This window comes from Methanobrevibacter sp., assembly GCF_045646045.1.
Classification (GTDB): Archaea; Methanobacteriota; Methanobacteria; order Methanobacteriales; family Methanobacteriaceae; genus Methanocatella.
In genome coordinates this window covers 1-56,174 of record NZ_JAZRJY010000121.1, presented here as the reverse complement: position 1 = coordinate 56,174, position 56,174 = coordinate 1, and the positions used below count along the sequence as shown (strand labels likewise).

At 31.7% G+C, this 56,174-nt stretch carries 58 protein-coding genes, 1 tRNA gene and 2 pseudogenes; 34 read left to right on the top strand and 27 right to left on the bottom strand.

Annotated features, from left to right (window positions below; translation table 11 throughout):
- The 4 genes and pseudogenes from ACKI5C_RS08180 to ACKI5C_RS08165 form a co-directional block, all read right to left on the bottom strand.
- Positions 1–3,030 (bottom strand): Ig domain-containing protein (locus ACKI5C_RS08180; RefSeq protein ID WP_407432662.1); only part of this gene is annotated, 3,030 nt, incomplete at its 3' end.
- The gene (locus tag ACKI5C_RS08175) at positions 2,963–3,160 is read right to left on the bottom strand and encodes a hypothetical protein (RefSeq protein ID WP_407432661.1); all 198 of its coding nucleotides are present in this window, start codon (positions 3,158–3,160) and stop codon (positions 2,963–2,965) included. The genes ACKI5C_RS08175 and ACKI5C_RS08180, both read right to left, overlap by 68 nt.
- A 3-nt stretch (positions 3,161–3,163) precedes the next feature.
- A pseudogene (locus ACKI5C_RS08170) lies at positions 3,164–3,226 on the bottom strand (hypothetical protein); the annotation flags it as partial.
- Positions 3,227–3,379: 153 nt separating this feature from the next.
- Positions 3,380–3,793 (bottom strand): hypothetical protein, encoded by a 414-nt coding sequence (locus ACKI5C_RS08165; RefSeq protein WP_407432660.1) that lies wholly within the window; start codon positions 3,791–3,793, stop codon positions 3,380–3,382.
- A 408-nt stretch (positions 3,794–4,201) separates the two neighbouring features.
- On the opposite strand from ACKI5C_RS08165, the gene ACKI5C_RS08160 reads away from it, so the two are divergent.
- Positions 4,202–4,384 (top strand): class III signal peptide-containing protein, encoded by a 183-nt coding sequence (locus ACKI5C_RS08160; protein ID WP_296860979.1) that lies wholly within the window; start codon positions 4,202–4,204, stop codon positions 4,382–4,384.
- Here the strand turns inward: ACKI5C_RS08160 and ACKI5C_RS08155 are convergent.
- Together ACKI5C_RS08155 and ACKI5C_RS08150 are read right to left on the bottom strand one after the other, a co-directional pair.
- Positions 4,377–4,943 (bottom strand): TMEM175 family protein, encoded by a 567-nt coding sequence (locus ACKI5C_RS08155; RefSeq protein WP_407432659.1) that lies wholly within the window; start codon positions 4,941–4,943, stop codon positions 4,377–4,379. The two genes, ACKI5C_RS08160 and ACKI5C_RS08155, sit on opposite strands and share 8 nt — an antisense overlap.
- Complete coding sequence (locus tag ACKI5C_RS08150; RefSeq protein WP_407432658.1) at positions 4,933–5,505, bottom strand: TMEM175 family protein; 573 nt, start codon at positions 5,503–5,505, stop codon at positions 4,933–4,935. Before ACKI5C_RS08150 ends, ACKI5C_RS08155 begins: the two co-directional genes overlap by 11 nt.
- A 53-nt stretch (positions 5,506–5,558) precedes the next feature.
- On the opposite strand from ACKI5C_RS08150, the gene ACKI5C_RS08145 reads away from it, so the two are divergent.
- Positions 5,559–6,971, top strand: coding sequence for a lactaldehyde dehydrogenase (locus ACKI5C_RS08145; protein WP_407432657.1), 1,413 nt, complete (start codon positions 5,559–5,561; stop codon positions 6,969–6,971).
- A 202-nt stretch (positions 6,972–7,173) separates the two neighbouring features.
- Here the strand turns inward: ACKI5C_RS08145 and ACKI5C_RS08140 are convergent, their stop codons facing one another.
- Entirely contained in the window at positions 7,174–7,896 is a 723-nt protein-coding gene (locus ACKI5C_RS08140) for a tRNA-binding protein (RefSeq protein WP_296796379.1), read from the bottom strand.
- Positions 7,897–8,148: 252 nt separating this feature from the next.
- Between ACKI5C_RS08140 and ACKI5C_RS08135 the strand changes: the two genes are divergently transcribed.
- The 4 genes from ACKI5C_RS08135 (at position 8,149) to ACKI5C_RS08120 (ending at position 10,813) form a co-directional block, all read left to right on the top strand.
- The gene (locus tag ACKI5C_RS08135; RefSeq protein ID WP_407432656.1) at positions 8,149–8,562 is read left to right on the top strand and encodes a PRC-barrel domain-containing protein; all 414 of its coding nucleotides are present in this window, start codon (positions 8,149–8,151) and stop codon (positions 8,560–8,562) included.
- A gap of 61 nt (positions 8,563–8,623) precedes the next feature.
- The gene (locus ACKI5C_RS08130) at positions 8,624–9,388 is read left to right on the top strand and encodes an aspartate dehydrogenase (RefSeq protein ID WP_407432655.1); all 765 of its coding nucleotides are present in this window, start codon (positions 8,624–8,626) and stop codon (positions 9,386–9,388) included.
- A complete protein-coding gene (locus ACKI5C_RS08125) occupies positions 9,388–10,101 on the top strand; it encodes a tRNA(His) guanylyltransferase Thg1 family protein (protein WP_407432654.1) in 714 nt (237 codons plus the stop codon). Before ACKI5C_RS08130 ends, ACKI5C_RS08125 begins: the two co-directional genes overlap by 1 nt.
- A gap of 10 nt (positions 10,102–10,111) precedes the next feature.
- On the top strand, positions 10,112–10,813 hold the full coding sequence (locus ACKI5C_RS08120; protein WP_407432653.1) for a Mov34/MPN/PAD-1 family protein: 702 nt from the start codon (positions 10,112–10,114) through the stop codon (positions 10,811–10,813).
- 53 nt (positions 10,814–10,866) lie between these two features.
- Here ACKI5C_RS08120 and serA read toward each other — a convergent pair whose 3' ends face one another.
- On the bottom strand, positions 10,867–12,441 hold the full coding sequence (gene serA, locus ACKI5C_RS08115; protein ID WP_407432652.1) for a phosphoglycerate dehydrogenase: 1,575 nt from the start codon (positions 12,439–12,441) through the stop codon (positions 10,867–10,869).
- A 143-nt stretch (positions 12,442–12,584) separates the two neighbouring features.
- Between serA and ACKI5C_RS08110 the strand changes: the two genes are divergently transcribed.
- Positions 12,585–13,364, top strand: coding sequence for a hypothetical protein (locus tag ACKI5C_RS08110; RefSeq protein WP_407432651.1), 780 nt, complete (start codon positions 12,585–12,587; stop codon positions 13,362–13,364).
- Here the strand turns inward: ACKI5C_RS08110 and ACKI5C_RS08105 are convergent.
- Positions 13,361–13,747, bottom strand: coding sequence for a hypothetical protein (locus ACKI5C_RS08105; RefSeq protein WP_407432650.1), 387 nt, complete (start codon positions 13,745–13,747; stop codon positions 13,361–13,363). The genes ACKI5C_RS08110 and ACKI5C_RS08105 overlap by 4 nt on opposite strands.
- A gap of 4 nt (positions 13,748–13,751) precedes the next feature.
- Positions 13,752–14,684 (bottom strand): transcriptional regulator, encoded by a 933-nt coding sequence (locus ACKI5C_RS08100; protein ID WP_407432649.1) that lies wholly within the window; start codon positions 14,682–14,684, stop codon positions 13,752–13,754.
- 74 nt (positions 14,685–14,758) lie between these two features.
- On the opposite strand from ACKI5C_RS08100, the gene ACKI5C_RS08095 reads away from it, so the two are divergent.
- The 12 genes from ACKI5C_RS08095 to ACKI5C_RS08040 all read left to right on the top strand — a co-directional run bounded on the left by ACKI5C_RS08095 (position 14,759) and on the right by ACKI5C_RS08040 (position 27,389).
- Positions 14,759–16,018, top strand: coding sequence for a DUF1743 domain-containing protein (locus ACKI5C_RS08095; RefSeq protein ID WP_407432648.1), 1,260 nt, complete (start codon positions 14,759–14,761; stop codon positions 16,016–16,018).
- Positions 16,019–16,211: 193 nt separating this feature from the next.
- Positions 16,212–17,126 carry a DUF3100 domain-containing protein gene (locus ACKI5C_RS08090; RefSeq protein WP_407432647.1) on the top strand — a complete coding sequence of 305 codons (915 nt, stop codon included), beginning with the start codon at positions 16,212–16,214 and terminating at the stop codon, positions 17,124–17,126.
- Entirely contained in the window at positions 17,119–17,610 is a 492-nt protein-coding gene (locus ACKI5C_RS08085; RefSeq protein WP_407432646.1) for a hypothetical protein, read from the top strand. The genes ACKI5C_RS08090 and ACKI5C_RS08085 overlap by 8 nt, the downstream gene beginning before the upstream one ends.
- A 144-nt stretch (positions 17,611–17,754) precedes the next feature.
- Complete coding sequence (locus ACKI5C_RS08080; RefSeq protein ID WP_407432645.1) at positions 17,755–18,663, top strand: DUF3100 domain-containing protein; 909 nt, start codon at positions 17,755–17,757, stop codon at positions 18,661–18,663.
- Positions 18,656–19,147 (top strand): hypothetical protein, encoded by a 492-nt coding sequence (locus tag ACKI5C_RS08075; RefSeq protein ID WP_407432644.1) that lies wholly within the window; start codon positions 18,656–18,658, stop codon positions 19,145–19,147. The genes ACKI5C_RS08080 and ACKI5C_RS08075 overlap by 8 nt, the downstream gene beginning before the upstream one ends.
- A gap of 115 nt (positions 19,148–19,262) precedes the next feature.
- Entirely contained in the window at positions 19,263–20,672 is a 1,410-nt protein-coding gene (locus ACKI5C_RS08070; RefSeq protein WP_407432643.1) for an MmgE/PrpD family protein, read from the top strand.
- Positions 20,665–21,567 carry a peptidase gene (locus tag ACKI5C_RS08065; protein ID WP_407432642.1) on the top strand — a complete coding sequence of 301 codons (903 nt, stop codon included), beginning with the start codon at positions 20,665–20,667 and terminating at the stop codon, positions 21,565–21,567. Before ACKI5C_RS08070 ends, ACKI5C_RS08065 begins: the two co-directional genes overlap by 8 nt.
- 4 nt (positions 21,568–21,571) lie before the next feature.
- Positions 21,572–22,417 carry a fumarate hydratase gene (locus ACKI5C_RS08060; protein WP_407432641.1) on the top strand — a complete coding sequence of 282 codons (846 nt, stop codon included), beginning with the start codon at positions 21,572–21,574 and terminating at the stop codon, positions 22,415–22,417.
- 47 nt (positions 22,418–22,464) lie between these two features.
- A complete protein-coding gene (locus ACKI5C_RS08055) occupies positions 22,465–23,262 on the top strand; it encodes a citryl-CoA lyase (RefSeq protein WP_407432640.1) in 798 nt (265 codons plus the stop codon).
- 1 nt (position 23,263) lies between these two features.
- Positions 23,264–23,770, top strand: coding sequence for a nitroreductase family protein (locus ACKI5C_RS08050; RefSeq protein ID WP_407432665.1), 507 nt, complete (start codon positions 23,264–23,266; stop codon positions 23,768–23,770).
- Between the two features lie 6 nt (positions 23,771–23,776).
- On the top strand, positions 23,777–24,115 hold the full coding sequence (locus tag ACKI5C_RS08045; RefSeq protein ID WP_407432639.1) for a hypothetical protein: 339 nt from the start codon (positions 23,777–23,779) through the stop codon (positions 24,113–24,115).
- Positions 24,116–24,137: 22 nt separating this feature from the next.
- Positions 24,138–27,389 (top strand): C1 family peptidase, encoded by a 3,252-nt coding sequence (locus tag ACKI5C_RS08040; protein WP_407432638.1) that lies wholly within the window; start codon positions 24,138–24,140, stop codon positions 27,387–27,389.
- Positions 27,390–27,407: 18 nt separating this feature from the next.
- Here ACKI5C_RS08040 and ACKI5C_RS08035 read toward each other — a convergent pair whose 3' ends face one another.
- Positions 27,408–27,743 (bottom strand): hypothetical protein, encoded by a 336-nt coding sequence (locus ACKI5C_RS08035; RefSeq protein WP_407432637.1) that lies wholly within the window; start codon positions 27,741–27,743, stop codon positions 27,408–27,410.
- 39 nt (positions 27,744–27,782) lie between these two features.
- Between ACKI5C_RS08035 and ACKI5C_RS08030 the strand changes: the two genes are divergently transcribed.
- The 11 genes from ACKI5C_RS08030 to ACKI5C_RS07980 all read left to right on the top strand — a co-directional run bounded on the left by ACKI5C_RS08030 (position 27,783) and on the right by ACKI5C_RS07980 (position 37,370).
- On the top strand, positions 27,783–28,133 hold the full coding sequence (locus tag ACKI5C_RS08030) for a hypothetical protein (protein WP_407432636.1): 351 nt from the start codon (positions 27,783–27,785) through the stop codon (positions 28,131–28,133).
- A gap of 175 nt (positions 28,134–28,308) precedes the next feature.
- A complete protein-coding gene (locus ACKI5C_RS08025; RefSeq protein WP_407432635.1) occupies positions 28,309–28,623 on the top strand; it encodes an HrpE/YscL family type III secretion apparatus protein in 315 nt (104 codons plus the stop codon).
- Positions 28,624–28,634: 11 nt separating this feature from the next.
- Positions 28,635–30,644 carry a V-type ATP synthase subunit I gene (locus ACKI5C_RS08020; RefSeq protein ID WP_407432634.1) on the top strand — a complete coding sequence of 670 codons (2,010 nt, stop codon included), beginning with the start codon at positions 28,635–28,637 and terminating at the stop codon, positions 30,642–30,644.
- 66 nt (positions 30,645–30,710) lie between these two features.
- Positions 30,711–31,202, top strand: a complete 492-nt coding sequence (locus ACKI5C_RS08015) for a V-type ATP synthase subunit K (RefSeq protein WP_407432633.1) — start codon at positions 30,711–30,713, stop codon at positions 31,200–31,202.
- Between the two features lie 13 nt (positions 31,203–31,215).
- Positions 31,216–31,827 carry a V-type ATP synthase subunit E gene (locus ACKI5C_RS08010; protein ID WP_407432632.1) on the top strand — a complete coding sequence of 204 codons (612 nt, stop codon included), beginning with the start codon at positions 31,216–31,218 and terminating at the stop codon, positions 31,825–31,827.
- A 16-nt stretch (positions 31,828–31,843) separates the two neighbouring features.
- Positions 31,844–32,992: a V-type ATP synthase subunit C gene (locus ACKI5C_RS08005; protein WP_407432631.1), complete on the top strand. Its 1,149-nt coding sequence runs from the start codon at positions 31,844–31,846 to the stop codon at positions 32,990–32,992.
- Positions 32,989–33,306, top strand: a complete 318-nt coding sequence (locus ACKI5C_RS08000; protein WP_407413608.1) for a V-type ATP synthase subunit F — start codon at positions 32,989–32,991, stop codon at positions 33,304–33,306. Before ACKI5C_RS08005 ends, ACKI5C_RS08000 begins: the two co-directional genes overlap by 4 nt.
- On the top strand, positions 33,303–35,045 hold the full coding sequence (locus ACKI5C_RS07995) for an ATP synthase subunit A (RefSeq protein ID WP_407432630.1): 1,743 nt from the start codon (positions 33,303–33,305) through the stop codon (positions 35,043–35,045). The genes ACKI5C_RS08000 and ACKI5C_RS07995 overlap by 4 nt, the downstream gene beginning before the upstream one ends.
- A 2-nt stretch (positions 35,046–35,047) precedes the next feature.
- The gene (locus ACKI5C_RS07990; protein ID WP_407432629.1) at positions 35,048–36,436 is read left to right on the top strand and encodes a V-type ATP synthase subunit B; all 1,389 of its coding nucleotides are present in this window, start codon (positions 35,048–35,050) and stop codon (positions 36,434–36,436) included.
- Positions 36,437–36,463: 27 nt separating this feature from the next.
- The gene (locus tag ACKI5C_RS07985; RefSeq protein WP_407432628.1) at positions 36,464–37,141 is read left to right on the top strand and encodes a V-type ATP synthase subunit D; all 678 of its coding nucleotides are present in this window, start codon (positions 36,464–36,466) and stop codon (positions 37,139–37,141) included.
- 79 nt (positions 37,142–37,220) lie between these two features.
- Positions 37,221–37,370, top strand: a complete 150-nt coding sequence (locus ACKI5C_RS07980) for a hypothetical protein (protein WP_407432627.1) — start codon at positions 37,221–37,223, stop codon at positions 37,368–37,370.
- On the opposite strand, the gene ACKI5C_RS07975 is transcribed toward ACKI5C_RS07980, so the two are convergent.
- The 6 genes from ACKI5C_RS07975 to dnaG form a co-directional block, all read right to left on the bottom strand.
- Positions 37,342–38,529 carry an ATP-grasp domain-containing protein gene (locus ACKI5C_RS07975; RefSeq protein WP_407432626.1) on the bottom strand — a complete coding sequence of 396 codons (1,188 nt, stop codon included), beginning with the start codon at positions 38,527–38,529 and terminating at the stop codon, positions 37,342–37,344. The two genes, ACKI5C_RS07980 and ACKI5C_RS07975, sit on opposite strands and share 29 nt — an antisense overlap.
- 30 nt (positions 38,530–38,559) lie before the next feature.
- A tRNA-Gln gene (locus ACKI5C_RS07970) sits at positions 38,560–38,631 on the bottom strand.
- Positions 38,632–38,689: 58 nt separating this feature from the next.
- A complete protein-coding gene (locus tag ACKI5C_RS07965) occupies positions 38,690–39,079 on the bottom strand; it encodes a DUF1284 domain-containing protein (protein WP_407432625.1) in 390 nt (129 codons plus the stop codon).
- A gap of 44 nt (positions 39,080–39,123) precedes the next feature.
- Positions 39,124–39,729: a biotin transporter BioY gene (locus ACKI5C_RS07960; RefSeq protein WP_407432664.1), complete on the bottom strand. Its 606-nt coding sequence runs from the start codon at positions 39,727–39,729 to the stop codon at positions 39,124–39,126.
- Between the two features lie 100 nt (positions 39,730–39,829).
- Positions 39,830–41,200 (bottom strand): glutamate synthase-related protein, encoded by a 1,371-nt coding sequence (locus tag ACKI5C_RS07955; protein WP_407432624.1) that lies wholly within the window; start codon positions 41,198–41,200, stop codon positions 39,830–39,832.
- A 157-nt stretch (positions 41,201–41,357) separates the two neighbouring features.
- Positions 41,358–42,572, bottom strand: coding sequence for a DNA primase DnaG (dnaG, locus tag ACKI5C_RS07950; RefSeq protein ID WP_407432623.1), 1,215 nt, complete (start codon positions 42,570–42,572; stop codon positions 41,358–41,360).
- A 435-nt stretch (positions 42,573–43,007) separates the two neighbouring features.
- Between dnaG and ACKI5C_RS07945 the strand changes: the two genes are divergently transcribed.
- The 3 genes and pseudogenes from ACKI5C_RS07945 to ACKI5C_RS07935 form a co-directional block, all read left to right on the top strand.
- Positions 43,008–43,745 (top strand): RraA family protein, encoded by a 738-nt coding sequence (locus ACKI5C_RS07945; RefSeq protein ID WP_407432622.1) that lies wholly within the window; start codon positions 43,008–43,010, stop codon positions 43,743–43,745.
- Between the two features lie 115 nt (positions 43,746–43,860).
- Positions 43,861–44,148, top strand: a complete 288-nt coding sequence (locus ACKI5C_RS07940; RefSeq protein WP_407432621.1) for a Gar1/Naf1 family protein — start codon at positions 43,861–43,863, stop codon at positions 44,146–44,148.
- Positions 44,149–44,198: 50 nt separating this feature from the next.
- Positions 44,199–45,116 (top strand): annotated as a pseudogene (locus ACKI5C_RS07935) (transcription initiation factor IIB); the annotation flags it as partial.
- A gap of 23 nt (positions 45,117–45,139) precedes the next feature.
- Here ACKI5C_RS07935 and ACKI5C_RS07930 read toward each other — a convergent pair.
- Positions 45,140–47,038: an MJ1255/VC2487 family glycosyltransferase gene (locus ACKI5C_RS07930; RefSeq protein ID WP_407432620.1), complete on the bottom strand. Its 1,899-nt coding sequence runs from the start codon at positions 47,036–47,038 to the stop codon at positions 45,140–45,142.
- Between the two features lie 34 nt (positions 47,039–47,072).
- Complete coding sequence (locus ACKI5C_RS07925) at positions 47,073–48,071, bottom strand: hypothetical protein (protein WP_407432619.1); 999 nt, start codon at positions 48,069–48,071, stop codon at positions 47,073–47,075.
- A gap of 164 nt (positions 48,072–48,235) precedes the next feature.
- On the opposite strand from ACKI5C_RS07925, the gene ACKI5C_RS07920 reads away from it, so the two are divergent.
- Positions 48,236–49,048 carry a sulfite exporter TauE/SafE family protein gene (locus ACKI5C_RS07920; protein ID WP_407432663.1) on the top strand — a complete coding sequence of 271 codons (813 nt, stop codon included), beginning with the start codon at positions 48,236–48,238 and terminating at the stop codon, positions 49,046–49,048.
- On the opposite strand, the gene ACKI5C_RS07915 is transcribed toward ACKI5C_RS07920, so the two are convergent.
- The 8 genes from ACKI5C_RS07915 to ACKI5C_RS07880 form a co-directional block, all read right to left on the bottom strand.
- Positions 49,023–49,868, bottom strand: a complete 846-nt coding sequence (locus ACKI5C_RS07915; RefSeq protein WP_407432618.1) for a hypothetical protein — start codon at positions 49,866–49,868, stop codon at positions 49,023–49,025. The genes ACKI5C_RS07920 and ACKI5C_RS07915 overlap by 26 nt on opposite strands.
- Positions 49,865–50,194, bottom strand: a complete 330-nt coding sequence (locus ACKI5C_RS07910) for a YbjQ family protein (protein ID WP_407432617.1) — start codon at positions 50,192–50,194, stop codon at positions 49,865–49,867. The genes ACKI5C_RS07915 and ACKI5C_RS07910 overlap by 4 nt, the downstream gene beginning before the upstream one ends.
- Before the next feature lie 10 nt (positions 50,195–50,204).
- Positions 50,205–50,396 (bottom strand): DUF2116 family Zn-ribbon domain-containing protein, encoded by a 192-nt coding sequence (locus tag ACKI5C_RS07905; RefSeq protein ID WP_407432616.1) that lies wholly within the window; start codon positions 50,394–50,396, stop codon positions 50,205–50,207.
- A gap of 14 nt (positions 50,397–50,410) precedes the next feature.
- Positions 50,411–51,199: a TatD family hydrolase gene (locus ACKI5C_RS07900; protein ID WP_407432615.1), complete on the bottom strand. Its 789-nt coding sequence runs from the start codon at positions 51,197–51,199 to the stop codon at positions 50,411–50,413.
- 11 nt (positions 51,200–51,210) lie between these two features.
- Entirely contained in the window at positions 51,211–51,888 is a 678-nt protein-coding gene (gene pyrH / locus ACKI5C_RS07895; protein ID WP_407432614.1) for a UMP kinase, read from the bottom strand.
- Positions 51,889–51,992: 104 nt separating this feature from the next.
- Positions 51,993–54,008 carry a phage holin family protein gene (locus ACKI5C_RS07890; protein ID WP_407432613.1) on the bottom strand — a complete coding sequence of 672 codons (2,016 nt, stop codon included), beginning with the start codon at positions 54,006–54,008 and terminating at the stop codon, positions 51,993–51,995.
- 308 nt (positions 54,009–54,316) lie between these two features.
- Positions 54,317–54,997: an MIP family channel protein gene (locus ACKI5C_RS07885; protein WP_407432612.1), complete on the bottom strand. Its 681-nt coding sequence runs from the start codon at positions 54,995–54,997 to the stop codon at positions 54,317–54,319.
- Positions 54,998–55,036: 39 nt separating this feature from the next.
- A complete protein-coding gene (locus tag ACKI5C_RS07880) occupies positions 55,037–56,161 on the bottom strand; it encodes an adhesin (protein ID WP_407432611.1) in 1,125 nt (374 codons plus the stop codon).
- Between the last annotated feature and the right edge of the window lie 13 nt (positions 56,162–56,174).

Genomic DNA, 56,174 nt, shown 5'->3' with positions numbered 1-56,174 from the left:
AATGATAGCTTCACCTTCAGCTAAAGCAATAATCTTACCATCCTTAACTTTAACAACAGAAGAATTACTAATAGTATAAGTTACATTACCTGCATCAGCAGGAGTCAATGTGACGCCAGTAGCAACTTCATCATTAACTTTCATATAAACAGTAGCATTAGCAATGTTGATTTCAGTAGGTATTTTAATTAAGGTAACAGTGACAGTAGTTGAATTCTTAGCAAATACTAGATCATCACCAATTTCAACTGTAATAATTGCAGTACCTTCACCACGAGCAATAACAACACCATCAGCATCAACAGTAGCTACAGACTCAATACTGGAGGTGTAATTTAGGTTAAGGAGTTGTGGGGTTGTAGGAACAGTGGTTGCATTAATGGTATAATTATTTTCAACAAATAAATTTATAGTGTCGTTGTCAGCACTGACACTAGCATCATTCAAACTAACATTGACAGTGATGATCTTGTCTTCAGCAGCAGCATACTTATCATTTCCTGCAAAGCTGACAGTAATAACAGCAGTACCTTTACTTCTAGGAACAATTTCATCGCCTAAAACAACAGCAATAGTTTCATTATTTGAAGCATAAGTTAAATTACCCGCTTCCCCAGGACTCAAAGTAGCACCAGTAGATGTTAAATTAAGCACTTTAACATCTAAAGTATCTTTCGCAACATAAATATTAGTAGGTATTTTAAATACACTGACTTTGAATGAAGCATCATTAGCAGCACCATACTTATCAGTACCATTAAATGAAACAGTAATGGTTGCAATACCTTCACCAACAGCAACAAATGAACTATTTACAATTTTAACAATAGATTCATTATCATAACTGTAATTTAAGGTATATTTATCAGTAATATTATTTCCATTGTTATCCTGAAGCACAGCAAGATTATCATATGTATCATCCACATAGACAGTATAATCATCCTCAGTAAGTTTTATTTTGGTAGGTATTTTACTTACGGTAACAGTAACGGTAGTTGAATTTTCAGTATGTATGCCATCACCACCAACTTTAACAAGAACATAACCTGTACCGTTTTTCAATGCAGTAACAACACCCTTCTCATCAATACTGTAAACACCAGAATCATCAGGAACATAAGTCACATTCAAACCTTCAGGAACAGTAGCAGCAACAATAGTGAAAGTATCATCAACTAATAAATCCAAAGTACTATTATTAACACTAACACTAGCATCCCTCAACTTAACAGTTATGTTAATAGTTTTATTTTCTGCAGAAGCATATATCTCATTACTTGGGAATGAAACAGTAATAATTGCAGTACCTTCAGCTATAGCTTTAACAACACCATTTGCATCAACAGTAGCAATATAGGTATCATTGGAAGTGAATGTAAGATTTCCTGCTTCTGGTGGATTTAATGTAGCACCAATAGTAGCATTCTCATCAACAATTAAATTTAAAGAAGTAGTATTGACAGTTATGTTGGTAGGGATAGCATTATTTTTTAAGTTAATAGTATAGTATGCAGTTTTAAATTCACCGGTTACACTTCCGTTTCCAATTTTTTTAGCAGTATATGATAGATTTTCACCAATTAAAGCAGTAGTTTGATTTAATTCTCCTAATGTCTGTGATAATTTTAAAATAATATCCATTTTTGAAGAATTATACGAACTAACATCATCTTGTGAAGTTTCATTGTATGCATATAATTTGAAAGAAATTGATGATGTTTGACCTATAGTAATTTCAGTTGTATTTGCTGTAGCATTTAAGAACAACCAATTTGCCATTTCTACATTTCTTGATTTGGGTTTGATGTTATAGTTAGTAGCATTATTACCAAACCAACAGTTAATTGCACTAATATTACCGGAGTTAACATATATGATATCACCATTATTATTTATAAAAATAGAATCTTGAATAACTAAATCATCACATTTATAGAAATAGATTGCACCACCCTCCTCAGTTGCTTTGTTATTCACATAACAACCACTGACATTAGAATTAGAAACCTTTTCATTAAACTCAATAGCACCACCCCTATACTGTGCAGTGTTATGTTCAAAATAACCACCGACATTAGAATCAAATACGCCACCAATTCCAAAGTAAATAGCGCCCCCATAATTTGCTGTGTTATCTACATAACAACCACTGACATTAGAATTAGAAACCTTTTCATTAAACTCAATAGCACCACCACTACCCATATTCTTCGCGATGTTATTCACATAACAACCACCGACATTAGAATTATAAACACTTTTCATAAAGTTAATAGCACCACCACTACTCTTCGCGATGTTATTCACATAACAACCACGGACATTAGAATTATAAACACTATCATCAAAGTTAATAGCACCCCCAGCATAATTTGCTGTGTTATTCACATAACAACCACTGATATTAGAATTATAAACACGATTTCTAAAGTTAATAGCACCCCCAGCATAATTTGCTGTGTTATTCACATAACAACCACTGATATTAGAATTATGAACACTTTTCTTATAGTCAAAATCATACATATCATCATCCCCAGCGAAAATAGCACCACCAAAATTTGCTATGTTATTCACAAAAGAACCATTAATATTAACATTAGAAACTCTATTCTCAAAGCAAATAGCACCACCATAATTTTGTGCAGTGTTATGATCGAAACGACCACTAACATTAGAATCAAAAACGCCACCAGCTCCAAAGTGAATAGCGCCCCCATGTTTTGCTTTGTTATTCACATAACAACCACTGACATTAGAATTATCAACACGATTAAAGTTAATAGCGCCTCCATGTTCTGCTGTGTTATTCACAAAAGAACCACTGACATTAGAATTAGACACATTATTATTAAAGTAAATAGCACCTCCATAAGGTGATGTGTTATTAGTGGAATTAACTGAAATATTACAATTAGTCACAGTTGTAAAGTAGATTGCACCACCATAATTAGTTGCTTTATTGCTTAAGGAAATTACCGTAAATATTAGAATTAACTGTAGTATGAAATATGATTGCACCACCATAAGGTGATGTGTTATTAGTGAAATTACCAACAACACGACAATCACTTGTAACTCCATTAAAGTAGATTGCACCACCATTACGAGATGCTATATTCTCAATAAAATCACCCGAAATATTACAATTAGTCACATCCTTTTCAAAGTAGATTGCACCACCATTATCCGTTACAGTGTTATTTACAAAAGAACAATCAATATTGGAATTAAAAATATTATTTATAAAACAAATAGCGCCACCATACTCTGATTTTCCATTTTTAAAGGTTAAACCCGTGATATTAATAGAATTAGCAGCAACTATGAAAATTCCACTATTGCCTTGAGCATCAAGAATAGGACTTTCATCACCTCATTTTACAAAACTTAAAGGATTATTAATATGCAAATGAACATTATCTTCACCATTGTATGTTCCAGATGCAATATAAATAACATCATTGTCTTTAGCTTTTAGAATAGCACTATATAAATTATTAAATGGATTGTTTATAGTTCCGTTACCATCAGTAGTTAAACTTCCATTAACATACCAGTTATTATTTCCAGCAGTTAATACTTCATCGTTAGATACTTTTAATGTATTATTATCTAATTCATTACTTTCAATATTATTAATAGATAATAAATTATTTTCTGGATTGGTTGATTCATCAATGGTCAGCATTTCTGTTTCATTGGCATCAGTTGCGCTTGCTGATGAAACAAAAATGAGTAAAATCAGTAATATTGATAAAATAACCAATGGATATTTCTTTAGTCCCATATATTTTTTCTCCTATTTGATTTGTATTCAAATAAAATGCCCTATACCTTACAAACAAAGTTATGTGAATAAAATGATTAAAAATTTATCAATAAATATATTTATAATGTATGAATTTGTTTTTTCGCTGAGTTTTTAAAAGTAAAATTCCCATTTATTTTCATGCTCTTACTTCAATTAAATGTTCATAACATTAATTTACTATTTAAAATTATTATCTATAATATTGGGATGATTATATCTAATATCGAATTTTTGGGCTTCAATGCTTACTGGTGGGTTTTGATTTTTTCAAAGTCATTAAATTTTACCGTATTCATATAATATTTGTATAAAACGGTTATATTGTACGTATTTATATCAAAAAACTTATATTAATCCTCCATTATATTTATTAATGGTGATAAAATGGATAATAATGCTCAAGCTTCAGCTGAATTAATTCTGTTGTTTGGAGGTATCATGGTTGTTGTTTTACTCGCAATCTATATGTATAAGGTATATGTAATGGATTTGGGTGGTGAAATAAAATCAAAAGAAGTCAATGAATTTAATGCTAAATTGGAAGAAATATCTGAGATTTTCACGTGATTTGGCGTTTTGAAAAGTACCATAATGATGGTATTGAAATTAAACAGAATAATGTAATTGCTGGAGGATAAACAAAATAACCGATAATAAAACCAATCACCATTATTGCTAATGTATAGTAAAGTGGTTTGTTGGATTTTAATGCAACTTGAAGGGCAATATTTGCTTTATCTGAATTTTTCAGTTCATTGGCTATAAAAACAGATATTACTCCACAGGCTATAAAATCAAGCCCATATGCTGCATGAGCAATAAATGAATCGAAATTCTCGGCAACGAACATTGTAAGGTAAGGAAGTAATGATAATATAAATAAGGATAATCCCATATACCAAATAACTTTAGAATTGACTTTGTTTACAATGCTGAATATGTTGTTGTTATAATTCCAGAAATTAAATACCACTAAGAAGCTCAAAGCATATATTATAAAGTCTAGACGCACTTCAAAGAGAGCTTCCCAAGTTCCGTTTGAGGCTAAAGGTATTTCCAACACGATTATTGTTAAGATAATAGCCAAAATTGCATCGATTAATGCTTCAAATCTTTCAGTTTCCATTTTCTGCCCTCCATCCAATATATATCCACATTATTACTGCAGCCAAACATGAAATGTATATTCCTGGCCTAAATATTGTGTATGTTAATATAAAACCCAAAAAGATTACTATTAATGGAGAATTATGATAATATAATGTTTTATCAGTTTCCTGCAGTTCCTTATTGTAGGGATTACTTCGATATATAGATTTTACTGAGGAAGTATAAAGGATATTTGTTGAAACAAATATTAGGCCGAACATTGTTTCGGCAGGAATAGAATTAACATTTTTTGCAACCCATATTGTAAAATAAGGAACTAATGATATGATAAATGTCATGATTCCATAAATCCAAACTACAGTATTGTCGATATTTTCAACTTTTTGGAATAATTTGTGATTGCTGTACCAAATGTTAAATAAAATTAAGAAACTAATTAAATAAGCTAGATAAGGAACTCTTAATTCCCAGATTGCAGATAATGTAGGTTCTACAGGTTGGGGAATCTTTAAAACTAAAATTGTAAGTAGAATTGCTATAATTGCATCGATGAATGTTTCAAATCTATTTGTTTGCATGATATTAATGATTATAAATTTTAAAATATAAATACTTAAATAAGGTGATTAAAATGGATATGTTAATCAACGGTGAACATGTAAGTGATATGGATAGTGAAGATGTTATAAATCCTTTTAATGGTGAAGTAATAGATAGTGTTCCTATTTCTCATTTGAATAATGTTGATAAAGCTATTGGTGCTGCAAATAATGCTAAGGAAGTTTTGCAGGAAATGTCTGCTTTTAAGGTATCAAACAAATTATACAATGTTTGCGAAAAGCTGAAAGAAAACAAGGAAGAATTTGCAGAGTTATTGACAAAAGAAGTTGGAAAGCCAATTAATGAAGCTTATGTTGAATTGGACAGGTCAATTGAAACATTAAAGCTTGCGGCAGAAGAAGCTAAAAGGATTTATGGAGAATCTGTTCCTTTGGATGCCGGATTGAACGGAAAAGGATTTTTTGCATTTACACAAAGGTTGCCCTTGGGTGTTGTTGCAGCAATTACACCATTTAATTATCCTTTAAATTTAACTATTCATAAAATCGCTCCGGCAATTGCCTGTAAAAATACAGTTATCATCAAACCGCCAACAGACGCTCCATTGACTGTCATTAAATTTGCTGAACTTGTTAATGAAGAATTTCCTGCAGGTGTTATCAACGTCGTTACAGGATACGGTTCAGAAGTGGGGGATGCATTGGTTGCATCAGATAAAATCGATAAAATTTCTTTTACTGGGAGCGTAATGACTGGAATGATGATATCCCAAAGGGCAGGAATGAAGAAAGTAACTCTTGAGCTTGGAGGAAATGATCCGTTGGTTGTTTTGGATGATGCAGATGTTGGTGCTGCGGTAAAAGGTGTTATTAACGGAGCATACTTAAATGCCGGTCAGGTCTGTATGGGAGTTAAAAGAATAATTGTTCAGGAAGGAATCTATGAGGAATTCAAAGCAAAACTTGTTGAAGAAACATCCAAGATTAAAATGGGAAATCCTATGGATAGATCAACACAGCTTGGAACATTGATTAGTGAAAAAGCAGCTATTCATGTTGAAGAAAGTGTAAATAATGCTGTTAAAGATGGTGCGGAAATATTGATTGGCGGAAAAAGAGATGGTGCATTTTATGAAGCCACAGTAGTTGATAAGGTCACACCAGATATGGATTTGGTTGTTAATGAAACATTCGGCCCTGTTGCTCCATTATTGAAAGTTAAAACAGTTGATGAAGCAATTCAAATTGCAAACGCTACTGAATACGGCCTTCAGGCAGGTGTATTTACTGAAAATTATAGGAATGCTCTTCGTTGTGCAAATGAAATTGAAGCAGGAACTGTATTTGTAAATAAGCAGCCAACATTCAGAACAGATAATATGCCCTTTGGTGGATTTAAAAATAGCGGCTGTGGAAAAGAAGGAATCAAATATGCTGTTGAAGAAATGACTAAAACAAAGTTGATTGGACTTAATTTAAGATAGTTATATGTATAATAGGAAATCTTTTGTCTGAATGGGCAAGTGAGAAAAGATTGCATCAACGGTAAAGTTAATGCAAATTAAATAATGTAAAATGTGTTTTGGTGAGGTCTTGATTTGATTTTCATAAGTCTTTGGGATAGATGCTGAATGCTTATGAAAATTGGTAGGTCATGCTTAGCATAACCTTCCAGTTTTGTAGTGGTTAATCAAGATAAGCTTCTACAAGATTACGTGTTTCATTTAATGATTCCATTGGGATTCCTTTTGGCATTTGTCCTAGTTCGCCTTCAACTTCTTTTAAAATGCCTCCGTTCATTCCTAAAAACATTCCTTCACTGACTGTGTCCATGAATGTTTGTGGTGGCAATAGTGAAACACCTACGCGGTTTCCTTCTTTTACATTCAAATCATTTGTAACAACAGTAATTGCACGTTTTCCTAAGTTTACATTACATATCATCAATGAATCTGCTTTAGGATGTTTTGTCACACTCATTATTTCTCCAACCCTGATGTCAATTCCAATAATTGGATCGTTAATTGGTCCGAGAGCTAATCTGTCTTTAAGTCCAAGCATTGTGTCAATGAAAAATCTAACTTTTGCAATGTTTTCTGCTGTTTTTTCACGTTCTTCCTTTGGAGCTCCATTTAAAAATGTTTTATTCCAGCCTTCACCACCTAAACATTCAACAATTGTTTCTGTTTTTTCGATTAGGCTTGCAACATCTGGTGAATTTACAAGGTCATCTCCTTCAAGATATGAATAAGTTAATGATTGGAAATCACTGTTCATCTGTTTTCCGGTTTCAACAGCAAGTTTTTTATTCCAATTTCCTCTGAATGATGCTGTTGGAATTAAATTTAAATAATTTTCTCTCGCTTTACTAGCTACTAGAATTCTATAATCTTTAGTTGTATCCCACAATGTTAAATCTCCTTTAAATGTAATTAATATAATATTTAACTCAAGATGTAATAAATCTTTTCAAAATTATAATTATTAATTTTTAATCTATTTTTTAAAGTAATTTATTATTTTTTAATCTAATTTTTTTTATTTACTTAATTTTTTTAATTGAAATTAAGTTTTTAAACAAAAACTATTTATATATACAAATAATATAAACTTATACATATTTATTTAGTTGATTATTATAAACAATTCTGTGGTGTTATAATGGTAGAAGTTTCAAATTTACGTAATTTAAGTATATATACAAACACAGGTCATTATGTTGGCCAAGTTGAAGATGTTGTTTTAAATATTAGGTTAGGAACCATCTCAAAATTACAAGTAAGAGCCGTTGAACCTGAAAGGAAACAAATTGGTTTACTTGATAATATTAAAGGTGCTTTTCAAGGAGTTCCTGACGAATCTGTAGGTACCAGGTCTTTCCAACAAGATTTATTAACTGTTGATTTTGATAAAGTACAGGCTATTGCAGATATCATGTTAATTAATCCTAGGGATATTAAAAAAGTTAATCCGGAACCACCAGTTTCTGAAACTGTTGCTCCGGCTCCTGCTTCACAACAAGCTCCAAAATCTGAAACTCAACCACAATTCGAAAATAAACCTAATTTTGACTGAAAGATTTAATTTTCAATCTTTCAACTTTTTTTATTTAATTCTTTTTTTTCAAGTGATTTTAATGAAAGTAGGTATTATAGGATGTGGAGCTATTGCTAATATTATTGCAAGCAGAATAGTTCCTGAAGAGAGTGATATTGAAATTAAATACTTTTTTGATAAAGATATTGAAAGAGCCGAGAATTTAGCATCATTTGCTGGTGGTGTAGCAGTACTTAACTTGGATGATATGTTGGATGATGTTGATTTGGTTTTGGAATGTGCCTCACCGGATTCCGTAAAATTATTGGCACCGAAAATTTTAGAAAAGGGAATCGACATGATTGTCATGAGTATTGGTGCATTCATGGATAAAGGATTTTATACCAAAGCATCTAAATTAGCTAAAGAAAATAATGCTCACATACACTTGCCTTCAGGTGCAATTGTTGGTTTGGATGGTATTAAAGCTGTTGCAGATTTTGGTTTAAAGGAAATAACATTAATCACTCGTAAATCACCTAAATCATTAGGTAAAGACATAGATACTGAAGAAATATTATTTGAAGGAAAAGCATCTGAAGCTGTAAAAGAGTTTCCATTAAATATTAATGTTGCTGCAACAATTAGTATGGCATGCAATAGGGACATTGATGTTAAAATTATTGTTGATCCTAAAGTTGATCGTAATGTTCATGAAATTACTGCAAAAGGGGACTTTGGTGAATTTAAAACAACAACTATGAATCATCCTTGTGCCGCTAATCCAAAAACCAGTATGTTGGCTGCAATTTCTGCAATTAAATTGCTTAAAAGTTTTGATGAAACAATTTCTGTTGGATTATAATGAAAGAATATGAAGTTTATTCTGATTTGAGAGTTCCTGTTAATTCTAAAATCATTATTAGGTTAGATGGTAGAAGTTTCCATTCATTTGCTCAAAAGATGGGGCTTGCAAAACCATATGATGAATGTTTCTATAATGTGATGGTGGAGGTCTGCAAAGACTTATTTGAGGAATTTTCACCAATTTTTATTTATACTTTTTCAGATGAAATAAGCATTCTTCTGGAGAATATTCCGTTTAATGGTCGTATTGAAAAAATCAACTCTGTTGTAGCCAGTTTTACTTCATCTTCATTTGCTTTAAATTATGATAGGGAATTTCCAAAACCCGTAGCTTTTGACTCCAGAATTATTCCGATTAATGATTGCGATATCTATGATTATTTTAAATGGAGACAGGATGAAGCTTGGCGAAATTGTGTGAATGGTTATGGTATTCATTTTTTAAAATCCAAATATTCTTCCAGTGAAGCCAATAAAAAAATAAATGGATTGAATTTATCTGATATCCATGAATTGTTGTTTAAAAATGGTATTAATTTAAATGATGTTGAAACTTGGAAAAAACGTGGAATTGGTATTTATAGAAAAAATAAGGAAGTTGCTGGTTTTAATAAAAAAGAATCTAAAGAACAGATTTCCTACCGCAGTTATATCCATGTAGATTACAATCTTCCAATTTTTTCAAAAGAGTTTTTTAATAAGTTATTCTAAAGGTTAAATTATGAGTTTTTTATCAAAAATTTTTAATAATGAAAACGATGATGAATTTGATGAAATCTGTGTTGATAAGGAAATACTTGATGCAGTTATCTATTATTCTAAACAATCTTTTCCAAATGAATTTTTAGCATTTTTTGATGGTGAAATTAAAGATAAAAAGCTTTACATAACTAATCTTATTTTTATTCCTGGTGAAACCGGATCTACAGGTGCAGTTGTTCATACAGAATTATTGCCTCCGACTTTAAAGTATTGGGGTTCTGTTCATTCACATCCTGGACCAAGTGCTAACCCCTCCGGTGCAGATTTAAAAACTTTTTCTAAACATGGTGTTTTTCACATGATTGTATGCTTACCATATAGCTATGAAACTTTCAAATCATATGATAAATATGGTAATCCCTGTAAATACACTGTAGGTGACTACAGCCATATGTTTGATGAAGACATCGATGATTTCTTTGATGAAAGTGATGTTTTAAAAGAAGGTGAAGTTATTAAGCCAGGCTTTTTTGATGAGGATACAAACTTTGACGACACACCGAACATGGCTTATGAAGAATATGAAAAAAGACAAAAACCGCAAAAAACTATTAAAATAATTTCTAATTCTTCAATGCAACCCATTATAATTTCAGATAATGATTCTCTTAAAATAGAATTTGATGAAAAGGGCAATATAAAAAAAGTTTCTAAAAAATAGTTATTTCTTATATAAAAAAGAAAAATAAAAAACAATATGGTGAAATTGTTTTTTTATAAGTTTAATCCAATTGCTTCGTAAACATTTTCTAAAGATTGGATTTCTTTAATTACTTCAGTTGGAATTTCTTTATCTAAAGTTAAAACCATGATGGCTCTTCCGCCTTCTTTATCTCTTCCAACTTGCATAATTCCAATGTTAACACCATATTCGCCTAATTTAGTGCCAATTGCACCAATGCTTCCAGGTATGTCTTCATATTTTGCGATGAACATGTGTCCTTTAGGAATAACATCTACCCAGTATCCGTTAACTTTCAGGATTCTTGCTTCATGTAAATTAGTACCTTCAGCTGTAAATTGATCTTTTTCGGTTACTGCTTTTACACTTATTAATGAATCATAACCTTTAGCATTAGTTTTCCTTCCTTCGATTATGTTAATTCCACGATCTTTTGCTACAATTGATGCATTAACTGCATTTACAGGTGAGCTTAAGAAAGGATTAACAACACCTTGAATAACTGTTCTTGTTAAAATTTCCAAATTATCGATTTTTGAAAGTTCACCGCTGTAAACAATTTCCAAATCAGTAATTTTACCGTTTACTGCTTGAGAAATAAATCTACCTAATTTTTCAGCAATTTCAAAGTATGGAGTTAATTCCTGGTAGGTTACATTATCAATTCTAGGCATATTTAAAACATTTTTCGGTGTTCCGCCATTGAATAAATCAATAATTTCATCAGCTACGATAATTGCTGCATCTCTTTGAGCTTCTTTGGTTGATGCTGCAATGTGTGGGGTCAAGACAATATTGTCTAATTCGAATAATTTTGAGTCTTCTGCTGGTGGTTCGTCTTCGTATACATCTAAAGCAGCTCCACCAATTTTGTTATTTTTTAAAGCATCATATAATGCTTCTTCATCAATAATTCCGCCACGTGCACAGTTTGTGATGAATGCAGTATCTTTCATTATTTCAAATTCTTTATTTGAAATTAAATGTTTGGTTTCAGGGGTTAATGGAACATGGATTGTAATAAAATCAGCTTTTTTAAGAACAGTTTCCAAATCAGTTAATTCAACACCCATTTGTTTTGCTACTTCTTCAGGCAAGTATGGATCGTATGCAACAGCATCCATTTCAAATGCTTTACATCTGTTCACTACTTGAGAACCGATTCTTCCCATTCCGATTACACCGAGAGTTTTGTTTCTAAGTTCAACTCCCATAAATCTTTTCTTTTCCCATTTTCCTTCTTTTACAGATTTGTCTGCAATGGATAATTTACGTGCCATGGAAAGTAATAATCCCATGGTATGTTCAGCTACAGTAATGGAAGTAGATTCTGGTGAGTTAACTACCATAATACCTTTTTCAGTAGCAGCATCTAAATCGATGTTGTCTACTCCAACACCTGCTCTTGCAATTATTTTTAAATTGTCTGCTTTACTGATAACTTCTCTTGTAACTTTTGTCCTACTTCTTACTATAATTCCGTCATATTCATGTATAGTATTAACTAATTCTTCAGGGGTGATGCTTGTATCAACTGTAACATCAGCCACTTCCTTTAAATTTTCTACACCTTTCTCATTTATTGCGTCAGCAACGAGTACTTTCATTATTTCACCATATTAAATAATTTTTATAATATTATCATAAATATTACTTAACTATTTATATTTCTTTGTATTTATAATTATAATAATAAACTTGAAAATTGTGAAAAAAATAACTAAAGGCGATTTTTATTTTTGATAATGAATTGAATTTTAAAAATAAATCTATTCCTGAAACTGTTTTGGGTTACGGTCCTTTTATGGCTGAACCTTATTACGGTCACAGAGCAAGATTATATCACTTGGATTTATATTCACAGCCTGAAAAAATAGCTGAAGTGATTTTGGCTGCTTATGATAATGGTGTAAGAGCGATTAACTTGGTTAATGATAAAAATCTTCTTAAAGGATTTGATTTGGCTTGTGATGCAGGCTGTGATATGAAAGTAATTGCCACTATCGGCAAGTCTGAAGTTGATTATTTGGCACCAAATTATGAGGTTGCCTGTGAAGTGGACTGGCAGGATGATATTGAATTATTTTCATCATATGATACTCCAGTAATGCTTGTTGATGAGTTTATTACCGATGCATATAAGTGGAACTTAACATCAAAAATTTTAACACAGATTAATGATTCCGGCTCTTTATCAGGTATTGTAACTGCTTTTCCATATCGTACAACTGATTTGCTTAAAGATAATTTGGATTTGGATTTGTTTGATTTTTATATGCTTCCATTAAATAGTTTTGCATACATGATGGATACTCCTTCATTTTTAAAAGCGCAAAGAGTAGAATTCAGACAAAAAATATTGGATTTGAATAAGAAAATAATAGCCTGCCGTGTATTGAGTGTAGGTATCCAGACACCTGACGAAGGTTTTAATTTTCTCAACTCTCTTGATTTTGTTGATTTGGTGACATTTGGTGTAGCAAGCGTTGATGAAATAAAAAAAGATATGGAAGTTTTAAAAAGCATTTAAAACTTAATTACTTCATATTCTTTAAATGGAATAATATTCATTATTTCAAATTCTGCATTTAAACTTTCCAGTCCTTCGTTTAAATCTTTTACATTTTTGTTTGATGGCTTTTTGCCTGTAATCTGCAGATATTGTCTTGGTGTAATTTCACAGTATTTACAATCAAAATTGCAGCATCTGTCTTTTTCTTCACAGCCGTAGCCTTCCAAATCCTCATGTGTTCCAATTACAATATCTTCAAGGATTCTGGACACCCTTTCGTCAGATGCAAACATTGCTATTTTTTGTGAATATCCACATATTCCTATTGCTTTTTGGCCTCTGAAGTTACAAACCCATTTGATAGGGTAATTTTTCATATCAGGAATTCTTAAATCTTCCATATTATCACTGATTTTCTTTTCTTTCTCTTATTAATTTTAATAATTCTTGTGAACGTTCAAACTCTTTCAATTCCCAGGATTTAATTACTGGAATTGTTCCAAGGGATTCTTTAATTTTATCGTTGTTGATTATAAAAACAGGTTCTGATGAAGTAATCATCGATAAATCCTTTAAAGGAATCGCCATTCTTTTTAAAGTCTTTTGGCTTCTATTTTTTTCAACGTTCGCAATTAATGATGAATTGTCATCTTTTGCAACAGCATCAAAAGGGCTTTTGCTTGTAGAAACAACTCCATATCCTAATTTTAATAAATCTTCGGTTCCTTCACCTGTTTGCTGATATTGGATTTGATCTTCTTGATTGTACTTTAATATATCTATGTCCAGCGTAACTTTTGTATTCAATATTTCTTCTAGAATCATTGCCGTTTCTGTATTTGCCCTGACTATTTCATTTTCATATTTATACATTGTAGCTCTTGAAACATGGGCAAGGTCTGCCAAATCTTTTAGGGAAAGTGAGTATTCCTCTCTGTATTGCTTAATAACATTGCCGTCAATTTTAACAAAATATCCTCCACGGTCAGCTAGGATTTCTGGATATTCCTTGTATAATATCATATTTTTCAATGTATCAAGACCGATGGTTGGAATATCATATCTTTCATAGATTACTCCCTCTTCCAAAATACCGTTTCTTGATTTCGCTCCAACTATTATGGGTGAAGCTAAAAAAATATTTGCCAATTGCTTCATTTCTTGAGCATTTTTTTCATTCACGCTATCGATATTAACAAAAGTTTTTAAAAGTAAAATTAATAGGTTTTTACGAGCAACAATATCAAAAGAACCTTGATCATAAATATCAGAAGTTTTGTAACCTTCTGCGATTAATAATTTCTCTATTTCTTGTAACATTCTGCCTCGAGTTAACATATTAATACAACCAATTATTATTTTTCTTTAAAAAATTATATATTACTTTTTTGTATAAATAATTTAATTGTAAGGTGATTATAATTAATTATTTGTATATTGGAATAGATGATACGGATTCTCCTGATGGCATGTGCACAACCTATTTGGTATGCGATATTATTCGCAGGCTAAAAGAGAATAATATTGATATTGTTGATTATCCTCGTTTGATTAGATTAAATCCTTTTGCTCGTTTTAAAACCAGGGGTAACGGAGGAGTATCTTTTAAAATAATTAATGATGAAAAAGCAGATTTGGCTAAAGAGATTGTTTTAGATGAAGTTTCAAAATTATCTATGTTTGATTGCGATAACACTAATCCTGGCGTAATTTTTTATGATGGTGAAATTACAAAAGAAATGGAGGATTATGCTTTTAAGGCAATTTATTCATTTATTACTATTGAAGAGGCTGAAAAGTTTGGAAAATCTGTTGGCTGTGAAATTCATAAGTTTAAAAAAGGAAGAGGAATAATTGGTTCTATTGCGGCCATTAGTTTGCCTCTGGATGACTATACGTATGAATTGCTGGCATATAGAACTCCACAAAATTATGGAACAAAACGCCAAATTGATTATGATTCCGTAATGAAAATGGATAAAGAGACTTTTCCAGATACTTTTGAAAATGTTGACTATTCTGAAGGTTATATTGCCATTGAACCTAAAACTCCATGCCCGGTATTGTATGGTATACGATCAAATAATGTCGAATCTTTGAATAAGGCTAGGAATATTGTTGAAGTATCCGAACCAATTGAAGATTACTGTATTTTTTTAACCAATCAGCATACTGACATGCATATTCAAAAAGCTGAAAATATTTCTCAAATGAAACAATTTGGATGCTATGAAATAACTGTTACAGTAAAAGACAATCCTCATGTAATTGATGGAGGCCACATGTTTTTCACAGTATTTGATGAAACCGGTGAAATTGAATGTGGAGCTTATGAGCCGACAAAAAATTTCAGAAAAATTGTTTCTCATCTTCGTGCTGGTGATGTAATAAAATTATATGGTGGTATTGGGGAGCAGAATACGTTCAATATTGAAAAATTCCAGGTAATTGAGTTAAATGATGTGGAATATAGGAATCCTGTTTGTGAATGTGGAAAAAGAATGACTTCTGCTGGAAAAGGAAAAGGATTCAAATGTAAAAGATGTGGAAATAGAATAAAATCTTCACAAAAAGTGAAATTTAAAACCAAACGCTCTTTAAATAATGGTAAATTTTATGAAACTCCAGTTAGTGCACGTAGACACTTATCAAAACCAATTTGTAGAATGTAATGTATAAATTAATATTATTTTACAATATTTTTAATATTTTAATAAATTCCCTTGTGTTTTATTTTTTTCACTTTTTGAGAACTTATTTTTACAAAAATTACTTTTTTTATTCATATTTTATGAAATTTTGACATTTAAATAGTATTAATTTAAATAGTGCTTTGATGAATCTATTAATTAACTGAAAAGTTTTATGGGGGAAATTGTTATATTAAAAAAAGGTCTTCAATCGGGTAATGTTGAGCATCCTTATCGTGAAAAAACGGATAAGCGAATTTTAAAGAAAAATCCTTGGAGAGATTACCGTTTACATGGTACTGTACTTCTTTTGGTCATTGTTGCAGAGATTATCGGACCTATTGAAATTCCTATTGCCAAAGGTGTTGAAGTTATAATTATGCCATTGCTTTATACTATGGTTTTGGGTTTAGTTTTTTATTTGGATAAGAATATTCGGTGGATTCAAAGACGACAATCAAGAATAGCTGAAGGGGCTATGATGCTTTTTATTGGTGTATTAATTGCTAAATTGGCGGTTTCTAGTGGTCAGTCTATACATCTGATTTTTGAAATGGGTCCGGCATTATTGTTGCAGGAATTGGGACATTTAGCTACAATTTTCATTGCTCTTCCTGTCGCTTTACTTTTAGGATTTAAAAGAGAAAGTATTGGTATGACCAGTTCTATTGGTCGTGAACCTGAGGTTGCCGTAATCGTTGATAAATACGGATTTAATTCTCCGGAATCAAGAGGTATTTTTGCATTATTTATTGTCGGAACAATAATTGGAACTGTATTCATTAGTTTTTTGGCCAGCCTTTCTGTTTCCATTATTCCTCTACATCCATTTGCATTTGCTATGGCTAGTGGTGTAGGTAGTGCCAGTATGAATGCTGCTTCATTGGGTCCTACTTTAGCTGCATTTCCTAATTTGGAAACTAGTATTGAGGCATTTGCAGGATTCAGTAATTTGCTTTCATTTTCTATTGGTATCTATATAGTGATATTTATTGCCGTTCCACTTACTGAAAAATTATATGCTTATTTGGAACCAAAAATTGGAAGGGAAGCTATTATAAAAGAAGATGGAGATGATGGTGATGGCTGATTTTATTGATGGGACTGAAAATGTTACTGTTCATGGTATTTTCAATTGGATTAGATTGTTAATTATATTTTCAGTTATTACTGTTATAGGTAATTATCTGGGATACAAGCATCCGATGACTGATTCTCTGGTTGGTATGGGAATATTGTCTCTTATTACGCTTGCCGGCGTGTGGATGGAAAGGGAACTTCCTTTTAATATTTCATCAATTCTTTATATAAGTATAATCGGTATTGTCATAGCGCTTCCAGGAATGCCGACATCGAAATTCGTACTTTATTATGTTTCAAAAATAGAACTTTTATCTATTGTAACAGTATTTTTGGCTTATGTTGGTATTGGAATGGGTAAAAGTTGGGATGAGTTCAAGGCTTTAGGTTGGAAAGCGGTTATCATTACTATTTTGGTTATTGCTTCAACTTATTATGGATCAGCTATTGTTGCCCACATTATACTGGTACTGACTGGAGTACCCGCTGCTTAAAAATTTATTCTCATTTTGAGAACTTCATTACTATTTTTTATTCATATTTTATGAATTTTTATCTATAAAAACTTATTAATTTATAAATGAGTTTTAAGATAGTAATAGTGTTAGTATAGATTTTTTGATATTGGCATTATATGCTTGGGGTGGGTTTTTATTCCAGATAGAGATAATGATGGTAAAGTTGAACATATTTATCGTGAAAAAACTGATAGGAGGATTTTAAAGAAAAATCCTTGGAGAGACTATCGATTACATGGTACTGTACTATTTTTAGTAATCATAGCTGAATTAATTGGAACAGTTAATATTCCAATTACAAAAAATGTTGCAATTACAATCATGCCGTTGATTTATACAATTATGTTAGGTTTAATTTTCTATTTGGATAAAAATATTAGATGGATTAAAAAAAAACAAGCCCGTATTGCTGAAGGAGCTATGATGCTTTTTATTGGTGTATTGATTGCTAAATTAGCTATTTCGAGCGGTCAATCTATTCATTTAATTTTTGAAATGGGTCCCGCGTTAATATTGCAGGAAATAGGGCACTTAGCAACTATTTTGGTTCTTCCTATTGCTTTACTTTTAGGATTTAAGAAAGAATCTATTGGTATGACCAATTCTATTGGTCGTGAACCTAACGTTGCTGTTGTTGTTGATAAATATGGATTTAACTCTCCTGAATCAAGAGGAGTTTTTGCTATATTCATTATTGGTACTGTAATCGGTACAATATTTATCAGTTTTTTAGTTACTTTATCACTTTCATTTTTACCTTTACATCCTTATGCATTTGCTATGGCTAGTGGTGTAGGTAGTGCCAGTATGAATGCGGCGGCTATTGGACCGACTTTAGCAGCATTTCCTGGATTGGAAAGTAGTATTGAAGCATTTGCAGGATTTAGTAATTTGCTTTCATTCTGTGTTGGTATTTACATAGTTATCTTCATTGCCCTTCCGATAACTGAAAAGTTTTATAATTTCCTGGAACCAAAAATTGGAAGGGGATCTCTTGTAAAAGAAAAGGAGGATGATGATAATGGCTGATTTTATTGACGGATCTGAAAATGTTACTGTTCATGGTATTTTCAATTGGATTAGGCTATTAATTATATTTTCAGTTATTACAGTTATAGGTAATTATATAGGATACAAGCATCCGATGACTGATTCCCTGGTTGGTATGGGGATATTGTCTTTTATTACGCTTGCTGGTGTGTGGATGGAAAGGGAACTTCCTTTTAATATTTCATCAATTCTCTATATAAGTGTAATAGGTATTGTTTTGGCGCTTCCGGGAATGCCTACTTCTGAATTTGTACTTTATTATGTTTCAAAAGTCGAGCTTTTATCTATCGTTACCGTATTCTTGGCTTATGTTGGTATTGGAATGGGTAAAAGTTGGGATGAATTCAAGGCATTGGGTTGGAGAGCTATTATTATAACAATGCTGGTTATTGCAGCAACTTATTTCGGTGCGGCAATTGTGGCACATATTGTTCTTGTTTTAACAGGAGTTCCAGCTGTTTAAATATATTATGATTAATAAACCATTGAATTCCTGTACAAAAAGACAATATTTCTTTTTAATATTTTTTAGATAAACTATTTAAGATTATTTTTACATACATAATGTTGAGATTATTATGTTTTTGCAAGATATTTCTAAATTTATTTCAAATTATCGTTATGAACAAGCTACTGTTGAGTCAATCAATACTGTTAAAGCAGCTTTCCTTGATTTTTTTGGTGTAACATACAGGGGAGCTAATGAAAACTCACCAGCAATAGCTTTCAATACTATTAATGAGATATTTCATGATAATGGCAATTTGGGTTTGGAAGCATCAATTATTGGAAAACCTGGTGTAAAAACTGATGTATTAAATGCTGCTTTCTTAAATGGTATTTCAGCACATACTTTAGAGTTGGATGATGGCCATAGGCAGGCACAAGCGCATTTGGGTGCAGTAATATTTCCAACTGCTTTAGCATTATCTGAAGCTTATGGATTTGGTGGTAAAGAATTTTTTGAAGCTGTTATTGTAGGTTATGAAGTCGGAATTTTGCTTGGAAAAATGGTTAATCCTCGCCATAGGGAAAACGGTTTTCATACGACAGGAACTATTGGAACTTTTGTTTCAGGTGCTGTTGCATCCAAATTACTCAAACTTGATGAATCACAGATATTGAATGCATTGGGATTATGTGGAACGCAGGCTGCAGGTTTATTGGAATCTGATCATGCTGGAAGTATGGGTAAAGTGCTTCATGTTGGTAAGGCAAATTATAATGGTATATTATCTGCATTTCTTGCAAGAAATGGTTTTACTGGTGCTGAAACAATAGTTGAAGGTTCTGAAGGATTTTTAAAGGCAATGGTTTATAACGAGGATTTCAATGGTGAAGATTATTCTTTTGATTCAATTCTGGAAGATGTTGGTGTAGTTAAAGTTAGGGATATCTATTTCAAGAAATATCCATTTTGCAGACATTTGCATTCTTCTATAGATACTGCATTAAAGTTAAAGGCTAGTTTGGGTGATGAATATGTCCATATTGAAAATGTTGCTGTTAAAACCTATGATGTTGCAGCAGATCACAATAATTTTAATCCGAAAAACTTGGAGGAGTTAAAGCAAAGTCTTCCTTATGCTGTGGCCATAACTTTGGTGATGGGAGAAGTTGATATTGATTCATTAGATAAATTGGTAGAATATGGTTTATTTGAAAATTATTCAACAGTTGATAAAGTAAATACTATTAAAAATCTTGTAAATCGAATGATTATCTTAAAAGATGAAAAATTGAATGATTTATATCCAAATAAAAGGCCGTCTAATGTAATAATAAAATTGGATAAAGAGTTTAGAAATGGTGTATTTCAGAATATTACTTTTATTCCTAAAGGGGATTTTGAAAATCCATATGATTTAAGTGAATTAATTGATAAATTCAAAAGCTTAAATCCAAATTATAATATTAATAATCTAGTTATCATTGATGAATTGGATAATTATTCGATGACTGATGTTGTTGGGGTTTTAAATGAATAATACTAAAGATTTCTTAAATCAAATAGGTATTGGTGAAGTTGATTCCACTTTCCAATCAGATAAAACTTTTAAGGATGGAGGACAATTCCGATTTGAAGTTCCGGGAATACAATCACCAAAAACGATGAAAACTCTTCTGGATGAAGCCCAAAATCAAAATATTGTAATTCACAGAGTAACACAAACTAAAGGAATAATGTTGCTCAGCGATGAGGAGATTATTGAAATGGTTGATTTGGCAAAGGAATATGGTTGTGAGCTATTTTTAGCTGTTGGGCCAAGAGCAACATATGATACATCAGCTACAGTCCATACAAAAGAAGGAAGTAGAATAGGTTATCGTTTAAGAGGATATGATAACTTAATTTATGCAATTGAAGATGTTAAAAGAGCTGTTGATTTTGGTGTTCGCGGAATATTGCTCTATGATGAGGGATTATTGTATGTTTTAAACCAGATGAGGATTAAAGGAGAATTACCAAAAAATCTTCATTTTAAGATGTCAGCCCATACCGGTCATGGAAATCCTGCTTCAGCAAAACTTCTGGAATCAATTGGTTTGGATTCTCTCAATCCTGTTCGAGATTTACAAATAAATATGCTTGCATCTATTAGGAATGCAATAGATATTCCGATTGATTTACATACTGAAAATCCAAAATCTACTGGAGGCTTTATTAGGCATTATGAAGTTCCAAAATTTATCGAAGTTGCAGCTCCGGTTTATTTAAAAACTGGAGGTTCTGTTGCGGCCAATCATAATTGGGATACAACTGAAAAAGAAGCAGTTGCCAGAATAAAACAGGTTAAATTAGTTGAAAGGATGATAAAACACTATGCGCCGGATGCAGTAATGTCTCCTAAGGATTCCAATGATTTAGCAATTCCTGAGTGATTATATGGATATTGTCGATAAAGTATCTGATTCTATAATTAAAGCCAGCACTATTCTTTCACAGGATAAGAGAAATGCTTTGGTATCGGCTATTGAAAATGAAACTAATGAAAATGCTTCATGGGCATTAACTCAAATTCTGGAAAACTATAATGTTGCCGAAAAGACAAAATTTCCATTATGTGATGATACGGGAATTCCTCATGTGGTTATTGAGCTTGGTGATAATAGAGAAATTACCTCAGAATTAATGGCTCAGATTAATGAAGGAATTTATCAAGGATTGAATAAGCTCCCTGCAAGACCTATGGCAGTTAAAGGTAATGATATTGAAAGAGTTGAGCAATCATGTGGCCTTTATGATGATCCAGGAATGATGAAACCCGTATCTTTTTTAATTGATAAGAGTGAAAATCCCGATACATTGAATGTTCATTTTTTACTTCAGGGAGGAGGGCCTGAAATAAGAGCAAAAACATATAGGGTTTATCATAAGCGTTCTTTTGATGTTGTAATTAATGAAGCTGTTAATTGGCTTGAGGATTCTTTAAAACTCCTTGGATGCACTCCATCAATTCCTGCTATAGGTATTGGAAGGACACATTATGAAGCATCATCATTAATGCTGAAAGCGATGATTTATGGGAATCTGGATAATCCAAGCAATGAAGAAAAATATGTGAGTGAAAAATTGAACCAAACTGATATCGGACCTTTGGGGTTCGGTGGTAAGACTACCGTTTTAGGTACTTTTATAAAAATTGGAAATCAAAGGGCCAGTGGGGTTCGTATAGTTTCAGTCAGGCCATCATGTTTTGTTGAGCCAAGAAAATCAACTTTAATTTTATAATTAATTTTACTATAACATTTATTAATCTATTAGATTATATTTTAATCATGCAAGAAAATAATTTCCGTGTAAATGAACACTCTTTAAAAACAACTATTTCTAATGTGGAACCTAATAAATTAACTACTCGAGGATACAATCAACAGGATTTGATAGAAAAAATTCGCTATGGGGACATGATTTATTTAATTTTGAAAGGAAGATTACCTTCAATTAAAGAAAGCAAAATGTTTAATCATGTTTTGGTGTCATTCTGTGATCATGGCGTAACTCCACCAAGTACTCAAACTGCAAGAATCATTGCTTCATCAGGTTCATCTATGAACTCTGCAATTGCAGGAGCATTACTTTCTTTTGGTCATAAACATGCCGGAGCTATAGAAAAAACTATGGAATTATATCAGTCCAGAATTAACTCATTAATTTTGACTGAAGATTCTGATTTGGATAACAAGCAGATTGCTAGCTTGGCTATTGATATTTATAATGATTACTTTTCAAAAGAAGAAAAGATACCTGGTTTTGGCCATAGATATCATACTATTGACCCAAGAGCAGAGAAATTAATTCAAGTGGCAATTAAAGAGGGTTTTGTCGGACCACATATTAAATTGGCCGTAGCTATTGAAGATTTGGTGTATCAGAATAAGGGTATAAAATTAAATGTTGACGGTGCAAATGCAGCTATTTTATCTGATTTAGGTTTTACTCCAGATTTGGGTTTGGGTATTTTTATTATAGGTCGTATTCCGGGAATTATTGCTCATATTCATGAAGAAAAAATGGATGAAGATGAATTTAGACGTTTTTGTGATTTAGACGATGTTATATATGGAGGTCGTTAAAATGGAATTTGATGAAGTTATTAACAAAAGATATAGTGTAAGAGGATACTTGGATAAAGAAGTCGAAAAAGAAAAATTGGATTATGTTTTAAAGGCAGCTACTATCGCTCCAACCGGAGTTAACTACCAGCCTTTTAAAGTTTATGTAATTGATACTAAAAAAAATAAAGAAGCTTTATCTGAAATCTATTCTGCTAAGTGGTTTACACAAGCACCTTACGTATTATGTGTAGTTGCTAAAACTGATGAAGCATGGGTTAGAAAATACGATAATAAATGCATATCTGATATTGATGCAACAATTGTGATGGACCATATTATTTTAGCAGCAACTAGTGTTGGACTTGGAACATGTTATATTGCAGCATTCAAACCGGATAAAGCTAGGGAATTCTTACAGTTAAAGGATTCAGAAGAACCTGTATTGTTTACTCCTTTAGGTTATGGTGATGCTGAACCAAGAGACACTCCAAGAAAAGCAATCGATGAATTTACAGTATATTTATAGATTATTATGGATTTATTTATTTTAAAAGCAGATAATTCTAATGAAATGAATAAGATTTCAGAAGAATTGTCTGAAATTAAATTTAAGAAAATACAGGAAGAAGAACATTTCATTTTAATGAAAAAGAAAAGATATGGGAATTATTATGTCCATATTTTATTTTTGATGATTGGACTGTTCTTTTTTGGTCCAGCATTACTTGTAAATATTGTATATTTTGCCTATAGCTACTTATGGGCTTCACCTCATGTTCTGATAACAACAGAATTAAAATCTGAAAAGGGTGAAGATTTGGAATTTAATACTATGGATGAAGTACTTGAAAAAGCAAATAAACTATTCTAAAATATTTTGGGGAGAGAATAAAATGAAAAAAATATATTTGATGTTAGTAGTTATTTTCTTTTTATCAATGGGTAATGTTTTTGCTGAGGGAAATTTTACTCAATTAAGTGGTGAAATTAATGCAACTACTGATATCTATCAATTCACTCAGGATTATGTGTATAGTGGAGATAATATTACTGAGGGTATAGTTATCGAAAAGGATAATTATGTGGTTGAAGGAAATGATTTTACCGTCGATGGGCAAAATCTGGTTAGGATTTTTAATATTTCAGCTAATAATGTTACAATTAATAATCTGAATATTATCAATGCTAATTTTTCTATAGGTGGAGCCCTTTGGGTAAATGGTTCACTAATATTAAATAATGTAACTTTTATCAATGATTATGCGGAAGATGGTGGGGCCATATATTCTTTAAATACTGTATTGTGTAATAATGTTAGTTTTATTGACTGCAATGCTTATAGGGGAGCTGCTATTTTTGTGTCTAAATCTAATTTAACTGTATACGATTCTTATTTTACATCTGGTAATTTCATCAATTTTGCTTCTATTTATGCTCAATCATCAGATATCGAAATTCAAAATACCATATTTAAAGATATAAATTCCAATTATGCTTCAGCTGTTTATAATTCGGATGGTTTGACAATAATTTACAATTCCAGATTTATTAATTTAACGGCTAATGAAACTGCAGGAGCCATTGGAATAAAATCTCAAAAAAATTCAACTATAGATTCTTGTGAGTTTGTCAATGTTTCTTCAGCTAAAAATGGTGGAGCCATCTTTGTTGATTTTAAGAATTATAGGACTAAAGGAGGATGTGTTCAAATACAAAATGTGAATTTCACCAATTGTTCTTCCGATTTTGGAGGAGCTTATCTTCAATTAGGAGGTTCATTATCAATTAAAAATGCATCTTTTATTAATAATTCTGCAAATTATAATGGTGGAGCAATTTATACTTCATATTCCAAGGAACAAACTATTGATAATGTAAGTTTTATTTATAATTATGCGATATTGAATGAAGATTATCCTTCAAATGGTGGTGCTATCTTTTTAGATGCTGGAAATCTTAATATATCTAATTCTAACTTCAAGGATAATTGGGCGAATAAAGGTGGTGCAATATGTGTTTATGATTCTTCATTCAATGCCCAAAATTGTTCGTTTTTTAACAATGAAGAAGCAATCCATGTGATTTTCCAAAATGATTTTATTATGGAAGATTGTGAACTTAATAATGATACTGTCATTTTAAATGATACTGATTATCTTTATGTTGTTGATAAAGTGGGAATGGAATTGGAATTATTCAACAATACAATTAATGTTACAAATTTGCCTATTCGATTTGATTCAAGAGACTTTGGTTGGATATCTCCTATCCATAATCAGGGGTCAATGGGTTCCTGCTGGGCTTTTGGTATGGTTGCTACTGTAGAATCAGCATTATTAAAAGCATGTCAAATTGATATGGATATTTCCGAAAATAATATGCAAGACTCAATGCTAATCTATTCGAAATATGGCAGTCGTTCATATGAAGGAGGTATTGTAAACTATGCTATGGCATACCTTTTAAGCTGGTTTGGTGTATTTTCTCAAGATCTTGACACTTATGATGAATTGGGTAAAATATCTCCATTAATTCTATTGGATCAAAATATTCATATTCAAGACGTCATGTTAATTCGAGGTAATTTGTCTGATCCAGGTAATCATGAAATGAAAGAAGCCATTCTTAAATATGGGTCTATTGCCGGATATTACTTTGCCACTCCTAAAGTTAGTCGAGAAATGCATTATTATAATCCTGATACTTATTCTCAATACTGTAATATTTCTAGAATTTCAACTCATGCAATTTCTGTTGTTGGTTGGGATGATACTTTTTCAGCAGATAATTTCCTGATAACTCCTCCTGGTGATGGGGCATGGATTGTTAAGAATAGTTGGGGAACAGATTGGGGAGATAGTGGATATTTATATCTTTCATATTATGATTTAACATTTTGTGCTTTTCCTGATTTAATTGAAGAGTCTGCTGCCGCTATTATTATTGAAAATACTATTCCATACAATAAAAATTATCAATATGATTTGGCAGGTTTAACAGATTTCGATGTGGCAGATGAAAATATTTCATGTAAAAATATTTCATATAAAAATGTATTCACTGCTGTAGATAATGATTTAATCGCTGCAGTCGGTACCTATTTCAATAACTCTGATGTTGAATATACTATTGAAATTTATGTAAATGGGGATTTAAAACTTACTCAAGAGGGTATTAGTCCATTTTACGGATATTCTACCATTAAATTAAATGAATATATACCAATTTCTAAAGGAGATGTATTTGAAGCTGTTGTGACTTCTGATGCATTCCCTTACTTGAAGCTTATAAGGCAACATGTGGAAAACGGATCATCATTCTACTTTGATGGTAAAGAGTGGGAAGATGTTTCTGCAGAAGGCATAGTAGCCTGTTTGAAGGTTTATACTCTTCCTCGTAAAATAATTACTCAAGATTTAGTAAAAATTTATAAGAATGATTCAAAATTTGTTGCTGATGTTGGTGCAGCTAATGAATCTGTAATTTTTGAAATAAATGATGTTAATTACACAAGGATTAGTGATGAAAATGGAACTGCTAAAATAGCCATTAATCTAAATCCTGGTAACTACACAATAAAAACAACATTTGGCGACACTACTGTTGAAAACAATATTGAGGTATTGCCTACATTGATTGCTCAAAATCTTGTTAAATACTTCAGAAATGAGTCACAGTTTTATATTTCATTGATTGATGGTGAAGGTAATGTTGTTCCTAATGTAAATATTACTATGAATATTAATGGCGTATTTTACAACCGTACAACCAATGAAAATGGTACTGCTCGTTTAAACATTAATCTAAATCCTGGTGAGTATATACTAACTGCTATTGATCCGTTAACTGGTCTTCAGATGTCCTATAATATCACAGTATTACCTGTTTTAACTGCAGATGATATTAACATGACCTATAATGATGGAACACAATTCAAAGCAAAACTGATTGATGGTGAAGGCAATCCATTAGAAAATATTGGAATAACCTTTAACATTAATGGTGTATTTTACACAAGATACACTAACTCCTCTGGAATTGCTTGCTTGAACATTAATCTGATGGCTGGTGAGTATATTATAACATCCCAGTATGAAAGTGCAGTTGTTTCAAATAAAATAACTATTTCTGCAAAAGAGGATTAAACATTATCCTCTATTTTTTTATTCTATTATTTCTTCAACATCATATTCTTCTATTTTTCTTATTATCAGTGGTGTAGATATTGAAGGGTTGTCATATTCTGATTCTTCACCAATTTTGGCATTAATAAATACTTCATTGACTTGAGGCTCCAAAAATAAGGTTAAAATGTCTTGCCTAAACTCGTCATATTCCTTTTGAATTTTTTCGTCGGCTATTTTTAATAATGGGAGCTCTTCTGTCCATATGTCTTCGCCGGGAGAGAATTTTTTATCTTGCAGTTTATCTTCAAAAATTTCTCCGTCAAGCATCATTTCAAAGTTCTTGTTAAGTATTATCCAAACACATCTTTTCATAAAAATAGTATTTATATTAAGATAATTAAATATTGATGTATGGCTAATGTAAAACTTTTTAAAATGCTTGGAATTTTGGTAGCTATTATGTTAATATTTGTCGGAATTCTTCCAGTAATCAGGGGGGAAGTATTAACTAATGATACAATTGCTACATCAATTATCCTTGTTCTTTTGGGTATTGCTTATCTTATAATATCTTATAAACCTGAATGGACAAAAGCAGTCTTTTTCTTTGAAGGTATTGTTATTGGTGTTGTAGGTTATACCATATTGGATATTCCATATAATTATGGCTTCGCTATAATCGGCCTTATCATTATTACAATAGCTATTTTGGCTTATCTTATGAAATTGCCTAAGAGTATCCTTAAATTTTTCTATAGATAATCTTTTTTTCCTTTATTTTTTTTAATTCTTTTTTTAACATATTTTATTTATAAAACTGTTTTATTTTTGTTATTAGTTTTTAGTTTAAGTCAAGATTAGTTTTATTTTTCAGAAAAATATAGTAAAAGATATATATTATACTTAATAAAAATTAAATATACCATGGTGATTTATTATGGCAGAGATATCAGAAGCAATCGCAATGATAAAAAAAGCCGAATCTGATGCTGAACAGCTTATTATAGATTCAGAATCTCAATCAAAAGATTTAATTAACGAATCTAGAGTAAATGCTGAATCAATAATAGCAGATGCTAAAAAATCAGCAGAGGAAGAAGCTAAAAATACTGTTTTTGATGCAGAAGATAAAGCTAAAGAAGAAGCTAAAACTATTGCTGCTAATTCTGATAATGATGTAAAAGCATTAAAAGAAAAGGCTATGGCAAATGTTGATGAAGCTGCTTCAGTTATTGTCAAAAATATTTTGTAGTGAGAGATTATATGTTCAAGACAGCTAGAATGCGAAAAATTAGAATAGTTACACTCGAGAAGTATGTAGCTCCTACAGTGGATGCGCTCCACGAACAAGGGTTAGTACAAATGAGTGACATTTCTGAAAGTATTCAGCAAGATCCTGAATTAGCGGAATTAGTAACTCCAGCAAAAGCTACTCCATATGCGGGAAAATTATCTTCACTCTTGATGAAAACTAATGGTATATCTGAACTTTTCGGAAATTCTTTATCAGAAGGCCATGGGTTAAAAGACACTTTAATGTCTTTTATTAGTCCGGATATGCCAGTACAGAAAGAAATTGAAGATTTGGACACTGAAGCTTTTATTGAAAAAGCTGAAGAAACATTATCTCAAGTAGGGGGTAAGACACATGTTATTGAGGGAAAACTAGCCGCTCTCGACTCCGAAACAAGTGAATTAAAGTCTAATAAAAGTTTAGCTAGGCATTTATATAATTTTGACATGGATTTAGCTCTTTTAAAAGATTCTAAGTACACTTCTACAACTGTTGGTAGGATTAACGCTGAATCTACTTCAGAAATCAAAAATGAATTAAGTAAATTGACAGATGAATTAGAAGTATATACTGTTCCTATGACTGATGATAAAGAAGGAAATATCGTAGTTGTAGTAACATTAAAAGAGTATAGTGATGATGTTTATTCAACACTTCGTAAATTTGACTTTGAGAAAATAGAAATTGGTGATGTTGAAGGTACTCCTCAACAGATTATTTCCAATGCTGATTCAAGATTAGTATCTATTGAATCAGAACGTGATGCTGTTAAAACTGAATTAAGAGCAGTTGCTGAACAGTGGGATGATGAAATTCTATCTCTCAAAGAACAATTAGAAAATGAAAAAGAAAAAAATGAAATTCTTTCTGCTTTTGTTCAAACTAAAGATTCCTATGTTCTCGAAGCATGGGTGCCTGTAAAAGATACAGAAAAAGTTGAACAAGTAGTTGAAAAAAGCTCCGAAGGACATTGTGCTTTCGAATTAATTGAAGTTGAAGGCACAGATGACGAAGACGTTCCTGTTTTACAACAAAATGGATGGTATGCAAAACCATTTGAATATCTCGTTGATATGTACTCTCCAGTACGTTATAACGAAATTGATCCAACTTTGTTCCTTGCAATTACTTTTCCATTTTTCTTTGGGTTCTGTTTGACTGATGCGGGTTATGGTATACTTGTATCTTTAATCGGTGTAATTTTATTACGCGGATTAGGTAAAATTAATAAGACCATGAATGCATTCGGTTGGATTTTAATATGGTCTGGTCTGTGGGCTGTGGTTCTGGGTTTAGTAACCAATGGTGTTGTTGGAAACTTGCCTGAGTACTTCAATTATAAAGTGCCGACCGTAATTGGTGCTGTTGAAGCATTTAAACATCCTGATCATATTTTATATATAGCTATCGCTGTCGGTGTTATTTATACTAATATCGGTTTCATAATTGGTGCTATTGATAATTTCAGATATGGAAATGTTAAAGAAGCTCTCGGATCCCAAATTTGTTGGTTTATATTTGAAGCAGGTATTGTTTTCCTTGCTTTAGGATATATGGTTCCTGCAGTCGGTATGATCGGATACGTAATAGGTGGAGTATTGGTAATTATAACTCTAGGAATTTTAGTATGGGCTAATGGTGCATATGGTATGATGGATGTTTTCGGTTTTATGGGAGATGTCTTATCTTATGCGCGTCTTTTAGCATTATGTTTAGCTACCGGTGGTATTGCAATGACTGTAAACATCTTAGCTAATTTAATTAATTCGATGATTCCAATTCCAGTTTTAGGTATAATTATTGCAATAATTTTATTCTTATTTGGACATATCGCAAACTTTGCTTTCCAGGTATTGGGTGCATTTATTAATGCTTTACGTCTTAACTATGTTGAGTTCTTTTCACAATTCTTCATGGGCGGTAAAGGTAAATTCGAAGCTTTCAAAGCAAAAAGAACATTTACAAAACTTAAAAATTAAAAATTTTTTATTATATACTTTAAAATTAAAATTTAAAATCAATATTATTTCAAAGGTGAATTAATTATGGTAGTAGAAATTACAGGTACTGCTTTAGCAGCTATTGGTGCTGGAGTAGCAATTGGTTTTGCCGGATTAGGTTCTGGTTTAGGTCAAGGTATGGCATCTGCTGGTTCTGTAGGTGCAGTTGCAGAAGATAACGATATGTTTGCTAGAGGTATTATTTTCTCCGCATTACCAGAAACTCAAGCTATTTATGGTTTCTTGATTGCAATTTTATTATTAGTTTTCTCAGGATTATTAGCAGGAAATTTCTCTAAATTAGACATTAATCAAGGTATTATAGCTATTGGTGTCGGTGCAGCAATTGGATTTGCTGGTTTAGGTTCCGGTATGGGACAAGGTATGGCTGCAGCATCTTCTGTTGGAGCTGTTGTTGAAGATAACGATATGTTTGCTAGAGGTATTATTTTCTCTGCATTACCAGAGACCCAGGCTATTTACGGTTTCTTGATTGCTATCTTGCTTATGGTATTCGGTAAAATGTTGGCTGGTTAAGGAGGCAATTTATATGAGCTCAGGCACAGATAAAATTGTTTCAAGCATTATGTCTGAAGCCCAGGGAAAAGCTGATGTAATCATTCAAGATGCAAATGCTGAAGCTTCAGCTATTACTCAAAATGCTGAAAAAACTGCAGATGCTGAAAAAACCAAAATTTTAGAAAATGGTGTAAAACAATCTGATATGAGATATCAGCAAATTATCTCTGAAGCTAAGATGAATGCTCGTAGAGCCGAATTAGGCGCTAAAGAAGAAGTAATCGAGGCAGCTTTTGAAAAAGCTACAGTTGAATTAAAAGAAAAAGCTGCATCCGGTGATGAAGAATACGATGATGCATTAACTAAAATGATTAAAGAGGCTGCTGATGAAATTGGTAGTGATGATTTAATTATTCAATTAAACGAAGCTGATACTAATAAATTTAAAGATCAACTTTCAAATGCCTCTACTTTCGAAATTGAGGGTATTAAGTTTGAAATAGGTGAACCTATCGATACTATCGGTGGTGCTGTTTTAAAAACTAGTAATGGGGATATTGAAGTTAATAATACTATTGAAGCTAGGTTAGATAGATTTAAAAGTTTATTACGTAGTGAAGTTGCAGAAATTTTATTTAAATAATATAGGAGGATAAATTATGGTAGATTATGCAGCAGTAAGTGCTTTTGGATTTTCACCAGAGACAACCCTTGTCTTTTGTGTTATAGCATTACTTATTGTTGGTGCAGTTGTTGTAATCATTACATCTAGACCAATTTTGGACATTTATCCTTATCTTAACCCGAGTGCAAGAGTAAGAGCAAGAACAGGAAGATTATTTGATGAAAAACAAATTTCTGAACTCGTTGAAACCAACAATGTTGAAGAAGTTGAAAATTATCTCAGAGGTAGTCCTGATTATGCTAATGTTTTAGATGAGTATCCACTTGATAAAGCATTGGATGTTGAACGTGCTAATACATATGATTATATTGCAAGAGTAGCTCCTAAAGATGTTAAAGATCCATTTGTCATAATGTCTAAAAAAACAGATATTGACAATATTAAAAGTCTTTTAACTGCTAAAGAAGTAGGTCTTACTCCTGATGAAACAAGAGAGTTATTAATCCCTTGTGGATCTTTATATGGTGATTTAACATCCTTGGTTGACACTGACAATGTTACAGATATCGTAACAAGTTTAGATTCAACTGAATATGCGACTGTTTTAGAGGATGCTCTTCCAGAATATGAAGAAAAACATATGACTCTTCCATTAGAAGCGGCTTTAGATAAATATTATTTAAGCAATTTATTACGTTCTTCTGATGTTCCTTCAGATGAAAATAAACAAATTTTATATTCATATGTTGGAACTCAAGTAGATGTTGATAACCTTAAATTAATTTTAAGAGCTAAAGAAGATGGTTTAACTTATGATGATATTTCACATTACATTTTGGCTGACGGTTATCAATTACGTGAATGGAAACTTAAAGATTTAATGGATTCACCAGATGTTACAAATGTGATTTCTGGTTTGGAAGGAACAAAATATGCCAGTGCATTAACTGATGCAATGCCACTTTATAATGAAACTGGTTCCGTTGCTGTATTTGAAAAAGCATTGGATGCATACTCTTCTAACTATTCAAAATCTTTAGCTATTAAAAAACCATTAGGTATTGGTCCAATTATTGGTTATTTAAGTCAAAAAGAAAATGAGATTAAAAATTTAAAAATTATTGCAAGAGCAAAAAGAGAAGCAGATTTCCCTAATTCTAAAATCATGGAGATGTTAATATGAGTTCCGTAGCAATTATTGGTGATATTGACACTGTATCTGGATTTAGACTTGGTGGTGTCAAAAAAGCAGAAGTAGTCAATACTTCTGAAGAAGCTATTGCAGCTTTTGATAAATTTTTAGATGAAAACATTTCAATTATTATTATTACTCAAGTATTAGCTAATGAAATTAGAGATCATATTTCTAGAAAAATTGGTTCTGATGTATTACCAATGATAATTGAGATACCTGATAAAGATGGGTCCTCAGAAGGGTCCGCTGATCAAATGAATGATCTTATTAAAAGAGTCATCGGGGTAGAGATGGTTAAATGATTATTGAAGGAAAAATTATTAAAATTGCTGGGCCTGTTATTATCGCAGATGGTATGAGAGGAGCCCAGATGCTTGAGATGGTTAGGGTAGGTGAACAGAAGCTTATCGGAGAAATTATCGAACTTGAAGGTGACACCGCAACTATCCAAGTATATGAAGAAACAGCCGGTATTCAACCGGGTGAAGTAGTTGAATGTACAGGAGGTCCATTGTCTGTAGAACTCGGTCCTGGTGTAATGAGTTCTATTTTTGATGGAATTCAAAGACCATTAAGAATCATCAGAGAAGAATCTGGTGACTTTATTGCTAGAGGAATTGATGTAGATTCTGTAAATAAAGAGAAAAAATGGGCATTTAAACCTGTAGCTAAAGTAGGAGATGTTTTAAAAGCAGGAGATGTTCTTGGTGAAGTTCAAGAAACAACCGCAGTTTTACATAAAATTATGGTTCCTCCAACTTTAGAAGGTGAAGTAACTGAAATTGCTCCTGAAGGCGAATATACCGTATTAGAAGATATTGCTGAAGTAGGTGGCGAAAAAGTACAAATGCTCCAAAAATGGCCTGTTAAAAGAAGTCGTCCTTATGTTAGAAAATTAGACCCAGATATACCATTAGTAACTGGTCAAAGAGCACAAGACACTTTCTTCTCCGTAGCTAAAGGAGGAGCAGCAGCTATTCCAGGTCCATTCGGGTCAGGTAAAACTGTTACCCAACAGCAATTAGCTAAATGGGCTGACGCAGATATTGTTGTATATATCGGATGTGGAGAACGTGGTAACGAAATGACTGAGGTACTTACTGAGTTCCCATTCCTTGACGACCCTAAAACTGGAAACCCATTAATGGACAGAACAGTTCTTATTGCAAACACTTCTAACATGCCGGTAGCAGCTCGTGAAGCATGTGTATATACTGGTATTACTATTGCAGAATATTACCGTGACCAAGGTTACGATGTAGCACTTATGGCAGATTCAACCTCAAGATGGGCTGAAGCTATGAGGGAAATTTCTGGAAGATTAGAAGAAATGCCTGGGGAAGAAGGTTACCCAGCATACTTAGCATCCAGATTAGCTCAATTCTATGAAAGAGCTGGAAGAGTAGAAACTATTGGTACTGAATCCAATGTCGCATCTATTTCTGTAGTTGGTGCTGTATCACCTCCTGGTGGGGACTTATCTGAACCTGTTACTCAAAACACATTACGTATCTGTAAAGTGTTCTGGGCGTTAGATGCATCCCTTGCAGATAAACGTCACTTCCCTTCAATTGACTGGTTACAAAGTTATTCATTATATGTAGACAGTATTGAAGGTTGGTGGGCTGAAAATGTAGCTGCAGATTGGAGAGCAACTCGTGACCAAGCTATGAGTCTTTTACAAAAAGAATCAGAGTTACAAGAAATTGTACAATTAGTTGGTCCTGATGCATTACCAGAAACTGACCAAGCTACTTTAGAAACTACACGTATGTTAAGAGAAGATTTCTTACAACAAAATGCATTTGATGACGTAGATACATACTGTGCTCCAGATAAACAGTATAAAATGTTAAAAACCATTCTTAAATTCTACGATGAATCTCTTGCAGCTGTTAACAGAGGAGCTCCTATTGCAAATATTGTAGCTTTACCTGTTAAAGAAGAAATTGGTAAAATGAAATACATACCACAAGATGAATTTGATGCAAAAATTGAAGAAATTCAATCCGCAATTACTAAACAATGCAGTGAGGCTTAAAAATGAATACAAATATTAAAACTAGAGAATATACTACTGTATCTGAAGTCTCCGGTCCTTTGATGGTTGTTGAAGGAGTAGAAGGCGTTGGTTACAATGAAATTGTAGATATTGAAACACCTAATGGTGAAAAAAGAAGTGGACAAGTTCTCGAAGTAACTAAAGATGTTGCTGTTATTCAAGTTTTCGAAGGAACTAATGATTTAAACACTAAAGATACTAAAACCAGATTCACTGGTCAAACCGCAAAAATCGGTGTATCCAAAGACATGGTTGGTCGTATCTTTAACGGTATCGGTAAACCTATTGACGGTGGTCCTGAAATCATCCCTGATGAAGAATTGGATATTAACGGTGCTCCAATGAACCCTGCTTCTCGTGAATTCCCTGAAGAATTTATTCAAACTGGTATCTCTACCATTGACGGAATGAACACATTAGTAAGAGGACAAAAACTCCCTATTTTCTCTGGATCTGGTTTACCTCACAATGATTTAGCTGTTCAAATTGCAAGACAAGCTAAAGTATTAGGTGCAGACGATGAGTTTGCAGTAATTTTTGCTGCTATGGGTATTACAAACGAAGAAGCAAACTTCTTTATGAGAGACTTTGAACGTACTGGAGCTTTAGAAAAATTAACAGTATTCATGAACTTAGCAGACGACCCTGCTATTGAAAGAATCTTGACTCCAAAAATGGCTTTAACTACTGCAGAATATTATGCATTTACTTTAGGTATGCAAGTATTGGTTATCTTAACTGATATGACCAACTATTGTGAAGCATTAAGGGAAATTTCTGCAGCAAGAGAAGAAGTACCTGGAAGAAGAGGTTACCCTGGTTACATGTACACTGACCTTGCTGGTATTTATGAAAGAGCAGGACGTATTGATGGTAAAGAAGGTTCAATTACTCAAATGCCTATCTTAGTTATGCCTCAAGACGATATTACTCACCCTATTCCAGATTTAACTGGATATATTACTGAAGGACAAATTGTATTGAGTAGGGAAATCTCCAGGAAAGGTATTTATCCTCCTGTAGACGTACTTCCATCACTTTCTCGTTTGATGAGTGGTGGTATTGGTGGAGACAAAACTCGTGATGACCACAGTGGAGTATCTGACCAACTTTATTCTGCTTATGCAGAAGGTCGTGAATTAAGAGACTTAGTTGCGGTTGTAGGGGAAGAAGCTCTTACTGAAAGGGACCAAAAATTCTTAGAATTTGCACAAGCTTTCGAAGACAGATTCATCACTCAAAGTAAAGATGAAGACAGAACAATCTTTGAAACTTTGGATCTCGGTTGGGAGTTACTTAAAATATTACCTAAAGCAGAACTCAAAAGGGTTAAAGAAGAATTTATCGAACAATACCTTCCAAAAGACTAAATTCATTTGTTTAAAACAGGTGATTAAATGGCACAAGATATTATTGATGGAATTAATCCAACAAGGATGGAGTTATTATCTCTTAAAAACAGGACTAAACTAGCTGTTAAAGGGCACGGTTTACTCAAAGAAAAAAGAGATGCTTTAATCAAAGAATTTTTTGATATCTTGGATCGTGTTAAAGGTATTCGTGAAAATGCAGAATTAAGTTTAAAAGAAGCAAATGATGCATTACTTGAAGCTCAAATTGCAATGGGTGATTTAGCTGTAAGAAAAGCTGCTTTATCAGTTAAAGAATCTATTGATGTTGAAATTAATTCAAGGAGTGTTATGGGTGTAGCTGTACCTGTAACGGATGTTAAAATGGAAGAAAGAACCATTGTTGACAGAGGTTATGGTTTTTCAGACACCACTATTCAATTAGACGAAGCTGCTAAAAAATTCGAGGAATCTCTCAAGTATTTAATTGAACTTGGTGAAGTAGAAAAAACTATTTTCCTATTAGCTGAGGAAATTGAAGCTACAAAGCGTAGAGTAAATGCTTTAGAACATATTATGATTCCAAGATTCCAAAATACTGAAAAGTATATTGATATGAGACTCCAAGAAATGGAAAGGGAAAACTTTGTTCGTTTGAAAATGATTAGGTCTACTATCGAAAAGAATGAAAAAGCTCAAAAAGCTGCTGAAGAGGCCTCAGAATAAGATTTTTCTTATTCTTTTTCATTTTCTTATTTTTTTATTTTTAGATATTTTTTTTGTTTTATTTGATATGGTGTAAAAAATGAGAAGAGATCCGATTGACCAATTTATGAAAGATCCGGAAAATAAGGCCAGAATATTTGTCTGGATGACTTATGCTATGATTGCCACCACTTTTTTAATTACAATAGGATTTATATTATTTATATTGTATCTACTTCGTGTTTTTTAACTTCTTGATTTACAATTGAAGAACTATATTCAACTTTTTTATATAATTTATTAAAATCAGTATTTTTATCTATTATTGTTAGTAATGGTTCTGATTTTTCAGTTATTGTATCAATATGTGGTAAATCGTAAATGTTATTTAAATCTATTTTTGAATATTTATTTCGGCATGGTGCATAAATAATTTTTTTATAACTGTAATATTTTGCTTTTGGAATTTTAATGATTTCATTTTTGCATGATTTAATATGAGCATCCAACATATTTATTCCGAGAGATTTTTCTATACATTCAAATGTTCCTTGAATTCTTGGATTTATCTCAATAACATATAATCCATTTTTATTTAAAATATAATCAACACCATTAGAACCTATTAAATCAAATTTGTATGCTAACTTTTGTGATGTTTTAATCATTTCAGTATTTATTTTATCTATATCCTTAACATTTGTTAATATGGATTTATTTGTTAAAGGTAAGATATTTCCAATATATATGTAGCTATTGTTCTTTTTAAAATCGTGTTCTGTCAGTAATCTTGAGTTCATTATGGTTTTTTTCATATCCTTACTTCCAAGTACTGATGAACTTAAATTTATCCCCTCAATATATTCTTGGAGGATGAATTTTTCACCATCATTTAATTGAATATAGCCATCATTATTTAAAAGATTTATGTTGTAACCACCAGATCCTTTAAGAGGTTTTACAATATATTTAACATCGGATTTATTTTTACTTATTTCAATCGCTTCATCTACATCTTTTATTAAAAAAGTTTCAGGAACTTTAAATTCATCCTGGATCTTTTTATAAAATTTGAATTTATCTTCAATATCTGAAGTATTTTTATTTCCAAGAATCTTTTTTTGGTCTTTTTTTGTAAAGTCGTTTGGTGAAATTCCGGAAATAGGTATTATATAGTCAACTTCATCAATGTAATCTCTGGAAATCTCTAAAATACTTGCACTATTAAATTCATCTTCAAAAACACCGGAACTTTCGTTATTTTTTTCTTCTAAAATTATTTTCTGGTTTTTGATTGTTGGTGTATCTGATGTTGAAAAATAGCTGGTTGAAAAAATCTCGTAATCTAATTTTAATGCACTATTAAGCATACTTCTTGTATTAATTCCAATAAGTAATAGCTTTTCCATAAAAAAATCTCATAAAAAAAGTTATTTGAATAGTCCCGAGCGGAGTCGAACCGCCGTCTCCGGGTCCAAAGCCTAGAAGGATTACCACTACCCTACGGGACTATGTTGCAATATAACAACATTTTAATATATATTTTAAGTAGTATTTAAATGTATCGTTTTATTTTAATTTTTTGTAAAATAAGCATTTATTTACCCATTTACAGCCATTACAAACATTTTCAACACTTTTCAATGAATTGAATTTTGATGAAACTTCATTGAATAAATCTATGGAATTATATTCTATATCAGAATTTAATTGTGATAGGACTTCTTCATCCATTTTTACAATAATTTCATTCTGTTTTTCATTTTCACATAAGTTGTTCTTTAAATTTGGACATGCGGAACAAATATCATCAGGTTCATTTGTTAATGTGATTGTGCAGTCATTAGTTTTTCTCAATTCATTAATGCGAGTCATATTTAAAACAAAGTCTTTGCTATATCCATAACCCTGAAAACCCTGAAGACATAACAAATGATGACCTCTTAATTTAATTTTCATAGCAATCTTTAAAAAAAATAGTAAAAAGGTTAAAAATTAACCTCTTATTCTTTTGGTAAGCAAACTTTTGATAATCCAGAAACAGCAGCAATTTTAACAAGGTCTCCAAATATAAATGGAACAAGACCCATTAATAATAAATCTACAATTCCTAAAACTGCACCTTGGGTTAAATAGAACCATAATGCTAATCCTAAAAGACCTGGAATGTAGATTAATGCAAAGTTAGCTACACCAATAACTGCAAACATACGGGTAAAATTACGTGCTTTAGCATAATTTTCAGTAATATATCCTATAAAGTATGATGCAATTATAAATCCAACAAAATATCCGCCAGTGGATCCAAGTACAACGTCTAATCCACCAGTCATTCCTCCAAACCATGGGACGAATGCAATTCCTAAAACAATATAAATTATTTGGCTTAAACATCCATATTTTTTACCAAGGAATAATCCAGAACATAGTACCGCAAATGTTTGAGCTGTAATTGGTACTGGAGTCCATGGGAGAGGAATAATGATTTGAGCCATTAAACCAGTAATACAAGCCATTATAAATGAAAAGACTACTTTTGTTGCTGTGCTAGATTCTTGGAATCTTTCAAAAATGTCTTTTCTAGCTACATAATAATTTTCAATGTTTATATTCATTAAATTTCCTCCTAATTTAATTTCCTTATTAATATTTGTTGCTATTAATATTTATAATTATAGCAATTTTCTATTTTAATTGTGCATGCTATTATCAAACATGTTTAATGTCAGTATAGTCAGATATTTCTGAATTAATTGTTCTTATGTCATTCAGATTCAGGTCATGAACATTATTGTGTCCGGTAATTCTTGCAAATGTTTTTAACTCTTCTGTTGATACCTTAAGATAATTTTCAACTCTTTTAGCAGCCAAATCTGTTTCCAATCTTTCCCGTAATTCATTATCCTGTGTTGCAACACCTACAGGGCATTGGCCAGTATGACAGATTTTGTATTGCTGGCATGCTGCAGCTATTAATGCTCCAGTACCAATTGCTATTGCATCAGCCCCCATAGCTAATGCTTTTGCAAAATCTGATGATAATCTTAATCCTCCAGTAATGATTAGGTTCATATCAGAATTTTTTTCATCCAAATATTTTCTAGCTCTTGACAGGGCATATATTGTTGGAACGGATGTTGAATCCTTGATTATTTTAGGGCTTGCACCTGTTGATCCTCCTCTTCCGTCAATAGTTACAAAATCAGCGCCGGAATATATTGCATATTCAAGATCTTCTTCAATGTGGCCTGCTGCAAGTTTTAAACCGATTGGTCTGCCTTCAGATTTTTCACGAAGCATTGATACTAAATTTTTCAAGTCTTCTTTTGAGTTTACTTCTGGAATTGTTGCAGGGGAATGGATATCCATACCTTCAGGTTTATTTCTGACTTTTGCAATATCTGAAGTTACTTTAACTCCTTCAAGCTGACCTCCAAGGCCGGGCTTTGTTGCCTGACCGATTTTAATTTCAATTGCATCACTGCTTTTTAGATTTTCATCATTAACGCTGTATTTATTTGGAACATATTCGAAAATATATTTGTATGCATTTTCTTTTTCTTCAGCTAGAATTCCACCTTCACCACTACATTGGGCAGTTTTAACTCCAGCACTTCCTTTTGCAAGAGCGATTTTTACTTCTTTTGAAAGTGCTCCAAATGACATATGTGTTATATACACAGGGGTTTCGATTATCAATGGTTTTGAAGCATTTTTACCTATTATGGTTTGTGTATTAACATCAATATCTTTTTCCAAAGGTTGTGGATTTATTTGACAACCTAAAATTAAAATGTCATCCCAATTAGGCATTTTTAAGTCTGTTCCCATTGCAGAAACAATGCTTTCGCCACTTATTGCCATTTCATGAATTAAATCCATTGCCCTTTCATCTTTATCGGATTTGGCAAATTCTTTATTGTAGGCTAATTCTGGTGAATCAAAACTTTCCGTTTTTTCAATTTCAACAAAATTTGAAATATCCTGTTTACAGACTGGACATTTGCCCAAATCTTTCAGTAAAACGCCTGTGGATTCTTCATTATGAATGTGTCCGCAGATTAAACATTTGTAAATCATGTTGTGTTTATTTGGGCTTTGTACTATTTAAACGTATGGTAACTTTTTATAGGAAGTAGTGGATGGTTTTTTAATTAAATGTACATATTTAATTTAAATTAGGGTATTGGTGATTTTTGTTTAAAAAAATAGTAAATTGAGGATTAATAAATCCCCATTATTCAATTGTAATAATTTTTAAGTTATGTGGTTTTTTAACGATGTTTGCTTTGAAAGCAACTAATTTGTTTATTCCTTTTTGAGAAGCAACATCAACTAATCTTTGACTTATGATTCCATCAAATATTACTGTATCTGCAGTTCCTTCAATATTTTTCATTTCTTCATATATATTTTCAATAGAAACTTCTTTAGTCATATTCAATGCTTCATCCAAGATTGCTCCACATCCAGTGCCTTCAAATTCCTTTAGCATATCTTTCATTAGAATGACTTCATCATCTTCAACTTCTGGTTCTTTATTGAATTTTTGTTGTTTTCTGTTCTGATTTTTGTCACGTCTGTTATTGTTTGAATTATTTTTGGATTCTGAAAGAATATTGTGATTTGCTAAGAATTGTGCAGTAGGAACTTTATCTCTAAGTGCAATTAGCACTTCATCTTTTTCCAAGTCTTCTACTTCTTTACCTTGAGGAGCACGGGTAATGTAGTCAACATCACCGATTTGTAAAAGTTCTTTTAAGATTAATTCTCCACCACGGTCACCATCTACAAATGCAGTAGTGGTTCTTTTTTTACTTAATTCTCCGATAGATTGTGGAACGCTTACTCCTTCAACAGCTACAGTATTTTTAATGCCGTATTTGAGTAAATTTAAAACATCGCTACGTCCTTCAACAACAATGATTGCATCTGAAGTGTGTATGCTTGGGCCTGCAGGTAATCTGTCATCCCCGTATTCTGAAATTTCATGAACACGCATAGCTTCTCTTACTTCTTCAATCATTTTCATGCTTGCCGGACCGACACTTTCAACCATGTTTTTATAAATTTCTTTTGCACGGTTTACTACTTGTTCTCTTTTAACAGCACGTACGTCTTCAACTTTTAATGTTTGGATTTCTGCTTCGCATGGTCCAACACGATTAATAGTTTCTAATGATGCTGCAAGAATGGCGGTTTCAACTCTATCTAAACTTGAAGGAATTACAATGTCTCCTTTTGCTCTTCCGCTGTTAGAATGAATATTAACTTGAATCCTACCTATTCTACCAGTTCTTTGTAGTTCTCTTAAATCTAAATCGTTACTTAATAAACCTTCAGTTTGTCCGAATACTGCACCGACAACATCAGGTTTTTCTACAATTCCATTTGCAGTAATTTGTGCATGGATTAAATATTTTGTTGTAGTTAATTCTTCGCCTTTTCCCATATTTAAGCCCCCTAGCTTATTAATCGGGTTAATTTATATCTTTCTAAAAATTATAATTATTTTTAGGCAATTAATAAATTATACGATAAACATGTTTTTAATTTAATCTATCATACACTAAAAAGAGTAAAAGTACTAATGAAAATTTAATTATTGGGTCTAAATTGTCTTATTGTTCCTTAATTTTGTAAATTTCCCAGTTTTTATTTTAAATCTTTTTTAATAATTAAATTTTCTCCTTTTTTTGTTAATCAAAATGTTAATAAATAAATTAATAATAATGAATAAATGCACTTTTCAGCATATAATAAATAAGTATTAGTTCAAATACTACAATTAATATTTTAGTTAAACTAATATATAAAATATTGTTTATAGAAATTTTTTTATTATATTTTTTACATATAATAATTATTGAAAATATATGGTGATTTAATGTCAATAAAACCTCAAGATTTATTACATAATAAAAAGGATTTAACTAAAATAAAGGAATTTAAAGACATATCTCTAGAAAATATTACAATTGAGGATTTAACTTTCAACGGTAATAATTATGATGAATTCATTAATTTAAATTCATTTTTATCTCAGGTTTCTACCTGTCAAATTTCAGATGCATTCAATGAAATTGCTAATAGATCAGGGGTTCTTTATAATTTAAAATCAATTAATAATTTAAAAGCTTGGGGAAAAATTACTACAGTTAAAACAAGTAGCGATGACTGGGGAACCATTACTTTAGCTATTGATGAAGCTGATGACGGTGATGTTTTACTTGTGGATACTGGTGATATGGATGCTGCAATATGGGGTGAATTAGCTTCTACCTGTGCTAAAAATCATGGTGTTAAGGCAACATTGGTTTATGGTTGCGTACGTGATTTGGATGCACTTTTATATATGGATTACCCTATTTTTGCTTGTGGATTCCGTCCTAATGCAGGTAAAGCTTTCGGTTTTGGCAAAATTAATGTGGATTTGGTTTTAGAGTCTATGGAAATATCTGCAGGTGACTTTTTATATGGTGATGAAACTGGAGTCGTGATTATTCCTGAGGAGCTTTTCACACAAGTTATGAATAAAACCTTTGAGATAAAGCTTAAGGAGAAAAAAATCACCGACATGTTAAATTCCGGAATGTCATTATCCCATGTTGTAGGCCTAAGATAAAATATAAAATTATTTAAATAACTTATTATTTCTATATATAAATATATCGATATCTTTATATATGTAAGTATTCTAAATATATAAACGATACAGATTTAATTTTTAGTTTGATTATATGAAATTTTTAGGAAATAGTTTGCATATTGCAAACTCTGGTAAATTGATAGCAAGGTCTTCCCAGACACCAACCAGTGGTGGAATTGTTTTTGATAGTAATAAAAACAAAATAGGGAAGGTAAGCTATGTTTTTGGACCTACTAAACAACCATACATTTCGATTCGCTTATTTAAATCAGCTAATCGAGATGAAATTAAAGAAAATTATGGTGAAGAACTGTTTGTATCAAAACCAAAATCTAAAAAACATAAAAAAAGGAGGATGAAACCACGTCAGAAGAAGTAAATCAACCCCCTAGACGTAGAAAAAGATCTGATAGGGCAGCAAGAAATGGTGAAGAAGAGACTAAAACAGCTGTCTGTCCAGAATGTGGTTCTACAGAATTAATCGGAGATTATGAAAGAGCAGAAGTTGTCTGTTCTCATTGTGGATTAGTAATCGATGAGAATTTAGTAGATATGGGTCCCGAATGGAGGGCATTTGACCATGAACAAAGAGATAAACGTACAAGAGTCGGTGCTCCAATAACATACACTATTCACGATAAAGGTTTAAGTACCATGATTGACTGGAGGAATAAAGATATATACGGCCGTGATATTCCTGCAAGAAATCGTGCTCAATGGTACAGATTAAGAAAATGGCAAAGAAAAATCAGAATTTCTGGTGCAACTGAGCGTAACTTGGCATTTGCATTATCAGAATTGGATCGTGATTCATCAAGACTCGGACTTCCAAGAAGTGTAAGGGAAGCAGCATCAGTAATCTATAGAAGTGCTGTAGATAATAAACTCATCCGTGGAAGAAGTATTGAAGGTGTAGTAGCCGCTTCATTATATGCTGCATGTAGACAATGTAATGTTCCACGTACATTAGATGAGATTGCTGAAGTTTCAAGAGTTACTAAAAAAGAGGTTGGTAGGACTTACAGATTCCTTACAAGAGAATTAAATATTAAATTGCCACCAACATCTCCAGTGGATTATGTTCCTAGATTCGCTAGTGAATTAGGTTTATCTGGTGAAGCTCAATCTAAAGCTATTGAAATCATTGAAAAAGCTATGGATAAAGGTTTGACTTCCGGTAGAGGACCTACTGGTGTAGCAGCTGCTGCATTATACATCGCATCAGTTTTACTTGGTGAGAGAAAAACCCAAAGGGATGTAGCAGAAATTGCTGGTGTTACTGAAGTAACTATCAGAAATAGATACAAAGAACTAACTGAACAGTTAGATATGGGTGTAACTTTATAAGTTCACCTAATACTTATTTTTTTTTAACGGGAATATTTTTCAATACGGTATTCCAATTCACGTATGATGGCATCGTTATTATATCTTTTAACTTTATTTAACTTATTTTGATATTTATCAAGTCTTTTTAAGAATAATTGGATTTTTTTAACACTCATGTTTTCATGATATTCTCCATAACCCAGTTTTTTAACATAAAATCCGTTTAATGTTTGTTCAAAGTTTCCAATTGCCGGTACACTGTATATAGGCTTTTTGAGAGTTATAGCTTCTGTTATAAATGTAAATCCACCATTACAAACAACAGCTTTTGCGCTGGCAAAATCTTCATAAAATTCATTTTCATTAAATGACTTGTATGTTAAATTCTTATCGACTTTATCTTTATTAAATCCGTAAACGATAAAGTTTTCATCCATATTTTTTAAGCGTTCAACAAGCTTAACACTTTCTTTACTGGTCTGATAAACTATAATGTGATCTTCAGTTGTAGGTTTTAATTTGTAAATTTCTTCACGAATTACTGGAGGATATATTACTGCATTTTTTCCAGATCTTACTTTCGGGAAGAAGAAACTTGTTATAATGTGAAATTTTGGCCTTACAACATACCCTTTAATCACTCCTTTTGATTTAAGCATTTCGGTATGTCGGTTTTTTGGATAATCGATTTGTGCCTGAGTAATCATATGGATATTATCCAGTGTTATTAATGGAATTTGAAGAAGCTTGGATACTATAGTTGCATACATTTCAAAATCCGTGATAATTACATTTGGAGATAATTTCCTTGCTTTTTTATATAATTCCTGATAGCCTACTTTAATATTTGTCGGATTTCTTTTTATTGCATTAATTAATGTTTTTGTGTTGTTTACTTTGTTGTTAATGTAAACGGTATTGAATCCTCCAATTTCATATACATGATCAAATTTTTCATTCAGGTATTTGTATGCGCGGTCATGTGAAAATATATAAACATCATATTTTTCCTTTATTCTGTCGATTATGACTCCAGATCTTATTGCATGACCCATTCCTTCACCGCAAACACAATAAAATACAATTTTTTTATCTCTGTTCTTTATTGATTTTGTTCTTTTAAAATATGATTTGGCAGTATTTACCTTTTCGACAGATTTATCATAATTTTCAAACATTTTAGTTATTCTTTCGGATTCTATGGAAAATTCATCTAACTGTTCTTTACTCATATGTTCTTTTCCATGTTCAAAACCATAATTCAGCTCTTCAGCCTCAGTCTTTTTTCCCATTAAATCATTAAATGTACTTTTTCCATATTGCCTTATTAATTTTTGGAATCCTTCTTCTTCAAGTCTTCTGGTTGATACGCCTATTCTAGGTTTTCTAAGTACTTTAAATCGTTCAACATTTCCCAAACGGCTGATGTATTCACTGTCTTCACCGAATGTTAATTCTTCATCAAATCCGCCACATTTATCGTGGAGCTCTTTTTTAACAAGGATTCCATAACATCCTGCTCCGTGTGGTTTGATTTTTTCAATACCAATCATAAATTGATTGGCAAGATAATGGGTAAGCTGGTCTTCTGATTTTTTGGATAATGGTTTCATTTGTGTGATTGCAATTCCGAGTCTTTCCATTTCAAATTCATATATTGAATCTCTAAGATAATCGTCAGTAAGTTCTAAATCAGAATCTAAAAATAGTAAATATTTGCCTTTAGCTATTTTAGCACCATTATTCCGACCAACACCAGGCATACCTCCTTCAGTAATAATACATCCATTTTCTTCAGCTATTTCTCGAGTTTTATCTGTTGAATTTGCATCGGCAATAATTATTTCGTAATCTTTGAAGTTCTGCTTTTTTATACTGTTTAAAAGGATAGGCAAATATTCCTCTTCATTATATGTCGGTATAATAATGCTTAAAATCATATACTTAAATATTTGTTTTAATATTTAATAAAATTTAGTTTTTCAAAAAGTGATATGCCTGGGTAATCTGATGGTCAGGTTCTAAATATGAAAAAGTATTCCATGACACGGTATAATAGTCACATTTATTGTTTAGGGGTCTTTTTAAATCATTCAATAATTCCATTTCGTTATAATTGGAATCTATGATATAAACTGTCTTATTTCTATCATGAGTCACATTTTTTATTGGAAAATCATTTAATTCAATGTTATCTGCAGGATTTGCAACATCTACTTCATAATAATCCGTATTCGCCCCAATAACAGCTATTGAAAATCTTAATATTATTATTAATGCAGTAACAATATATGGCAGATATCTCTTTACTAAAACTTTTATCAAATCAGTTTTGTTTTTAAATGGAGGTATTATTTTGCAGCGCTCGCATATCTTTTCTCTTTTGATGATGTAGTCAACAATTTGTTCGATGCATATGCCGTTTCTTTCAATTAAAAACACACCACATATTCCTGTTATTGCAGGAGTTGAGAATAATCCTCCATCCAATGCTCCAATTAATAGGCAGCATCCAAAAAATGAGAGCAGAAATGTCTGAACAAATCTTCTCTTTCTAATAGCCAATAATAATGTCAAAAGGGTAATCGGCAATAATATAATTATTATTTTTGCAACACCTGGAATGTATTGATATAGTCCAACACCAGTATTGATTTCACTTCCAATAAACGGACCCATTAAATTGGTTATGACTTCTCCAAAAATGGACTTTAACAGGTGGGTATGTAGAATGCTTGTTGATGAAATGCTTTTTCCCATAGTCATAAAAATGGTGTTAAGGCCAATTCCCATTTGGTATCTAAATATAACTTCTAAAAGTATTCCTGAGATTAATGTAATTGAACCCAGTATTATTGTAATTTTTAAATATTTATTTGAATCAATATTAAAGTCTTTAAATATCTGTGTGGAGATTAATAATACTCCCATCAATCCAAAAAATATTATATCTTTTCCTTTAGAAGATCCCATTAAAAATAAATGTGTTACTGGGTGAATTATCGGATTTAAAATATTGCTTATAAAAATCACACAGGCAATTATTATAAATAGTATACCAACTAATATATTCTTGTTTATCTTCATTAAGATTAGATATTTGAATTAATTATTTAAATTATTTACTAAAGGACATTATCATGTTTGCAATTGAGTATTATATTGGTTTAATTTTGATTGGTATTGTTGCAGGTTTTGCATCAGGCCTTTTGGGTGTTGGTGGAGGATTTTTAATCGTTCCATTTCAGTATTTCCTTTTAAAATATATCGGAGTTGAACCTGGCCTTGCAATGTTAATCTCACTTGGAACAAGTTTGGCCATTATAATTCCAACTGCAACAAGCGGTGCCTATAAACATTCTCAAAAATTGGATAATATCGTAGAGCCGGGAATTAAATTAGGTATTTTTGGTATTGTTGGAAGTCTTATTGGGGGTTTTGTAGCTTCAATTTTGCCTTCAGGCGTTTTAGAAATAATTTTTGGTATTTTATTATTGTTTATTGCTATTAGAAATATCCTTTCAAGAGATAAAACTGAAAAAAAAGCAAAATTTGATTTTAATTTTATAACAATCATGTTAACAGGTCTTTTCGTAGGATTTTTCTCAGGATTGTTGGGTATTGGTGGAGGAATATTTTTAATTGTTATTTTAACAATGCTTTTGGGATTTTCAATGATTCGAGCTATTGGTACTTCATCAGTATTTATTTCCTTAACTGCAATTGGAGGAACGATATCTTATATTATTTCAGGATGGGGAGTTAATACTTTTCCATATTCTTTAGGTTATGTCAGTATAATTAATTTTTTATTAATTGCTTGTTTTTCAGTACCTTTAGCACAAGTTGGTGCAAAGTATGCTCATAAATTACCTGAAAAACGTTTAAAACAGGTATTTGGTGTGGTTGTAATGTATATAGCTCTTAAAATGTTGGGGATTCTGCCTTGATGTAAACGGCCATTCCACTAGCTATTATTTGAAAATTGGATCCTCCAAGACCGTTTAAAATATAATTAATTTCTAAGTCGATTACACCATTGCCTCCGGCATTTTTTATTTCTTCAGATAATTTGATTAGACATTTGTCTTTTCCTTCTTTTAACTCATTTAAATGCTTTCTTTCAACATTTTCTGGAGATACATGCAGTAGGTGTGTATTTCGCTCAAAGATAGCTGTTGTATAAAAATAACCTAAATTATCATATTCAATAACTTTTGGATTATTGCTGGTTATAAAAGCAAAATCAAGAGAGTTAATTTTTTTATTGCTTTCTTCATCATCATAGGGTAAAATAATTTCTACCGGTTTTTCTTCTTTTCCTAAAAGTTTTCTTATTTTATTATCAATGGAGTCTGTTAGTTTTTTGAAAAAACCTGTAAGATAAGATATCATTGAAATAATAACCACAATTCCAAAGTAATTAATAAAAGTCGGAACTGCTGCCTGAATAATGATTATTATTGAACCAAATGTGATTACATTATATCCCAGTGTTGGATTTGCAATAATAAAACCATAAACTACTGTCACTAAAAATAAAATAAAAGCACTAATGGCTCCAATACTTTCTCCAATTAATTTTTGTGCAATAATTGTTTCAACATAACCTGCAACCAATGGAGCAAATATCAAACCTAAATTCCATCCAAAAATAGCAACGTTATAGTATAGGAAGACATAATACGTTAAAAGACCTGCAGCCGTTCCTAATACAATGGAATTAAAGGCTTTTTGTGAATTTGCCATTCGTTCTTTATCAATTTTCATTTTTCTTCATAAATGATTGCAGTACCATAGGCCGTAATTAAAATGGTATTGCCCATAGTACCACCAAGATTATCATAAGAAATTTTAAGGCCAATAATTGCATTTGCATCTAATTGTTCTGCTTTTTCTTCCATACTTTGAAGTGCAATATCACGGGCCTTTTTGATTTCTTTTTCATAATTTGATGTTCTACCGCCCACTACATCACGAACACCAGAAAATAAATCCTTATAAATATTAGCACCAATTAACGCTTCTCCGGTAACAAGTCCCTTATATTCTTTAATCTGTTTATTTTCCAGTGTATTTGCTGATGTTAGTATCATATTATCACATCTATTTAACAAAAGTTAATATTGCCCATATAATTATAAATATTGCTATTACAATAAATAATATAATTCTACTTCTTTTTGTTTGATTTAATCTTGCGTCCCATACTTTTTGACAGTCTGGGGAACATACAAGTTCATCTAATGGAATTGGAGTTCCACATATTGGACAATGTTTATGAGGTTCTACTGCCATATTTATCACCTTTTTCATATTTTAAAAAATTCTTTTGTATTTGCAGTTACCTGCAATGCAAGTTCTTCTGCATCCATACCCATACAAATTGCAATTGTTTTGAGTATGTGAGGCAAATATTTTGGTTCATTTCTATTCTTTTTAGGTTTTTTATCAAAGTTTTTAGGTATTAAAAACGGTGCATCTGTTTCAATCATTAATTTTTCTGGAGGAATTACACTTACTGCCTCTTGTAAATCTCTTCCCCTTTTCATGTCACAAATCCATCCAGTAACACCTATATAACAGCCTAAATCAATATAGTTTTGAGCTTCTTGTTTTGTTCCAGTAAAACAATGAACAACACTTTTTTCAATTACTTCATCATGTCTACTCAATATTTTATATAAATCTTCATGAGCTTCTCTTTCATGTAAAAATAAAGGCATTTTAAGTTTTTCAGCAAGTTCAACCTGTGCTTCAAACCATTTTCTTTGTAAATCTTGTGGTGAAAAATTTCTATTGTAATCAAGCCCACATTCTCCAATGGCCACAACACAATCATCATCAGCTATTTTTTCTAATTCAAAAATTGTATGTCCATTACATGTTTTTGCATCATGTGGATGAACTCCTGATGTTGAAAATAATGTATTTGGATATTTGGATGCATAATCTCTGGCCATGTGGCTTGAATGAATATTGGTTCCGGTAATGATAAATTGATTAACACCAACCTTTTTAGCTTCTTCAATGATTTCTACTCGATCTTTTTTAAACGAGGAATGCATTAAATTTAAACCAATATCAATTAAATTATCCACAAAATCACCTTTTATTCATTTATGACTTTAGTTCCTATATTTTCGCCATTAATCGCTTTGATAAGATTTTCAGGTTCGTAACCATTTGCAATAACAGTTTCCAAGTCTGATCTTTTAATCATTTGAACTGCTGTTGTATCAAAGAATTCATAAGTTCCTGCTTTCATATCTTTACCGTTAAGGAAATCTAGTAAATCTGTTGCAGTTATTTCACTTACAAGTTCTGCATCATCATATTTATTTGGGTCTTTAGTGTACATTCCGTCTACTGATGTCAGATTAATTAATTTATCTGCATGCACATATTCTGCTAAAATAGCAGATACTGCATCAGTACTGTGTGCAGGTTCTGTACCGCCCATAACAATGATTTTTCCACTTGCAGCAAATTCTAATGCTTCCTGGAAATTGTGTGGCACTCTTTGATAAGCTGCATCTCCAAGTGCTGATAACAATAATTTAGCATTGATTCTTGTAACTTCGATTCCAATGTCATCACATTGAGCTTCACCGGCTCCCAAGTCACGAACAACACTAATATACTCTCTAGCTGGTTTTCCACCACCAACTACAACGAATAATTCATGTTCCTTTGTTAATTCTTTTAGAATTTTACTATATTGCTTGAATCTTTCACTATCATAATCTTTCAATAGAATAGATCCACCAATTGCAATAACGATTTTCATATATTCACCTTATCAGTTCTATAATAAAAAGTTGTACTTCATTGCATATAAAAATTAAATAAAAGATAAGTAAAATGTAGATTGGTTTCAAGCATTCAAACTTTCTACTTAGCTTTCAATTCTTCATTGTTTGATATTTTACTATTATCTTCTGATTCTTCTTTTAACATCCTCAAATTATCTTTTAATATTCTATAAATGTTTTCGGCACCAATAATTTCATCATCACTGACATCCCAATCTGAAGGGTATAATATAAATGGTTTTGATTGGCTGCCTCCAGCTCCCCCATGACTTCCAACTAATTCTTCAAAAGCACAGACTTCATCATTTTCTTTATCATAAAAACTGTTGACTAAAATGTCTGGGGTGTATTTAAATGAACTATTTCTTTTAACATGTCTTGAAATATTTTTACCGAATCCCTCAAGAGGATTTTCCCCTTCAATTTCTCCGGTATCCAAATAATAAATACCATTTTTACCAATTGCCATGTCTCCTTTTTCAGATGATCTGACAACGATAAATCCTATATATTCATTGTTAATAATTCCAGGAATTAATTCGGGGAATAATTCATTCATTTCTTCATAGGTTAATCTATGGCTCCATTGAGTTAAATAAATCATTGCAAGATTTCCTGAAGCTAAAACGATTACTTCAGAGTCACCTAATTCCTGCTGTTCTCCTTCATCAATTAAATTATCGTTCTTTCTTGAAAATGGTATGAATGATTCTGCATAGTGGTCTTCATTTGATGACATTTTTGCAAACATTTTCATATTTTTTGGAAGTAGGGATTTAACATAATCTTCAAATGATTCTCCGTATCTTTGTTTAAATGTTGCGCCGTTTGTTTGGCCATGGTCTGATTGAATAACAAATTGATATTTTCTAGGAGTATATTTATTTGCTTTAATTAAACGTTTTATCTGTTTATCCATTCCTTTTAGAGCAAACCATGCGTCTTCGTCACGAACACCTGAATGATGGGCTATTTCATCATAACCTAAATAAGTTGAATATGCAACATCAACATCTCCAACCATTATATCTCCAATTAATGTTGATGTATTAATCTCTCTCATAAATACATTGGTTGCACCTCTCACCGGAATATATGTAATTCCACGTCTGATTCTTGGTTTAATATTCAGTATACTGTGTTTTATTTGAGATATTATTTCTAAAATCATTTCAGCTAAAAATAAACAGACTATACGTGCAAAATTACTTGGATTTGAGAATACTGAAAACCATGCTCTGTTATATAATTTTCTAAGATTTAATATTTTACTAAATGTGAAAATAACGTTATCTGTATCTCCGGAGAATAAATTAGATCTGCTTGCACCATTTTCTGCAAGCAATCCATTTCCATCAGAAATTCTTTCCTCTAATATTTTAACTCTGTCTACTCCAGAACATTGCATCATCTGGTTGTCATTTTCTTTTTCAATCCATCTAAATGCGGTAATGTCTTCATTGTTTCCGTGTAAAATTCCCGCTTGGCTTGCACCGGTTTGTGATGATAAATCTGTTTCCCATATTCTGAGCGTATGTGTTTTATTATCGATCATTGATTTAACTGTAGGCATTAAACCTTTATCAATTGCTTCTTTTAAAACATCATATGCAAGACCATCAATTTCAATAATAATTAGTCCAGGATAATTTTTTGTTTTCTTTTTACGTTTCTTTTCAGCATCCCTATAAACAGAACGGTAATATGATCCGTCATCTTCAATAGTCAATAATGTTGACAATACTGTTGTTACAAGAGCCATAGACAATGGAGCTAAAATAATTGCAGGACCCTCAACATATATGGAAAAAAGCGGGCCGATTAATTGCAGAATTAACCCATTTAAAATTAATGTTCCAACACCGAATGTTAAAACAAGAAATGGCATAAAAATTTTAGTGAGTATTGGCCATAATAGTGCATTAATTATACTTGTAAATATAACAAACAGCATAACATCGTCGAAGGCGGCAAAGGGAATTCCCAATCCAAATATCATAATTAAATATAGTCCGATTACATTTCCAAAAAATATTATTAAACTTCTTTTTAATGTAACTCTAGGAGGCTTTTCAAAATCTTGAATGTATTCCATTGTATTCACTTTTTCTATATTATTAAGAATATAACATTTACACTAATTATAATTCGAGATTTATTTTTGATAAAAATTTCATCGATAAATCAATAAGGGCACTGCACAACAAATAAATATTTCTGTAATTATGTTATGCACTAGTGTAATATATGTTTAATATTAATTTATCTTTTAATATTCATATAAATTTTTTTTTAAAACTTGAATATGTTGTATAATTAATATTATTTTGGCAGGTTTAAATCTTTAAAAAGTATGATAATTTGGTGGTATTTGTAAAAAAAATAAAAAAAGTGAGGAATTATTTATTCCCCATCATATAATCCTTTGTGTGCTAAACCAGCAATGATTGCACCAACGATTGGGGCAACTATAAATACCCATACTTGTTGGAGAGCTACTCCACCCATGAATAAAGCTGGACCTAAACTACGTGCAGGGTTAACTGAGGTACCGGTTAATGGGATACCTAAAATGTGTACGAATGCAAGGGTTAAACCAATTACAATTCCTGCTACAACACCTGTTTTTTCACTTCTAGTAACTCCAAGTACAGTAAATACAAATACAAAGGTTAATATTATTTCAGTAATTAATGCGCCTGTTAAGTTAATACCTACAGTTGATGCTGCTCCGAATCCGTTTTGGCCTAATCCAGTAGCCATGTATCCTCCGAGGCTTGGTGCTGAGTTAATTAAAACAGCAAGTAATGCTGCACCGATTATTGCACCAATACATTGGAAAATAATATATAAAATTAAGTCTTTAGCTTCCATTCTACCGTCTATCCACATTCCTATGGATACAGCAGGGTTAATATGACATCCTGAAATGTCTCCAATAGCATACGCCATTGCAACGATTGATAAACCGAATGCCATAGCGATTCCTAAATTTCCAAGTACAGTTCCTGCGATAGCTGCACTTCCACATCCGAATAAAACTAGAACCATAGTTCCTATTAATTCACTCACATATCTTTTCATAAATTCACCTCATATAATTGTTAGTAATTAGTTATATATTTATCTTCGCCTTATTTTTCTCAATCCTATGCATAATAAAATTAAAACTACAATAGCCAAAACATATGGGAATATGGTTATAAGTATTGATTCATTCATTCTATCGAAATGATATTCTCTTGCAAAATCCATATGTCCGTTATCGGTATGGTTTTCAGTTATTTTTGCAAAATTGTATACTAAATCGTAATAACCTATTTTAGCACCGTCATATTCAATATAATTTGGTGCTCTTCCATTTTTATCCATAAACTCTTTTACTATACCTCCCATTTTCATGTAATCATATATGGAATAGGAATTTTTCGCAAATATTGAGCTTTGTTCCGGATTGCTTGGTGCACCGTATTCTTTAGGACTTTCAAGGCCATTACCATTTAGGTAAGAGCTTGTTAAGTATAATACTTGTGGGGCTGTATATGAGTTGTAGGTACCATTCATTTCTTTATCATTACTTTTAATTAATTCCTGACTTGCTTTGGCCATTTTTGATGGAGCTAATTTATGGGTAATTACCAAATCATTATCGTAGTATTTAGAATTACTATTGCCTATGGAATTAACTATTTTCTTTGCGATGTATTTATTCACATCTTCGTTATTTTGGGTCAAATGCCCTTTATGGGCTACATCAGGATATGCTTTTAGTGGCTGTATGTATGTAATGCCTGATTCATTGAGGTATTTTCCAGGGGAATTCAAACCCGCAAATATTGTTGAAGAATAATTGTCGTCCCAGGCTCTTCTAAGGGAACTTGCAGTATCCAAATCAAAATCCCCTGTGTTTACAAATATTGTTTGTTTGCCTGTATTGACAGTATATTTTGCAAGTATAAGGAAGTTTCCCGGGTCTGCCGCTGCAAAGTCTACATTCACATCTGCACCACTTTCCATTGCTCTTGATGCTTCTCCCGGACTTGGTGATTTGCTGTCAACAATTACTTTAATATTTCCGTTACTATACTCTTCTATATATTTTTTAATGGAGTTTAGCATGGTAACTTCATCATCATTGCCCATAACATTATCTGAAGTTAAAAATATGGTGGTTGTTGCAGATACCTGACCAATAAATGATGCGAATAATAAAAATATTAGCAGTATAATTATGATTTGTTTTTTCATACTCTCCACCTTT

Bases quoted from the DNA above. Each gene is read 5' to 3' on its own strand.
- ACKI5C_RS07985 (WP_407432628.1), top strand. From the start codon at position 36,464: ATGGCACAAGATATTATTGATGGAATTAATCCAACAAGGATGGAGTTA.
- ACKI5C_RS07975 (WP_407432626.1), bottom strand. From the start codon at position 38,529: ATGGAAAAGCTATTACTTATTGGAATTAATACAAGAAGTATGCTTAAT.
- ACKI5C_RS08135 (WP_407432656.1), top strand. From the start codon at position 8,149: ATGGTAGAAGTTTCAAATTTACGTAATTTAAGTATATATACAAACACA.
- ACKI5C_RS07965 (WP_407432625.1), bottom strand. From the start codon at position 39,079: ATGAAAATTAAATTAAGAGGTCATCATTTGTTATGTCTTCAGGGTTTT.
- ACKI5C_RS07990 (WP_407432629.1), top strand. From the start codon at position 35,048: ATGAATACAAATATTAAAACTAGAGAATATACTACTGTATCTGAAGTC.
- ACKI5C_RS08065 (WP_407432642.1), top strand. From the start codon at position 20,665: ATGAATAATACTAAAGATTTCTTAAATCAAATAGGTATTGGTGAAGTT.
- ACKI5C_RS08155 (WP_407432659.1), bottom strand. From the start codon at position 4,943: ATGGAAACTGAAAGATTTGAAGCATTAATCGATGCAATTTTGGCTATT.
- ACKI5C_RS07930 (WP_407432620.1), bottom strand. From the start codon at position 47,038: ATGATTTTAAGCATTATTATACCGACATATAATGAAGAGGAATATTTG.
- ACKI5C_RS08120 (WP_407432653.1), top strand. From the start codon at position 10,112: ATGAGTTTTTTATCAAAAATTTTTAATAATGAAAACGATGATGAATTT.
- ACKI5C_RS08105 (WP_407432650.1), bottom strand. From the start codon at position 13,747: ATGGAAGATTTAAGAATTCCTGATATGAAAAATTACCCTATCAAATGG.
- pyrH (WP_407432614.1), bottom strand. From the start codon at position 51,888: ATGAAAATCGTTATTGCAATTGGTGGATCTATTCTATTGAAAGATTAT.
- ACKI5C_RS08070 (WP_407432643.1), top strand. From the start codon at position 19,263: ATGTTTTTGCAAGATATTTCTAAATTTATTTCAAATTATCGTTATGAA.
- ACKI5C_RS07915 (WP_407432618.1), bottom strand. From the start codon at position 49,868: ATGAAAATTGATAAAGAACGAATGGCAAATTCACAAAAAGCCTTTAAT.
- ACKI5C_RS08045 (WP_407432639.1), top strand. From the start codon at position 23,777: ATGGATTTATTTATTTTAAAAGCAGATAATTCTAATGAAATGAATAAG.
- ACKI5C_RS07995 (WP_407432630.1), top strand. From the start codon at position 33,303: ATGATTATTGAAGGAAAAATTATTAAAATTGCTGGGCCTGTTATTATC.
- ACKI5C_RS08010 (WP_407432632.1), top strand. From the start codon at position 31,216: ATGAGCTCAGGCACAGATAAAATTGTTTCAAGCATTATGTCTGAAGCC.
- ACKI5C_RS08055 (WP_407432640.1), top strand. From the start codon at position 22,465: ATGCAAGAAAATAATTTCCGTGTAAATGAACACTCTTTAAAAACAACT.
- ACKI5C_RS07925 (WP_407432619.1), bottom strand. From the start codon at position 48,071: ATGGGATCTTCTAAAGGAAAAGATATAATATTTTTTGGATTGATGGGA.
- ACKI5C_RS07885 (WP_407432612.1), bottom strand. From the start codon at position 54,997: ATGAAAAGATATGTGAGTGAATTAATAGGAACTATGGTTCTAGTTTTA.
- ACKI5C_RS08000 (WP_407413608.1), top strand. From the start codon at position 32,989: ATGAGTTCCGTAGCAATTATTGGTGATATTGACACTGTATCTGGATTT.
- ACKI5C_RS08030 (WP_407432636.1), top strand. From the start codon at position 27,783: ATGGCTAATGTAAAACTTTTTAAAATGCTTGGAATTTTGGTAGCTATT.
- ACKI5C_RS07905 (WP_407432616.1), bottom strand. From the start codon at position 50,396: ATGGCAGTAGAACCTCATAAACATTGTCCAATATGTGGAACTCCAATT.
- ACKI5C_RS08025 (WP_407432635.1), top strand. From the start codon at position 28,309: ATGGCAGAGATATCAGAAGCAATCGCAATGATAAAAAAAGCCGAATCT.
- ACKI5C_RS08125 (WP_407432654.1), top strand. From the start codon at position 9,388: ATGAAAGAATATGAAGTTTATTCTGATTTGAGAGTTCCTGTTAATTCT.
- ACKI5C_RS07890 (WP_407432613.1), bottom strand. From the start codon at position 54,008: ATGGAATACATTCAAGATTTTGAAAAGCCTCCTAGAGTTACATTAAAA.
- ACKI5C_RS08165 (WP_407432660.1), bottom strand. From the start codon at position 3,793: ATGGGACTAAAGAAATATCCATTGGTTATTTTATCAATATTACTGATT.
- ACKI5C_RS08085 (WP_407432646.1), top strand. From the start codon at position 17,119: ATGGCTGATTTTATTGATGGGACTGAAAATGTTACTGTTCATGGTATT.
- ACKI5C_RS08040 (WP_407432638.1), top strand. From the start codon at position 24,138: ATGAAAAAAATATATTTGATGTTAGTAGTTATTTTCTTTTTATCAATG.
- ACKI5C_RS08050 (WP_407432665.1), top strand. From the start codon at position 23,264: ATGGAATTTGATGAAGTTATTAACAAAAGATATAGTGTAAGAGGATAC.
- ACKI5C_RS08060 (WP_407432641.1), top strand. From the start codon at position 21,572: ATGGATATTGTCGATAAAGTATCTGATTCTATAATTAAAGCCAGCACT.
- ACKI5C_RS08075 (WP_407432644.1), top strand. From the start codon at position 18,656: ATGGCTGATTTTATTGACGGATCTGAAAATGTTACTGTTCATGGTATT.
- ACKI5C_RS07980 (WP_407432627.1), top strand. From the start codon at position 37,221: ATGAGAAGAGATCCGATTGACCAATTTATGAAAGATCCGGAAAATAAG.
- ACKI5C_RS08015 (WP_407432633.1), top strand. From the start codon at position 30,711: ATGGTAGTAGAAATTACAGGTACTGCTTTAGCAGCTATTGGTGCTGGA.
- ACKI5C_RS08035 (WP_407432637.1), bottom strand. From the start codon at position 27,743: ATGAAAAGATGTGTTTGGATAATACTTAACAAGAACTTTGAAATGATG.
- ACKI5C_RS07880 (WP_407432611.1), bottom strand. From the start codon at position 56,161: ATGAAAAAACAAATCATAATTATACTGCTAATATTTTTATTATTCGCA.
- serA (WP_407432652.1), bottom strand. From the start codon at position 12,441: ATGAAAGTACTCGTTGCTGACGCAATAAATGAGAAAGGTGTAGAAAAT.
- ACKI5C_RS08160 (WP_296860979.1), top strand. From the start codon at position 4,202: ATGGATAATAATGCTCAAGCTTCAGCTGAATTAATTCTGTTGTTTGGA.
- ACKI5C_RS08005 (WP_407432631.1), top strand. From the start codon at position 31,844: ATGGTAGATTATGCAGCAGTAAGTGCTTTTGGATTTTCACCAGAGACA.
- dnaG (WP_407432623.1), bottom strand. From the start codon at position 42,572: ATGGGAAAAGGCGAAGAATTAACTACAACAAAATATTTAATCCATGCA.
- ACKI5C_RS08130 (WP_407432655.1), top strand. From the start codon at position 8,624: ATGAAAGTAGGTATTATAGGATGTGGAGCTATTGCTAATATTATTGCA.
- ACKI5C_RS08090 (WP_407432647.1), top strand. From the start codon at position 16,212: ATGGGGGAAATTGTTATATTAAAAAAAGGTCTTCAATCGGGTAATGTT.
- ACKI5C_RS08150 (WP_407432658.1), bottom strand. From the start codon at position 5,505: ATGCAAACAAATAGATTTGAAACATTCATCGATGCAATTATAGCAATT.
- ACKI5C_RS07910 (WP_407432617.1), bottom strand. From the start codon at position 50,194: ATGATACTAACATCAGCAAATACACTGGAAAATAAACAGATTAAAGAA.
- ACKI5C_RS07945 (WP_407432622.1), top strand. From the start codon at position 43,008: ATGTCAATAAAACCTCAAGATTTATTACATAATAAAAAGGATTTAACT.
- ACKI5C_RS08145 (WP_407432657.1), top strand. From the start codon at position 5,559: ATGGATATGTTAATCAACGGTGAACATGTAAGTGATATGGATAGTGAA.
- ACKI5C_RS07955 (WP_407432624.1), bottom strand. From the start codon at position 41,200: ATGATTTACAAATGTTTAATCTGCGGACACATTCATAATGAAGAATCC.
- ACKI5C_RS08020 (WP_407432634.1), top strand. From the start codon at position 28,635: ATGTTCAAGACAGCTAGAATGCGAAAAATTAGAATAGTTACACTCGAG.
- ACKI5C_RS08100 (WP_407432649.1), bottom strand. From the start codon at position 14,684: ATGTTAACTCGAGGCAGAATGTTACAAGAAATAGAGAAATTATTAATC.
- ACKI5C_RS07940 (WP_407432621.1), top strand. From the start codon at position 43,861: ATGAAATTTTTAGGAAATAGTTTGCATATTGCAAACTCTGGTAAATTG.